Annotated in this window: 45 protein-coding genes and 1 tRNA gene; 33 read left to right on the top strand and 13 right to left on the bottom strand. The window is 30.6% G+C overall.

Annotation, left to right across the window (positions count from 1 at the left end):
* Positions 1-126 precede the first annotated feature (126 nt).
* Positions 127-1,182 (top strand): histidinol-phosphate transaminase, encoded by a 1,056-nt coding sequence (gene hisC / locus HMPREF2629_RS04865; RefSeq protein WP_017175950.1) that lies wholly within the window; start codon positions 127-129, stop codon positions 1,180-1,182.
* Positions 1,183-1,276: 94 nt separating this feature from the next.
* Complete coding sequence (locus HMPREF2629_RS04860; protein WP_017175949.1) at positions 1,277-1,813, top strand: 5' nucleotidase, NT5C type; 537 nt, start codon at positions 1,277-1,279, stop codon at positions 1,811-1,813.
* 62 nt (positions 1,814-1,875) lie between these two features.
* Here the strand turns inward: HMPREF2629_RS04860 and HMPREF2629_RS04855 are convergent, their stop codons facing one another.
* From HMPREF2629_RS04855 to HMPREF2629_RS04840, 4 genes are all read right to left on the bottom strand, one after another.
* On the bottom strand, positions 1,876-2,799 hold the full coding sequence (locus HMPREF2629_RS04855) for a diacylglycerol/lipid kinase family protein (RefSeq protein WP_017175948.1): 924 nt from the start codon (positions 2,797-2,799) through the stop codon (positions 1,876-1,878).
* A 129-nt stretch (positions 2,800-2,928) separates the two neighbouring features.
* A complete protein-coding gene (locus tag HMPREF2629_RS04850; RefSeq protein WP_017175947.1) occupies positions 2,929-4,434 on the bottom strand; it encodes an S-Cys-Gly-3M3SH uptake peptide MFS transporter in 1,506 nt (501 codons plus the stop codon).
* A 300-nt stretch (positions 4,435-4,734) separates the two neighbouring features.
* Positions 4,735-5,235 (bottom strand): preQ(1) synthase, encoded by a 501-nt coding sequence (gene queF, locus HMPREF2629_RS04845; RefSeq protein WP_002449091.1) that lies wholly within the window; start codon positions 5,233-5,235, stop codon positions 4,735-4,737.
* Between the two features lie 10 nt (positions 5,236-5,245).
* Positions 5,246-6,112: a DMT family transporter gene (locus HMPREF2629_RS04840; protein ID WP_002449096.1), complete on the bottom strand. Its 867-nt coding sequence runs from the start codon at positions 6,110-6,112 to the stop codon at positions 5,246-5,248.
* Between the two features lie 737 nt (positions 6,113-6,849).
* Between HMPREF2629_RS04840 and nrdI the strand changes: the two genes are divergently transcribed.
* The 7 genes from nrdI (at position 6,850) to HMPREF2629_RS04805 (ending at position 14,408) form a co-directional block, all read left to right on the top strand.
* Complete coding sequence (gene nrdI, locus HMPREF2629_RS04835) at positions 6,850-7,248, top strand: class Ib ribonucleoside-diphosphate reductase assembly flavoprotein NrdI (protein WP_017175945.1); 399 nt, start codon at positions 6,850-6,852, stop codon at positions 7,246-7,248.
* Complete coding sequence (gene nrdE / locus HMPREF2629_RS04830; RefSeq protein ID WP_049415428.1) at positions 7,211-9,316, top strand: class 1b ribonucleoside-diphosphate reductase subunit alpha; 2,106 nt, start codon at positions 7,211-7,213, stop codon at positions 9,314-9,316. Before nrdI ends, nrdE begins: the two co-directional genes overlap by 38 nt.
* A 113-nt stretch (positions 9,317-9,429) precedes the next feature.
* Entirely contained in the window at positions 9,430-10,398 is a 969-nt protein-coding gene (gene nrdF / locus HMPREF2629_RS04825) for a class 1b ribonucleoside-diphosphate reductase subunit beta (RefSeq protein ID WP_002455627.1), read from the top strand.
* A gap of 184 nt (positions 10,399-10,582) precedes the next feature.
* Positions 10,583-11,551, top strand: a complete 969-nt coding sequence (locus tag HMPREF2629_RS04820) for an ABC transporter permease (protein ID WP_017175943.1) — start codon at positions 10,583-10,585, stop codon at positions 11,549-11,551.
* Positions 11,541-12,500 carry an iron chelate uptake ABC transporter family permease subunit gene (locus HMPREF2629_RS04815; RefSeq protein WP_002449066.1) on the top strand — a complete coding sequence of 320 codons (960 nt, stop codon included), beginning with the start codon at positions 11,541-11,543 and terminating at the stop codon, positions 12,498-12,500. The genes HMPREF2629_RS04820 and HMPREF2629_RS04815 overlap by 11 nt, the downstream gene beginning before the upstream one ends.
* Entirely contained in the window at positions 12,497-13,267 is a 771-nt protein-coding gene (locus HMPREF2629_RS04810) for an iron ABC transporter ATP-binding protein (protein ID WP_017175941.1), read from the top strand. The genes HMPREF2629_RS04815 and HMPREF2629_RS04810 overlap by 4 nt, the downstream gene beginning before the upstream one ends.
* A 106-nt stretch (positions 13,268-13,373) precedes the next feature.
* A complete protein-coding gene (locus HMPREF2629_RS04805) occupies positions 13,374-14,408 on the top strand; it encodes a ferrated catecholamine ABC transporter substrate-binding lipoprotein SstD (protein ID WP_048761397.1) in 1,035 nt (344 codons plus the stop codon).
* Between the two features lie 242 nt (positions 14,409-14,650).
* On the opposite strand, the gene HMPREF2629_RS04800 is transcribed toward HMPREF2629_RS04805, so the two are convergent.
* The 3 genes from HMPREF2629_RS04800 to HMPREF2629_RS04790 form a co-directional block, all read right to left on the bottom strand.
* Positions 14,651-14,965, bottom strand: a complete 315-nt coding sequence (locus tag HMPREF2629_RS04800) for a CHY zinc finger protein (RefSeq protein ID WP_017175939.1) — start codon at positions 14,963-14,965, stop codon at positions 14,651-14,653.
* A 27-nt stretch (positions 14,966-14,992) separates the two neighbouring features.
* Positions 14,993-15,919 (bottom strand): UDP-N-acetylmuramate dehydrogenase, encoded by a 927-nt coding sequence (murB, locus tag HMPREF2629_RS04795; RefSeq protein ID WP_017175938.1) that lies wholly within the window; start codon positions 15,917-15,919, stop codon positions 14,993-14,995.
* A gap of 93 nt (positions 15,920-16,012) precedes the next feature.
* Positions 16,013-16,528 (bottom strand): GrpB family protein, encoded by a 516-nt coding sequence (locus HMPREF2629_RS04790; RefSeq protein ID WP_017175937.1) that lies wholly within the window; start codon positions 16,526-16,528, stop codon positions 16,013-16,015.
* Between the two features lie 107 nt (positions 16,529-16,635).
* On the opposite strand from HMPREF2629_RS04790, the gene HMPREF2629_RS04785 reads away from it, so the two are divergent.
* The 3 genes from HMPREF2629_RS04785 to HMPREF2629_RS04775 all read left to right on the top strand — a co-directional run bounded on the left by HMPREF2629_RS04785 (position 16,636) and on the right by HMPREF2629_RS04775 (position 19,278).
* Entirely contained in the window at positions 16,636-17,514 is an 879-nt protein-coding gene (locus tag HMPREF2629_RS04785) for an EMYY motif lipoprotein (protein ID WP_019834939.1), read from the top strand.
* Positions 17,515-17,628: 114 nt separating this feature from the next.
* The gene (ytxJ, locus tag HMPREF2629_RS04780) at positions 17,629-17,949 is read left to right on the top strand and encodes a bacillithiol system redox-active protein YtxJ (protein ID WP_002449093.1); all 321 of its coding nucleotides are present in this window, start codon (positions 17,629-17,631) and stop codon (positions 17,947-17,949) included.
* A gap of 204 nt (positions 17,950-18,153) precedes the next feature.
* Positions 18,154-19,278 carry a glycerate kinase gene (locus tag HMPREF2629_RS04775; protein WP_070813187.1) on the top strand — a complete coding sequence of 375 codons (1,125 nt, stop codon included), beginning with the start codon at positions 18,154-18,156 and terminating at the stop codon, positions 19,276-19,278.
* A gap of 45 nt (positions 19,279-19,323) precedes the next feature.
* On the opposite strand, the gene pepT is transcribed toward HMPREF2629_RS04775, so the two are convergent.
* From pepT to HMPREF2629_RS04755, 4 genes are all read right to left on the bottom strand, one after another.
* Positions 19,324-20,553: a peptidase T gene (gene pepT / locus HMPREF2629_RS04770; protein WP_002448057.1), complete on the bottom strand. Its 1,230-nt coding sequence runs from the start codon at positions 20,551-20,553 to the stop codon at positions 19,324-19,326.
* Between the two features lie 14 nt (positions 20,554-20,567).
* On the bottom strand, positions 20,568-21,062 hold the full coding sequence (locus HMPREF2629_RS04765; protein WP_002448047.1) for a threonine/serine exporter family protein: 495 nt from the start codon (positions 21,060-21,062) through the stop codon (positions 20,568-20,570).
* Positions 21,063-21,078: 16 nt separating this feature from the next.
* On the bottom strand, positions 21,079-21,840 hold the full coding sequence (locus tag HMPREF2629_RS04760; protein ID WP_002448186.1) for a threonine/serine exporter family protein: 762 nt from the start codon (positions 21,838-21,840) through the stop codon (positions 21,079-21,081).
* A gap of 207 nt (positions 21,841-22,047) precedes the next feature.
* A complete protein-coding gene (locus HMPREF2629_RS04755) occupies positions 22,048-23,118 on the bottom strand; it encodes a GGDEF domain-containing protein GdpS (protein ID WP_019834941.1) in 1,071 nt (356 codons plus the stop codon).
* A gap of 372 nt (positions 23,119-23,490) precedes the next feature.
* On the opposite strand from HMPREF2629_RS04755, the gene HMPREF2629_RS04750 reads away from it, so the two are divergent.
* A complete protein-coding gene (locus HMPREF2629_RS04750; RefSeq protein ID WP_070813186.1) occupies positions 23,491-24,564 on the top strand; it encodes a glycosyltransferase family 4 protein in 1,074 nt (357 codons plus the stop codon).
* Between the two features lie 64 nt (positions 24,565-24,628).
* Here the strand turns inward: HMPREF2629_RS04750 and HMPREF2629_RS04745 are convergent, their stop codons facing one another.
* A complete protein-coding gene (locus HMPREF2629_RS04745; protein WP_017175931.1) occupies positions 24,629-25,270 on the bottom strand; it encodes a YigZ family protein in 642 nt (213 codons plus the stop codon).
* A 140-nt stretch (positions 25,271-25,410) separates the two neighbouring features.
* Between HMPREF2629_RS04745 and fakB1 the strand changes: the two genes are divergently transcribed.
* From fakB1 to whiA, 19 genes are all read left to right on the top strand, one after another.
* Positions 25,411-26,277 carry a fatty acid kinase binding subunit FakB1 gene (fakB1, locus tag HMPREF2629_RS04740; RefSeq protein WP_019834942.1) on the top strand — a complete coding sequence of 289 codons (867 nt, stop codon included), beginning with the start codon at positions 25,411-25,413 and terminating at the stop codon, positions 26,275-26,277.
* 306 nt (positions 26,278-26,583) lie between these two features.
* On the top strand, positions 26,584-27,666 hold the full coding sequence (locus HMPREF2629_RS04735; protein WP_019834943.1) for a DEAD/DEAH box helicase family protein: 1,083 nt from the start codon (positions 26,584-26,586) through the stop codon (positions 27,664-27,666).
* A complete protein-coding gene (locus HMPREF2629_RS04730) occupies positions 27,659-28,336 on the top strand; it encodes a ComF family protein (RefSeq protein ID WP_017175928.1) in 678 nt (225 codons plus the stop codon). Before HMPREF2629_RS04735 ends, HMPREF2629_RS04730 begins: the two co-directional genes overlap by 8 nt.
* Before the next feature lie 61 nt (positions 28,337-28,397).
* Complete coding sequence (gene hpf / locus HMPREF2629_RS04725; protein WP_017175927.1) at positions 28,398-28,973, top strand: ribosome hibernation-promoting factor, HPF/YfiA family; 576 nt, start codon at positions 28,398-28,400, stop codon at positions 28,971-28,973.
* Between the two features lie 461 nt (positions 28,974-29,434).
* Positions 29,435-31,972 (top strand): preprotein translocase subunit SecA, encoded by a 2,538-nt coding sequence (secA, locus tag HMPREF2629_RS04720; protein WP_070813185.1) that lies wholly within the window; start codon positions 29,435-29,437, stop codon positions 31,970-31,972.
* Positions 31,973-32,086: 114 nt separating this feature from the next.
* Positions 32,087-33,200 (top strand): peptide chain release factor 2 gene (prfB, locus tag HMPREF2629_RS04715; protein WP_100442621.1). Its coding sequence is split into 2 segments (ribosomal slippage): positions 32,087-32,158 and positions 32,160-33,200, totalling 1,113 coding nucleotides; the frame shifts between segments, so codons are not numbered across the junction.
* Between the two features lie 220 nt (positions 33,201-33,420).
* On the top strand, positions 33,421-34,305 hold the full coding sequence (locus tag HMPREF2629_RS04710; RefSeq protein ID WP_070813184.1) for a COG3942 and LysM peptidoglycan-binding domain-containing protein: 885 nt from the start codon (positions 33,421-33,423) through the stop codon (positions 34,303-34,305).
* 208 nt (positions 34,306-34,513) lie between these two features.
* Positions 34,514-35,161 carry a YfbR-like 5'-deoxynucleotidase gene (locus HMPREF2629_RS04705; protein WP_017175923.1) on the top strand — a complete coding sequence of 216 codons (648 nt, stop codon included), beginning with the start codon at positions 34,514-34,516 and terminating at the stop codon, positions 35,159-35,161.
* 5 nt (positions 35,162-35,166) lie between these two features.
* Positions 35,167-35,394: a CsbA family protein gene (locus HMPREF2629_RS04700; RefSeq protein WP_017175922.1), complete on the top strand. Its 228-nt coding sequence runs from the start codon at positions 35,167-35,169 to the stop codon at positions 35,392-35,394.
* Positions 35,395-35,661: 267 nt separating this feature from the next.
* Positions 35,662-37,647: an excinuclease ABC subunit UvrB gene (uvrB, locus tag HMPREF2629_RS04695; protein ID WP_070813183.1), complete on the top strand. Its 1,986-nt coding sequence runs from the start codon at positions 35,662-35,664 to the stop codon at positions 37,645-37,647.
* Between the two features lie 7 nt (positions 37,648-37,654).
* Positions 37,655-40,495, top strand: a complete 2,841-nt coding sequence (gene uvrA / locus HMPREF2629_RS04690; RefSeq protein WP_070444028.1) for an excinuclease ABC subunit UvrA — start codon at positions 37,655-37,657, stop codon at positions 40,493-40,495.
* A 178-nt stretch (positions 40,496-40,673) separates the two neighbouring features.
* Positions 40,674-41,609: an HPr(Ser) kinase/phosphatase gene (gene hprK, locus HMPREF2629_RS04685; RefSeq protein ID WP_017175919.1), complete on the top strand. Its 936-nt coding sequence runs from the start codon at positions 40,674-40,676 to the stop codon at positions 41,607-41,609.
* A gap of 3 nt (positions 41,610-41,612) precedes the next feature.
* The gene (gene lgt / locus HMPREF2629_RS04680; protein WP_048761415.1) at positions 41,613-42,455 is read left to right on the top strand and encodes a prolipoprotein diacylglyceryl transferase; all 843 of its coding nucleotides are present in this window, start codon (positions 41,613-41,615) and stop codon (positions 42,453-42,455) included.
* Complete coding sequence (locus HMPREF2629_RS04675) at positions 42,455-42,934, top strand: acyltransferase (protein WP_017175917.1); 480 nt, start codon at positions 42,455-42,457, stop codon at positions 42,932-42,934. The genes lgt and HMPREF2629_RS04675 overlap by 1 nt, the downstream gene beginning before the upstream one ends.
* A gap of 17 nt (positions 42,935-42,951) precedes the next feature.
* Positions 42,952-44,391, top strand: a complete 1,440-nt coding sequence (locus tag HMPREF2629_RS04670) for a tetratricopeptide repeat protein (protein WP_049415402.1) — start codon at positions 42,952-42,954, stop codon at positions 44,389-44,391.
* Between the two features lie 63 nt (positions 44,392-44,454).
* Entirely contained in the window at positions 44,455-45,396 is a 942-nt protein-coding gene (gene trxB / locus HMPREF2629_RS04665; protein WP_017175915.1) for a thioredoxin-disulfide reductase, read from the top strand.
* Between the two features lie 153 nt (positions 45,397-45,549).
* Positions 45,550-46,464, top strand: a complete 915-nt coding sequence (gene rapZ / locus HMPREF2629_RS04660) for an RNase adapter RapZ (protein ID WP_017175914.1) — start codon at positions 45,550-45,552, stop codon at positions 46,462-46,464.
* Entirely contained in the window at positions 46,461-47,447 is a 987-nt protein-coding gene (yvcK, locus tag HMPREF2629_RS04655; RefSeq protein WP_019834951.1) for a gluconeogenesis factor YvcK family protein, read from the top strand. Before rapZ ends, yvcK begins: the two co-directional genes overlap by 4 nt.
* A 97-nt stretch (positions 47,448-47,544) precedes the next feature.
* Complete coding sequence (whiA, locus tag HMPREF2629_RS04650) at positions 47,545-48,489, top strand: DNA-binding protein WhiA (protein WP_019834952.1); 945 nt, start codon at positions 47,545-47,547, stop codon at positions 48,487-48,489.
* Positions 48,490-48,557: 68 nt separating this feature from the next.
* Here whiA and HMPREF2629_RS04645 read toward each other — a convergent pair.
* A tRNA-Arg gene (locus HMPREF2629_RS04645) sits at positions 48,558-48,629 on the bottom strand.
* Positions 48,630-48,806: 177 nt separating this feature from the next.
* Here HMPREF2629_RS04645 and clpP point away from each other — a divergent pair.
* Positions 48,807-49,394, top strand: coding sequence for an ATP-dependent Clp endopeptidase proteolytic subunit ClpP (gene clpP, locus HMPREF2629_RS04640; protein WP_017175911.1), 588 nt, complete (start codon positions 48,807-48,809; stop codon positions 49,392-49,394).
* Positions 49,395-49,465: the final 71 nt, after the last annotated feature.

The following is a 49,465-nucleotide window of genomic DNA, read 5'->3' as shown; positions in this document are numbered from 1 at the left end:
TATTTTGTTAGGAATTATGTCCCAGCCTCTTTTTAACACATAAAGTATAAATCGATAATTTATGGTACTATTTTAATTAATAAGTGAAAAAGGAAAGTAACTTAATTTATATAGGAGTGATCATAAATGAAAAAACAATTACAACAATTATCGGCATATCAACCTGGGTTATCACCGCAAGCACTTAAAGAAAAATTTGGTATAGAAGGTGAGTTATATAAACTAGCATCGAATGAAAATTTATATGGACCATCACCTCGTGTAAAAGAAGCAATTGAAGCGCACTTAGATGAGTTATTCTACTATCCGGAAACAGGCTCTCCATCATTACGAAAAGCAATTAGTAAGCATTTAAATGTTGATGAATCTCGAATTTTATTTGGTGCAGGTTTAGATGAAGTAATACTTATGATTTCTAGAGCAGTTTTAACACCAGGAGATAAAATTGTGACAAGTGAAGCTACTTTTGGACAATATTATCATAATGCGATTGTTGAATCAGCTGAAGTTGTAAAAGTACCGTTAAAAAATGGCGGATTTGATTTGGAAGGCATTTTAAAAGAGGTTAATTCTGATACCTCATTAGTATGGTTATGTAATCCTAATAATCCTACAGGTACATATTTTAGTCATGATGAATTAGAGTCATTTTTGGAACGTGTTCCAAGTCATGTGCCAGTCTTAATTGATGAAGCGTATTTCGAATTCGTCACTGCTGAAGATTATCCTGATACATTAAAACTACAAGAACGCTTTGATAATGCATTTTTATTAAGAACATTTTCTAAAGCATATGGATTAGCAGGTTTACGTGTAGGATATGTTGTGGCAACAAATGAAGCCATTGAAAAATGGAATATCATTCGTCCACCATTTAATGTGACACGAATTTCAGAATATGCAGCGATTGCAGCATTAGAAGATCAAGATTATTTAAAAGAGATTACTAGAAAAAATGCAAAAGAACGTGAAAAGTTCTATAACATTGAACAAAGTAAACACTTTTTACCTAGTCAAACGAACTTTGTATTTGTAGTAACAGATAAGCCACAAGCATTGTATAATGAATTATTAAACGTTGGCTGTATCACTAGACCTTTTCCTAATGGAGTACGTATTACAATTGGATTTGAAGAACAAAATAATAAAATGATTGAAGTATTAAAACAATTTAATTATTAAACTAAGGAAAAACCTTTAATTGCGATTCATGACGAATTAAAGGTTTTTTGCTATACTTTGAAAATGTGCAAAAGATAACTAAGGAAGTGATAGCATGGCACGTAAATCTATAGCAATAGATATGGATGAAGTATTAGCAGATACTTTAGGTGCAATTATTGAAGCAGTTAATATTGAAACTAAATTAGGAATTACAATGGAATCGTTACATGGTCAGAAATTAAACCATGTGATTCCTGAACATGATGGGTTAGTAAGAGATATTTTAAGAGCGCCAGAGTTTTTTAGACATCTTAAAGTGATACCACATGCTCAAGAGGTGGTAGAAAAACTTAATGAGCATTATGATGTATATATTGCTACAGCAGCAATGGATGTACCCACCTCATTTCATGATAAATATGAATGGTTACTAGAATATTTTCCATTTTTAGATCCACAGCATTTTATTTTTTGTGGAAGAAAAAATATTGTTAAAACAGATTATTTAATAGATGATAATCCTCGTCAGCTTCAAATTTTTGAAGGAGAACCTATTATCTTTACGGCTGCACATAATATAAATGAAACACGTTTTAAACGAGTGAATGGCTGGAAAGATGTAGAAGCAATGTTTTTAAATAATAATTAAAGTAAAAAGGTATGTATGAAGCTTGAAGCATTCATACATACCTTTTGATTATTATATAGTTGTTATTTCTCATCATTCGAAAAAGTAAGGATATTGATTGCTTTAGGTAACACATCAATGGTGATAGGTGTTTCTAAATTAATTTCTCCATCAATATCTACTTTCATATTTGGTTCAGTGCGTAATGTTATGTGAGAACCTGGAATATGATTAATTCCTTCGGTAATTTCATTCCAATTCATGCTATCTCTTTTTTTGAAAATATCGTTTAAAATACTAAAACTTTGTTGTTCAAATATAAAACTATTTAACTTTCCATCTTGTGGAGAAAGATCTGTAAGTGGAATGCGACTGCCACCAATATTAGGTCCATTTGCTATCACTAGCATAGACGTATTTCCTTTATATTCTTTGTCGTCTACTGTCAATGTATAGTCAAAATGTTCGGGATTCATGAGTGTTTTTACAGTAGAACCAACATAACTTAATTTTCCAAAGATATCTTTACGTCCTTCTTGAACATTTTCAGCATTTTGCACAATAAGTCCTAGTCCGACAAAGTTAAGTACATAATTATCATTTACTTTCATAACATCATATGACTCAATATGTGAAGACAACAATTGCTCACTAGCTTTTTTGAAGTCAGGATTTAAGTTTAATGTTTTAGTAAAATCATTAAATGTTCCTCCTGGAATAATACCTATAGGAAGATCTAGATCATATTTCATCACACCATTAATCAATTCGTTAACTGTACCGTCTCCTCCCAATATAAAAACGATATCAATATCATTACTATAAGTATGATCTTTTATTTCTTTACAATATCTTTCAATGTCACCCTCATTTTCACTTAATTGTATTGAAAGATGCTTACATAACTGAGTTAGTGATTTAGCGACTTCTCCCAATCCATCATATATATCTTTAAGCCCGCTATGTTCATGGTAAAATAATACCCCATGATTATACTGTTGCTCCATAGTTAAACCTACTTTCATTTAAAATGATATTATAAATATTTACCCTGAATTTTATAATTTTAAATATATAAGTAAAAAAATACTTCTAGATGTCATAACTAGAAGTACTTTTTACTATTTTGTATTTAATTAGTGAATACCCTTCATAGCTTTTGTAATCTTAGGTGAGAAAACTAAAATGATAAGAGTAATAACAATAGCAACGGTACCTAAGAAAATAAAATAATTCGTTTGACCAAGTGGTTTAATTAATTTTACTAATGTACCATTAATCGCTTGTGCTGAAGCATTTGTTAATAGCCATACACTCATCATTTGAGCATTAAATGCTTTAGGTGCAAGTTTAACAGCAGCACTATTACCTGTAGGTGATAAACAAAGTTCCCCAATAACACAGATTACATATGATAAAATAACCCAGTTAACTGAGAATTGTGTATGTCCATAACCTAAACCAACTAATCCAATTAGAATGTATGATAAACCTGCTAGTAATGTACCAATACCAAATTTAATAGCTAAAGAAGGTTGCTTTTTACCCATTTTTAACCAAATCATAGAAATAACGGGTGCAAATAATAAAATAAATAATGGATTGATAGATTGGAACAAAGCTTCCCCAAATCGAGTTGTCCAACCAAATAAGTTGAGTTGCATGTCAGAACGTTCTAAACCATAAATATTTAAAACGTTAGAACCTTGTTCTTGAATTGACCAGAATAACATACCTAAAATAAATAAAGGTATAAATGCTTTAACTCGAGAACGTTCTACATCGGTAACGTCTTTACTACGAAGCATAGTTGTAAAGTAAATGATTGGTAAAGCTACTCCAAGAACTAATACAGTATTACTAATTAAATCGAATGAAAGGGTATGGGTATAATATGTAACTAATAATACGATAATCACAATTGCTACTATGATACCGATAATCATTCCATATTTACGCTTTTCTTCTTTAGATAGTGGGTTAGTAGGTTTCATTCCAACACTACCTAAATTCTTTCTATTAAATAACAAATACCAAACAAGACCTAATGCCATACCAATAGCTGCTAGAAGGAAGCCACCATGGAAATTACGTATATCTACAAAATGTTGCAGTATAATAGGTGAAATTAATGCACCTAAGTTAACAGACATATAGAAAATAACGAAACCTGCATCAATACGTGTATCATTTTCAGGATATAAACGACCTACAATATTTGAAATATTAGGTTTCATTAAACCTGATCCGATAATAATAAAGAACATTGATGAGAATAAACCAAATAAAGCAAATGGTAAACTTAAACAGATATGTCCAATAATAATAAGTACAGCACCTAATAAAGTAGCACCACGTGTGCCTGTAATTCTATCAGCAATCCATGCGCCAGGAATAGAAGACATGTAAATAAGTGCTCCATATACTGACATAATCGACATTGCTGTAGTTTGATCAATACCTAATCCATTTTGGTGTATTGCGAAATACATATAAAATATGAGCATCGCACGCATACCGTAGTAACTGAATCTTTCCCAAAACTCTACGAAAAAGAGCACACCTAGTCCTCTAGGATGACCGAAAAATCCTTTCTGTGGTATTGATTGAATTGTTTGTTCATGGGAGTTATTTGTTGCCATTAACATCCCACTCCTTTCTTTCCTAATATGACTGATTACTATGTAAATAAGATTGTACAATTACATCTCACAAGAATTTCTTAAAAATATAAATTTTTAGAATTTTCAGTCAAATAAAATATAATAACTTATAAAAATAAAAGTTTTTATTGCTCATGAACTTATATCTTTATAAATTTTAGCGATAATATTAAAATACGCTTTAATTTAATAAATCGCAATAGTTTATTAAAAAAATCTAGAATAAAAATGACTCCTTTTATATTACATTAGTAAAAATAAAAGGAGTTAAAAAACATGTTATCGATTGTCTATTTTTTCAGGATACATATCGTGATTCATTAAACGATGTTCGGCCATCTTTTCATATTTAGAGTTTGGACGACCATAATTTGTATATGGATCTATTGAAATGCCTCCACGTGGCGTGAACTTACCCCATACTTCTATATAATGAGGATCCATTAAGTCAATTAAGTCATTCATGATAATATTCATACAATCTTCGTGAAAATCACCATGATTTCTAAAACTAAATAAATATAATTTTAGTGATTTTGATTCTACCATTTTTATATTTGGTATATATGAAATATAAATTGTAGCAAAATCGGGTTGTCCAGTGATAGGGCAAAGAGAAGTGAATTCTGGACAATTAAACTTTACAAAATAATCTCTTCCTTGATGTTTATTATCAAAAGTTTCGAGTACTTGAGGTGTATAGTCAAATTCATATTTATTATTTTGATTGCCTAATAATGTAATATCTTGTAATTCTTCTTTATTGCGACCTTGTGTCATAATTTTCCTCCTAATTGTTAGATGTATTAGATTGTCTACGTGCTTTTTCAAACATAAAGTAACTAGCGCCAATAATGATGATATAACCTATAAATGCATAGAAATCTGGTGTTTCTCCGAATAATATAAAGCCAAATAATGCAGTAAATAATATAGAAGCATACGTAAAAATAGAAATGTCTTTTGCTGGAGCAAAACTATATGCTAATGTAATACCAATTTGTCCTACTGCCGCTGATAATCCAGCTCCTAATAAATATATAATTTGTAACTTTGTCATCGGTTCATATGTTGCAATAGAGAATGGAATAAGAACGATGACTGAAAATAATGAAAAATAAAATACAATAGTATAAGGTGCTTCACGTTTACTTAATGCTCGTACACAAGTATATGCAGATGCAGCGAAGATACCTGAGAATAAACCGGCTAAAGAAGAGAACATAGTTGAAGAAAATTCTGGTTTAACAATGAATAACATACCAAAAATAGCAATTAACATAGCTATAATTTGATACCTTTTAATATTCTCTTTTAAAAATATTAAACTTAATAAAATAGTCCAAAAAGGGTTAAGCTTCATTAAAGTATCAGCATCACTTAACACCATGTGATCAATAGCGTAAATATTTAGTAATACCCCTATAAGACCTAACGTCGATCTAGTCATTAAAAGGGGTTGACTACTCATTTTACCCAATATAGGTTGCCTATATTTTATTATGAAAAATAATGGAATAAACATGGCTACCAAATTTCTTGCTAAAGATTTTTGAAATACAGGTAAGTCTCCGGCTAGTCTAAAAAAAACAGACATAAAGCTAAAACCAATAGCAGAAATTAAAATAGCAATAATACCTTTTACCTTAGGATTCAAAGCATATCTCCTCATTTATAAAAATTTAACGTCTATATATTAGCATAAATTATTTGTGGATGCATAAGTACTTGCAAAGATAAAAAAGAAAAATTATAATGATAACGAACATACGTTCTTAATATGGTTAGATATACTCTAAATTTTTAATTCGTAAAATAGAAATTCATTCGGCTTTTAATATAAAAAATGAGTTATTTTTTTAATAAATGGTTAGCAATATATTATGATTTACATTCTTATGTACTAGAAATCCCGAATGAATAAGGTTTAGTAATGGTAGGCAAAAAATCAAGTGAAATACCTTAAAAAAACTAAAATAAAATTTTCTTAGTTTTTAATATAGCTATGATGCACCTTTAACCGATTTCACGAACATTTGACATCAAATATTAACTTTTAATTAGGGTATCATTTATGTATAATGAAACACAGAATATAGTGTTGGGTTTTGAATTGAGACACAATATGTTGTGTTTGAGGAAAATAGAAAGATTGTATGAATAATTCATTTTAGTAGCAATTTCACACTTATTTGGATTAGTTTTTTCGGAATCTACACTATTTACATGAACGATTTATAAATAATGATTTTTAAAGATTAATAATTAGAAACACAATATGTAGTATTAACTTGATTAAGTTAACGAAATGATATTCGTTCTAAAAGTAAGTTTTCTTATAAGACTAAGAGAACTTCTTTTTAATTAATAAGATTGTCGAAAGAGGGCGTTCCTATGAAAGTAGTTTATTTCTCTTTTTCAGGAAATGTACGAAGATTTATAAAACGTAGTGAAATTAAAAATGTATTAGAAATCAATAAAGACAATTGTAAGGATAGAATAGAAGAACCTTATATTTTAGTTACAGGTACAATTGGTTTTGGTGAAGTTCCTAAGGAAGTACAGTCTTTTCTAGAAGTTAATCATGCCCATATACGTGCTGTTGCTGCTAGTGGTAATCGTAACTGGGGACAAAACTTTGCGAAAGCAGGTCGAACAATTTCTGAAACATACCATGTGCCTTTATTAATGAAATTTGAGGTTCAAGGTACAAATAAAGATGTTATCGAATTTAGAGATAAGGTGGGGCATTTCAATGAAGATTATGGACGAGAAAAAGTACAATCATATTGAACTAAACAATGAAGTAACTAAACGTAAAGACAATGGCTTTTTTAATCTTGAGAAAGATCAAGAAGCTTTAAACGTTTACTTAGAAGAAATTAGCGATAAAACAATTTACTTTGATAGTGAAATTGAACGTTTACATTACTTAGTAGATAATCATTTTTACTTTAATGTATTTAAGAAGTATAGCGAAGAAGATTTAATAGAAATTATCGAATTCGCAAAATCTATTAATTTTGAATTTGCTAGTTATATGTCTGCAAGCAAATTTTATAAAGATTATGCTTTAAAAACAAATGATAAATCTAAGTACTTAGAAGACTATAATCAACATGTTGCCATAGTTGCTCTATATTTAGCAGATGGTAATAAAGAACAAGCTAAACAATTTATTTTAGCGATGATTGAACAACGTTATCAACCTGCTACACCTACATTTTTAAATGCAGGACGCGCACGTCGTGGAGAGCTTGTTTCATGTTTTTTACTAGAAGTTGATGATAGTCTAAACTCAATTAATTTCATAGATTCTACTGCTAAACAATTAAGTAAAATTGGTGGTGGCGTGGCTATCAATTTATCTAAATTACGTGCACGTGGTGAAGCAATTAAAGGTATTAAAGGCGTAGCTAAAGGTGTATTACCTGTAGCAAAAGCATTAGAGGGTGGATTTAGTTATGCTGATCAATTAGGTCAACGTCCTGGAGCTGGAGCAGTATATTTAAACATTTTCCATTATGATGTTGAAGAATTCTTAGATACTAAAAAAGTAAATGCCGATGAAGACTTACGTCTATCAACAATTTCCACTGGTCTTATTGTTCCATCTAAATTCTTTGATTTAGCTAAAGAAGGTAAAGACTTTTATATGTTTGCACCTCATACTGTAAAACAAGAATATGGAGTGACATTAGACGATATTGATATTGAAAAATATTATGATGAACTTGTAGCTAATCCTAATGTTCTTAAAAAGAAAAAAGATGCACGAGAAATGTTGAATATGATTGCTCAAACACAACTGCAATCAGGCTATCCATATTTAATGTTTAAAGATAATGCGAATAAAGTACATGCGAATTCAAATATTGGTCAAATTAAAATGAGTAATTTATGTACTGAAATTTTCCAATTACAGGAAACGTCAATTATTAATGACTATGGAATTGAAGATGAAATTAAACGTGATATTTCATGTAATTTAGGTTCATTGAACATAGTGAATGTAATGGAAACGGGTAAATTCAGAGATTCAGTACATACTGGAATGGATGCATTAACAGTAGTAAGTGACGAAGCAAATATTCAAAATGCACCAGGTGTGAAAAAAGCAAATAATGAGTTACATTCTGTAGGTTTAGGTGTAATGAACTTACATGGCTATTTAGCGAAAAATAAAATTGGCTATGAATCTGAAGAAGCCAAAGATTTTGCTAATATTTTCTTTATGATGATGAACTATTATTCAATTGAACGTTCTATGGAAATTGCTAAAGAACGTGGAGAAGCATATCAAGATTTTGATAAATCAGATTATGCAAGTGGCAAATATTTTGATTTTTATACATCACAAGAGTTCGTGCCACAATTTGAAAAAGTAAAAGAATTATTTGCTAATATGCAAATTCCTACATCAGAAGACTGGAAATTATTACAACAACAAGTACAAGAATATGGTTTATATCATGCTTATCGATTAGCTATTGCACCAACTCAAAGTATTTCATATGTTCAGAATGCAACTAGTTCGGTCATGCCAATCGTAGATCAAATTGAACGACGTACGTACGGAAATGCTGAAACATTTTATCCAATGCCTTTCTTATCACCTGAAACAATGTGGTACTATAAATCAGCATTTAATACTGATCAAATGAAACTTATAGATTTAATTTCAACAATTCAAACACATGTGGACCAAGGGATTTCAACAATTTTATATGTTAATTCTGAAATTTCAACACGTGAATTGTCACGATTATACGTATACGCACATCACAAAGGATTGAAATCTTTATACTATACACGTAATAAATTATTAAGTGTTGAAGAATGTACAAGTTGTGCAATTTAATTAATAGTGAAATAAATATTTAGAGGAAAGATTAAATTATTCTCATAGAGAAGCATTTTAATCTTATCCTCTTAAATAATGTAATGGTTAATAAATAGAGGAGGATTTTATTAATGAAGGCCGTCAATTGGAATACTCAAGAAGATATGACAAATATGTTTTGGCGTCAAAACATTTCACAAATGTGGGTAGAAACAGAATTTAAAGTTTCAAAGGATATAGCAAGTTGGAAGACACTAACAGAGGATGAAAAAAATACGTTTAAACGTGCTTTAGCAGGTTTAACTGGATTAGATACACATCAAGCGGATGATGGTATGCCATTAATTATGCTACATACAACGGATTTACGTAAAAAAGCAGTTTATTCATTTATGCAAATGATGGAACAAATTCATGCTAAAAGTTATTCACATATTTTTACAACGTTACTTCCATCTAGTGAAACAAATTATCTATTAGATACTTGGGTAATTGAAGAGCCTCATTTAAAATATAAATCTGATAAAATTATCTCTAATTATCATAAACTTTGGGGAAAAGAAGCCTCTATTTTTGATCAATATATGGCAAGAGTTTCAAGTGTTTTCTTAGAAACGTTCTTGTTCTATTCTGGTTTCTATTATCCACTTTATCTTGCGGGTCAAGGAAAAATGACAACTTCTGGTGAAATTATTAGAAAAATTTTACTTGATGAATCAATTCATGGAGTTTTTACCGGTTTAGATGCTCAAAGTTTACGTAATGAGCTATCAGAAAATGAAAAGCAAAAAGCTGATAAAGAAATGTATAAATTGTTAGAAGAACTATATAAAAATGAGGTCTCATATACACATATGCTATATGATGATATCGGTTTAACTGAAGATGTATTAAATTATGTACAATATAATGGGAATAAAGCTTTATCAAACTTAGGATTTGAACCTTATTTTGAAGAAAAAGAGTTTAATCCTATTATTGAAAATGCATTAGATACATCAACAAAAAATCATGACTTTTTCTCAGTAAAAGGAGACGGCTATACATTAGCACTTAACGTGGAAGCTTTACAAGACGAAGATTTTATTTTTGAAGATTAGAATAATAACTAATTTTAGAAAAACTAATTGTAGAATCATCACTGCAATTAGTTTTTTTAATTTCTCTATAAAAAATAAAAGAATATTAGTATTACTATTGAAAAATTTATTATGACAATTTAATATATAGTTAAATGATAATCATTTTCAATGGAAATGGTATATATACTAAGGAGCATTACGAATGAGGTTTCTATTCAAAGGTTATACATTATTAATCATTTTAGTGATATTAAGTATACTTTCTTTATTTATTGGCGTAAGTCAATTATCAATAACTGATCTTTTTCATTTGTCAGATAATCAGAAAAATATTTTATTTTCTAGTCGTATTCCTAGAACTATAAGTATTCTTTTATCTGGAAGTTCTCTTGCTTTAGCAGGACTAGTTATGCAACAGATGATGCAAAATAAATTTGTAAGTCCTACTACAGCTGGAACAATGGAATGGGCAAAATTAGGAATATTACTTTCACTCATATTTTTCCCAAAAGGTCATATATTGATCAAATTGACTTTTGCAGTTGCATTAAGCCTAGGAGGAACATTTTTATTCGTTAAACTAATCAATTTTATAAAAGTGAAAGAAGTTATTTTTGTCCCGCTCTTAGGTATTATGATTGGTGGCATTGTTTCAAGTTTTACCACTTTTATAGCATTAAGAACGAATGCACTACAAAGTATTAATAATTGGTTGAATGGGAATTTTGCTGTTATTACAAGCGGCCGTTATGAAATTTTATATTTAGCTATTCCTTTATTAATTATCGCTTATATATTTGCCAATCACTTTACGATTGCTGGAATGGGCAAAGATTTTAGTCATAATTTAGGTGTTAAATATGAACAAATTATAAATATTGCGCTTTTAATCACTGCAACATTGACAGCATTAGTTGTCGTGACAGTTGGAACATTACCATTTTTAGGTTTAATTGTTCCTAATATTATTTCAATGTATAGAGGCGACCACTTGAAAAATGCATTACCTCATACATTAATGCTAGGTTCTATATTTGTATTGTTTTCCGATATTATTGGTAGATTAATTGTTTACCCTTATGAAATAAATATTGGTTTAACAATAGGAGTATTTGGAACGATTATTTTCTTAGTTTTATTGATGAAAGGTAGAAATAATTATGCAAATTAGTGCTAATAAAAAAATATTAATTCTCTTTCTTTTTACGATTTGCATGGCTGCTTTCTACTTACTAGTAGGTTTGGATTTTGAAATTTTTCAATATCAGTTTGAAAGTCGAATAAGAAAATTAGTTTTAATTTTACTTGTTGGTGGATCTATTAGTACGGCAGTTGTTATTTTCCAATCTATCACTGCGAATAGATTACTTACTCCTTCAATTATGGGATTAGACTCAGTTTATTTATTTATTAAAGTCTTGCCTGTGTTCTTATTAGGTACACAAGCCAGTGTAGTGACAAATACTTATTTGAATTTTCTTCTAACTCTCGTAGTGATGGTTCTTTTTTCTTTAGTATTATTTCAAGGCATGTTTAAATTAGGACATTTTTCGGTTTATTTTATTTTACTTGTTGGGGTAGTATTAGGAACATTTTTCCGTAGTATCACTGGATTTATTCAACTTATTATGAATCCAGATGACTTTTTAACCGTTCAAAGTGCGATGTTTGCAAGTTTTGACGCTTCTAATTCTAAACTTGTTCTTATTTCAAGTATACTTTTAATTATTTTAATTGTAATTGCTTTTATATTAAGACCTTATTTAGATGTGTTATTACTAGGGAAAGATCAGTCTATTAACTTAGGTGTATCATATGAAAAAATGACAAAACTTTTATTAATTTTAGTGGCTTTATTAGTATCAATATCTACTGCTTTAGTAGGTCCTGTTACATTTTTAGGATTATTAACAGTCAATTTAGCGCATGAATTCATGAAAACATATGAACATAAATATATTTTACCCGCAACGATTCTTATAAGTTGGATTAGTTTATTTATAGCTCAGTGGATTATAGAAAATATGTTTAAAGCTACCACTGAATTTAGTCTTATTATAGATTTAGTTGGAGGTATTTACTTCATATACTTACTTATTAAAAGGAGGAATGAAGATTGATTCAGATTAGAAATTTAGATAAAAAAATTCAGAGTAAATCTATTTTGAAAGATATAAATGTTGATATACAAAAGGGTAAGTTAACCTCTTTGATAGGTCCAAATGGAGCAGGAAAAAGTACACTTCTATCAGCAGTAAGTCGATTATTTGAATATCAGAACGGTACAATTAATATTGAAAATAAATTAATTGATGATTATAAAAGTGATGAATTAGCAAAAAAGTTAAGTATTTTAAAACAAACAAATCATACTGATATGAATATCACTGTAGAACAGCTTGTAAATTTTGGGCGTTTTCCTTATTCAAAAGGTCGAATGAAAAAAGAAGATCATGAGAAAGTTGCATATGCCATTGATTTACTACATCTAAGGGAAATCAAAGATAGAAATATAAAAACACTATCTGGAGGACAAAGACAACGTGCGTATATTGCTATGACAATTGCTCAAGATACAGAATACATTTTGTTAGATGAACCGTTAAATAATTTAGATATGAAACATTCAGTTCAAATTATGCAGATACTTCGAACATTGTGTCGCGATTTAAATAAAACGATTGTTATTGTACTCCACGATATTAATTTTGCATCTTGTTATTCAGATTACATTGTTGCACTAAAGAAAGGTGAAATTGTTAAATCTGGCCCAAAAGATAGTATAATTGAAACAAATGTGTTAAGAGATTTGTATGAAATGGATGTTCATGTAGAAGAAATTAGAGGCCAACGTATTTGTTTATACTATGATGAGGTTATCTTTTAAAATGAGATAAATATTTTTATATTTAAAGGGGTGATGCTTAGAAAATATAAAAGAAAATAGTTGAAAAATTGAGTGCCAAATTTAACTTATAAAAGGAGAAATACATATGAAGAAAACAGTCTTATTTTTAGTCTTAACTTTAGCTTTAGTATTATCAGCGTGTAGTAATAATTCTGGTAATAAATCAAATAATGAAAATGATTCAAAAGATACAGTTTCAATTAAAAATAGCTTTTCAGCAAGTGGAAATGACGAAAGTAGTAATGAGGATAAAAAAATTAGTAACACTGTGAAAGTGCCTAAAAATCCTAAGAACGCGGTTGTTCTAGATTATGGAGCATTAGATGTTTTGAAAGAAATGGGTGTAGCTGATAAAGTGAAAGGCTTACCAAAAGGCGAAAATAATGAATCTTTACCAAGTTTTCTAAGTGAATTTAAAAAGGATAAATATATTAATACTGGTAATTTAAAAGAAATAAATTTCGATAAAATAGCTGAAGCTAAACCGGATGTTATTTATATTTCAAGTAGAGCAGCCACTCAGAAAAATCTAGATGAGTTTAAAAAAGCAGCGCCTAAAGCTAAAGTTGTCTATGTAGGCGCAAGTGAAGATCATTATATTAAAGATATGAAAAAGAACACAGAAAATCTAGGTAAAATTTATAACAAAGAAGATAAAGCAAAAGATATGAATACAAAATTAGATCAAAAAATTTCAGATATGAAAAAACAAACTAAGAATTTCGATAAATCTGTAATGTATCTTTTAGTTAATGAAGGAGAACTTTCTACATTCGGACCAGGCGGAAGATTTGGTGATTTGGTATTTAATACACTAGGCTTTAAACCAGCAGATAAACACGTTAAAATAAGTCCACATGGTCAAAACATTAATAATGAATATATCAGTAATCATGATCCAGATATCATTTTAGCAATGGATCGCGGGTCAGTTGTGGGTGGAAAATCGACAGCTAAACAAGTATTAAAAAATGATGTTATTAAAGATGTAACAGCAGTTAAAAATAACAATGTTTATGAATTAGATCCTAAATTATGGTATTTTGCTTCAGGCTCAACAACAACAACAGTAAAACAGATTGATGAATTAGAAAAAGTAATTGATAAAACTAAAAAATAAATCTAGGATATTAAGTTTAGAATAAATAAAAGAGTGGGACATACATCCTAGAAAAATAGCCAGTAAATGAGTTTATTATAAATTCATTTACTGGCTTCTTTATTTACAATACTTCGTATGGTTGGCTCGATTTGTTAGGGGACAACTTTAGTCTGTAGTCTTTAGTTTGTCCTGTTCCCTCAAGAGTCTTGCCAAAATACTTTGTCTTTATATGTTATTCTATATATCATTTAATTTAAGTATTAAATTTCAAAATATAAATGATAGTGAAATTTACAACGTGAATTAAAATGTGCTTGGCAATTTGGACATGTTTCAGTCATCATGTATTCATGAATAGAGAGTTCATTTTGACAAACTCCACAAAGTATCGCCTTTTTATGAAATTCCTCTGCTGACCAACGCTGAATGTTATGAGATTCATGTTCGTTATGACATTGATAACAAGGATAATACTTTTCACAACATTTAAATTTAATCGCTATAATGTCAAGAAATGTATGATAGTGAATACAACGTGTTTCATTGTCTACGAGAGAACCATAAACTTTTAGCATTGTTTAACATCTCCTAACATTGAGAATTTACTCTGACTCTGGATATTCGCCAATGATTCGAACTTCACGATGTAATTCAACATCAAATTTTTCTTTCACGACTTTTTGTACGTGATGAATTAAATTCTCATAATCTGTTGCTGTACCATTATCGACATTTACCATAAATCCGGCATGTTTAGTTGAGACTTCCACGCCACCAATACGATGGCCTTGAAGATTTGAATCTTGAATTAATTTTCCAGCAAAATGACCTGGAGGACGTTGGAATACACTACCGCATGAAGGATATTCAAGTGGTTGTTTAGATTCACGACGTTCTGTAAGATCATCCATTTTAGCTTGAATCTCGTTCAAGTTACCTGGTTCTAAAGTAAATGCTGCTTCAAGAACTACTAAATGTTGTTTTTGAACGACACTGTTTCTATAGTCTAAATGTAATTGTTCTTTAGTAAGTTGTATCAAATCGCCGTGTTCATTTACACATAAAGCATAATCGATGCAATCTTTAATTTCTCCTCCATAGGCGCCTGCATTCATATAAACAGCACCACCAACAGAACCAGGAATGCCACAAGCAAATTCTAAGCCGGTAAGAACGTGATCTCTTGCCGCTCTTGATACATCTATAATTGCTGCACCGCTTCCTGCTATAATTGCATCATCTGAGACATTAATATGATTAAGAGATAATAGACTAATCACAATACCTCTGATACCGCCTTCGCGAATAATAATATTTGAACCATTCCCTAAATATGTAACAGGTAATTGATGTTCATGAGCATAACGTACGATAGTTTGTACTTGCTCATTTTCAGTAGGTGAAAGGTAAAAATCTGCATTTCCACCAGTTTTCGTGTATGTATAACGTTTTAACGGTTCATTAACTTTAATAATATTGTCAGGTACTAAAGATTTTAAATCTTTTAAGATGTCTTCTTGTTCTAACATAAGTACATCCTTTCTTCTCTTCTATAATCTAAACTTTATTATAGCAACTTTACATATGTTTTGCTAAAAGAGTTTAAAACAATTTGTATATCATTAAAGTGTATGATACAAATTATCAAAAAATTTCTGTTTTTGGTTTTCGTAGTATCGGATTGTTGAGTTTAGATTGATAAATTTATTTTTCTGATTAGAAAACATCTGTGCTACGTGTTTTTGTGTAGACAGTACGTGATCTATAGCTAAATATTGAGTGAATAAGGGCGTATCTATTTGAATAATATGTAATCGTATTATTTGCTTAAGATTGATCATATTATCAAATTTTGCCATCATCACTTTCTTTTTATAAGGGTGGTGTAATCGATAAAAGCCTACATAATTCAATCTCTTTTCATCAAGAGATGTAATATCATGGAGATTGTTGACTCCAACTAAAACATCTAAAATCGGTTCTGTGGGATAAGAAAAATGTTTTGTTCCTCCGATATGTTGTGTAAATTTTACTGGAGAATCTAACAAGTTAAATAACAGAGCTTTAGTGTCTTCGTACAACTGATGATAATCATTGCCGTTGGAACAATTTATAAATGATTGAACAGATGCATACATGTGTAACTCCTTCAATTAAATTATTATACAAATTCTGAAATACTATAACATAATTTATTTTCAATATAAATAACTTTATGTATAATACGGGTGTTAGGAGTGCAAAAATGAAAAAATTAATAATACTTTCATTATGTTCACTATACTGTTTGATACTTTCTGGTTGTGGTCAGAATAATAACGAAGATTTAAATCGCTTCAAACAACACCTATCTAAAGTAGAGACCAAGCAAAAAAGCGTGGAAAAAGTGATGAATCAATTAGAGCTGAACCGTTTAAATGATATAAGTAAAACCGATACAACAGATAAAAATAAAAAGTCATTTGAACGACTACAGAAAAATATAAATCACCGTTTAGTGCCTGAGTTTAAAGAGTATGAAAAAGAAGCTAAACATCTTCCGGCTAAGACAAATAAAACTCGTCAATTAAAGAAAGATTATTTAAATCATGTGAGTAATCAACATCAATCTATAAATGAAATTAAATCATTTGTAGATTTATATAATCAATCAGTTGTGGAAAATGAAAAAATTCTAAATTATACACATTCATTTGAAATAAATAGAGCACTAGTAGAAAAAGATATACGTAAAACAAATAATCAAGAAAATGCACATCTATTAAAATCTAAAATTGAAAACAATAATCGTAATTTACGAAAAACTGCTCAAAAATATTTAGAAAAGGATAATTATCCTACTTCAAAAGCAATTAATGAGCATATAAAACCACTGATACAAAAACAGATTAAAGATTTAAATCAGACTAATATTACAGATTCACATTTAAACAATGCTCGTAAAAATGCGATAGAAATGTACTATAATTTACTTGATTATTATGAGACACGTGAAACAACTATTAAGATTGAAGATCAACTTTCAAAAATTAATGTTGAGAAACTACCTAAAACGGGTAAAGATTTAAGTAAGGGAAATTACAACTTTAATACAGAATTAGAAAAAGTACAGCAAAACGAATAAAACCTAAATTTAAATTTTTGGTTAACATTATATGATGAAATGTGTATAATTGTAGCCATTGAGAAGTTTAATTTAAAAAAAGGGACAAAGTTAAAAAATTTAGAGGTGAATAGAATGGCTATAAAGCTGAGTTCGATTGACCAGTTTGAACAAGTATTAGAAGAACATAACGATGTATTTGTATTAAAACATAGTGACACATGTCCAATTTCAGCTGCAGCATTTGATCAATTTAATAAGTTTTTATATGAAAGAGACATAGATGGATATTATCTAGTAGTTCAAGAAGAAAGAAAACTTTCTGATTATATTGCTGAAAAGACAAATGTGAAACATGAATCACCACAAGCTTTTTATTTTGTAGATGGAAAAGCTGTATGGAATGCAAGTCACAGTGATATTAATGTATCTACATTAGCACAAGCTGAAGAGTAAGAAAGATAAATATATCGATTTAAGAGTCTGGTACATTTTTTGTTACCAGCTCTTTATTATATCTACATTTTTATCACTTTAAATGACTTTTATATTTATAAAATGTAAAAAATGAAATATGCGATGAACCTATGTATAATGTGAAAGTGAAGTTATAACGTATGAATTTAAGAAAGATAGAAAGTGGCATGAGGTGAAAATAGAATGAAAATTTTAGTAGCCATGGATGAATTTAACGGTATTATTTCGAGTTATCAAGCGAATCGTTATGTGGAAGAGGCAATAGCAAGTCAAATTGATCATGCAGATATTGTACAGGTACCTTTATTTAACGGACGTCATGAATTATTAAATTCAGTATTTCTTTGGCAATCAGGTACAAAATATAAAGTGAATGTTCATGATGCCGATATGAATGAGATTGAAACAATATATGGACAAACTGAAGAAGGTACTGTAATTATTGAAAGTAATTTATTTTCAAAAGGTCATAAAGCAATTGAACAACGTACTAGTTTTGGGTTAGGAGAAGTTATTTTAGATGCATTAAACAAGGACACAGATCATATTATTATATCTTTAGGTGGTATGGATAGTTTTGATGGTGGCGTAGGGATGCTACAAGCTTTAGGAGCTAAATTTTATGATGATGAAAATAGAGAACTTGACGCACGAGAAGGCGCACAAATGATTAAGTTCATTCGTCATATTGACATTTCTGGACTGCCTAGTACATTGGAAAATGTCAGACTACAAGTGATGACGGATTTTTCTAGTAAGTTGTATGGAAAAAATAGTGAAATTATGAAATTAAGCTATAACCATCAAATTCCACACAAAAAAGCAGTGGAAATTGATAATTTAATGTGGTACTTAAATGAGATTATGAAAAATGAATTACATATTGCTTTAGGGCCTATTGAACGTGGCGGAGCCGGTGGCGGTATTGCTGCGGTGTTGAAAGCATTATACAACACAGAAATTTTAACAAGTCATGAACTAGTAAATCAAATTACACATTTAGATGAGTTAGTATCTCAGGCAGATTTAATTATCTTTGGAGAGGGTTTAAAAGAAGAAGATCATATGCTTGAAACAACCACATTGACTATTGCGGAACTTACAGAAAAATATCACAAACCATCTATTGCAATTTGTGCGACTAATGATAAGTTTGATATATTTAATCATCATCGCGTAACAGCCATGTTTAACACATTTATTGAAATGCCGAAAACATACACAGATTTTAAAATGGGTCTTCAAATTAGACATTATACAGTTCAAGCTTTACGATTATTAAAAACTACAGCTAAGGGAATAAAATAAATAAAAAAGTTTAGTTCAAAGAATGAACTAAACTTTTTTTATTTATTATTTTTCATATTGTGTTACTTCTTGAGCAATACCAATAATCACTTGTACTGCTTTTTCCATTACATCGATAGAAGCATATTCAAATGGACCATGGAAGTTTCCACATCCTGTAAAAATATTAGGTGTAGGTAAACCTTTAAATGAAAGCTGAGAACCATCAGTACCACCGCGTATAGGCGCAGTATTTGGTTTTATCTCTAAATCTGCAAATACTTTTTTAGGAATATCAATAATATACGGATGTGGCTTAATTTGTTCAGCCATATTATAGTATTGGTCTTCGATATCTACTTTTACTGGATAACCTTCATAATGAATATTAATATCATCACGAATTTCTAAAAGTTTTTTCTTTTTAAGTTCAAAAGATTTTCTATCGTGATCTCTTATAATATATTGTAAAGAAGCTTTTTCAACTGTTCCTTCTATTTTCATTAAATGATAGAATCCTTCATAACCTTCTGTACGTTCTGGTACTTCATTAGCAGGTAGTAGACTATGGAATTGATGTACTAATCCAATAGCATTAACCATTACGTTTTTTGCAGAACCAGGATGAACATTTACACCATGGGCAGTGATTGTTGCTTCTGCTGCATTAAAACTTTCGAATTGTAATTCTCCAAATTCACTGCCATCCATAGTATAGGCAAAATCGGCATTAAAGCGTTCCACATTAAACTTGTGAGGACCACGTCCTATTTCTTCATCAGGTGTAAAAGCTATACGTATGCGACCATGTTTAATTTCTGGATGGGTCTGCAAGTATTTTACTGCTTCCATAATTTCTACAACACCTGCTTTATCATCGGCACCGAGTAAAGATGTACCATCTGTAATCATTAGAGTGTGACCTTCTAATTTTTTAAGTTCTGGAAATACATCTTGACTTAATACTCGATTTGTTTGACCTAATTTAATAGGTTGACCATTATAATCTTCTATAATCTGAGGATTAACATTTGTCGCATTAAAATCTGGTGAGGTATCTACATGTGCTAAGAAACCGACCGTAGGAACTTCTTTTTCTATGTTACTTTCTAAAGTGGCAAACAGATAACCATTATTATCCAATTCTGTTTCTAATCCAAAGTCTTGCAGTTCTTTTTGTAATAAATGTAATAAATCCCATTGTTTTTCAGTAGAAGGCGTCGATTTCGATTCGGGATTTGATTGTGTATCTATTTTTACATATCTTGATAATCTATCTATAATCTGTACTTTCATAACGAAACATCCCCTTAGACTCTATTGTTCATATTGTAAGATTTTCTATACGTTTTTCCTTTGATTTTACCATAAAATTGCTTAATACGTGTGTAAATATAGTAGAGAATTTCTGCTACCAATATCCCAAAAGCAATTGAACCAGAAATTAATGTGACCTCTAGAAATGTATTCACAGCATGAGTATAGTCATTAGATACTAAAAATCGTGTTGCTTCATATGCTGTACCACCAGGAACAAGAGGGATTATACCTGGCACAATGAAGATAATCACGGGTCTTTTATAGCGTCGACTCATCACATGACTTAATAAACCAAGAATTAAACTACCTAAAAACGCAGCGCCAACTTTTCCTAAATCCATATCTACGGTATATTGATAAATTGTCCAAGCTAAGGCGCCGACAAATCCACAAGCAAGCAAAAGTCGTTTAGGAGCATTAAATATAATAGAAAAAAGTACCGTCGAAATAAAACTGATAACAAAATGAAATAGATAAAATAACATACATAAACAGCCTTTCTTAAAGAATTAATAAAACAATCGCTACGCCTGCACCAATAGCGAATGATGTTAGTGCAGCTTCTACACCACGAGACATTCCAGCAAGTAGCTCGCCAGCCATTAAATCTCTAATAGCGTTACAAATTAAAATTCCAGGTACTAAGGGCATAACACTAGAAATTGTTATAATATTTTGATTTGTAGCAATGCCTAGTTTAGTAAATGTAACAGCAATTGTAATGACTACTGCTGATGCTACAAATTCAGAAAAGAATTTAATTTGAATGAAACGCTGGACAAAGCTAAAAGTTAAGAACGCAGCGCCGCCAGCTAAAATAGCAATCCAGCAATCAGAAACAACACCGCCAAACATGAGTAAGAAAAAGCCACATGCAATTGCCGCAGCAAAAAAATTCAATAAAAAAGAATATTGTAATGAAGCTTTACTTAAATGAATCAGTTCTGATTTAGCTTCATCAATGGTTAGCTCATTTTTAGCAATCTTTCTAGAAAGACTATTTGTAAGAGCAATTTTTTCTAAATCTGTAGTACGATCTCTAATTCTTATAAGCCTTGTATTTGTTCGATCATTAAGTGAGAAAATGATAGCGGTCGATGTGACAAAGCTATATGTATCATTTAAACCATAACTGTGAGCAATTCGATTCATAGTGTCTTCAACACGGTAAGTTTCAGCTCCAGATTCTAAGAGAATGCGACCAGCTATTAATACAACATCAATCACCTTATTTTCATCGATAATAGTGATTGAATTATTCATAAAAGCACCTCCACAATAATTAAAATATATAATGATTTTCGTGTATATCTATAATATTCTTCGCTTGTATTAATACTTTATTACTAAACCAGTCATTTTAAAAGTAGAATAACAAATAAATAATATAGATGTTAAAAGAGTATAAAAAAGAGATGCAACAGAATTCATTTCGAATTCCACGTTCCATCTCAAATTAAATCGTAACGTCTATAATTTAATTATAGGATTAAACATTACTTGATTACGACCTTCTTTTTTAGCTACATGGACCATATCATCGGCGTCTTTAAATACTTTACGTTGAGATTTATATTCATCTGGAGATAAATAACCAACGCCAATAGATACAGATAGTTTTATAACTTCCTTATTAGGTAAATGGAACGAAGATTTTTCGACTGCCATCCTAATATTTTCAGCAAGTTTCACACTTTGATCTAAAGAATAATCGAAGATGACAATAGAAAATTCTTCACCGCCATTACGGAAGATTTTAAATTGATGTGGTACATAATTTTTAAGCAATTGAGACATTTGTTTTAGTACAGCGTCTCCTGCTTTATGAGTATATGTATCATTAACATCTTTAAATCCGTCAATGTCAACGAGTAAAAGTGCGAGACTAGTATGTTCTATTTCGGCTTTTTGAGAAATCTTATTTAAATGTCTATCAAATTCTTTTACATTACCTAAACCTGTTAAATAATCATACTTATCCTCGTTTTCATACCGTGTAACAAGCGAAAAGAAATGCCAGATATCAACAAAGGTAACAGCAGAAGTAATCGTTAGTACGAATGAAATAGGTATAAGTATAATTAATTCAGTTAAATCATATAAAGTGGTGAAGATAGATAAAACAAAAATAATAACAATACTGATAGCATTTAAAATAATTAAAGCAATAATATCATTTTTTTTAAGAAACGGCCCAATTAAACTAACAATAATACCTATTATAATAAGAACGACGCCATAAAAAAATGAATTTCCGAATAAAAATATATCCACTAGACTTATGATAAGTGAGGCAATAAAAGTGTAACCGACGTTTGTATAGCGACCAAGGAATAGTAACGGAACGAAAGTTAGGCGAATAAGATATTGATGATGAAAAGGAATAGGGTAAGCTGTTAATAGTAATGCCACCAAAGTCATTAAAATTGTGACATAACCTTTAGAAAATATCACGATTTTATTTTCTGAATATTGTAATCGATGGAATAAATAAATTCCAGCTACCATAACGGCAATATTGTAAATAATTGCTTCAATCATATTGGGATCGACTCCTTTAAATTAACCATTAGTAATTGTAAGTGAAAACTTACTATTTGTCATTAAGTTGTTTGTTATAAAATATATATTATGAATTTCAGATAGACTTTCATGTTCAAATTTATAACAAAATGATATGATATAAAAAATACGTATCTTTACAAAAAATTTACAATTAATTTTAATTAGTTTATGATACATGATTAAAAGTGGTCTATTTAATGAATAGATTATTACGAAGAAAATAAATAGACTAATAATATATAAAATTGAAAAAGTATATATACTACTATAGTCTAATTTAAAAAATTAATAATAATTGTTTAAATAGTATAGATGAAAAAATAACAGGAATATATTGAAGGTGAACTGATGTATACTTTATTACTTATTGTTGTAACATTGGTAATCAGTTTAATAATAACACCTATTATAATAAAGGTTTCTTTTAAATTTAATTTAGTAGATCGACCTAACTATAGAAAAGTACATACAAAACCAGTATCAGTCATGGGAGGTACTGTCATACTACTTTCATTTCTTATTGGTTTATGGTTAGGTCATCCCATAGAGAGAGCAGTCAAACCTTTGGTAATTGGTTTAATTATTATGTATTTTGTAGGCATCATTGATGATATTTATGATTTGAAGCCAATTTTAAAATTAATTGGACAAATTATAGCAGCGTCAGTTGTCGTTTTTTACGGGATTACCATAGATTTTATTTCTTTTCCAATTGGTCCAACCATTCATTTTGGTATTTTAAGTATACCGATTACAATTATATGGATTGTAGCAATAACAAATGCAATAAATTTAATAGATGGTTTAGATGGTTTGGCATCAGGTGTGTCAGTTATTGGTTTAACTACCATTGGTTTCATAGCTATATTACAAGGAAATGTATTTATCATTATGATTTGTAGCTTGTTGATTGGCGCATTACTTGGCTTCTTATTCTTTAATTTCCATCCTGCTTCAATCTTTTTAGGCGATAGTGGAGCATTAATGATTGGATTTATTATTGGCTTTTTATCCTTACTAGGTTTTAAAAACATCACATTTATTTCTTTATTCTTCCCAATTGTTATTTTAGCGATACCATTTATTGATACCTTATTTGCAATGATTAGAAGAGTGAGAAATGGTCAACACATTATGCAAGCAGATAAATCACATTTACATCATAAACTTCTTGCATTAGGATATACACATCGTCAAACAGTATTACTGATATACTCTATTGCGATTATGTTTAGTTTATCGAGTATTATATTGTATTTATCTCAACCATTAGGTGTATTACTAATGTTTATCTTAATCGTCATCACAATTGAACTCATCGTTGAATTTACTGGCTTAATAGATGATAGCTATCGTCCTATTCTTAATTTAATTTCTAAAAAAAATGACGATGCATCTCGCCATAAGACAAACCATAAATAATACTTTTATTCACTTATTTACAAAAGCCAGCAATCTTAAGCGTTTGCTGGCTTTTGTAATTTAATTAATTTGTTTCAATATCAAAAGGTAATTGCTTAGGTGTATCTTTTTCTAAATCATATTGACTTGCTGTATTACGGTTTAAAAATTCGATAAATGAGTCGTATTCTGTTTCTACAACATCAATCTTATAACTCACTTTATCAGTGTAAACTTTGTCTCTTAGAAAAAAAGAGGTTGAAGCAAGTTCATACTCAAATTTACCTGTTAAGTCATAATTAATGGTAACAGTAGTGGGAATAGCATTTCTTAATTCTACACGGCCGATATCGTAAATCACATCTCGTACTGCACCACTATATGCACGAATTAATCCGCCACCGCCAAGTTTAATGCCACCAAAATACCGAGTAACTACTACACAAGCATTGTGAATATCCAGTTTTTTTAATATTTCAAGCATAGGAATACCTGCTGTTCCTGTTGGTTCTCCATCATCGTTGGCTTTTTGTATATTCATTTGATTGCCAACAGTATACGCAGAACAATTATGTGTTGCTTCTTTATGAGTTTGTTTTACTTCTTCTATAAACATCTTAGCCTCTTCTTCTGAGAAAACAGGTTTGATATGAGCAATAAATCGAGATTTATTAATTGTATTTTCAATAATATGTTCTTTTTTTATAGTAATAACATGATCACTCAATTGATAAATACCTCCACGATATGATTAATATGAATTTTATTATACACGTTTGTTTTCTTTTAGATAAATAATTGATTATGAATTTCCTTTTTTATTAAAATAATTTATAATACTGTTGAGTATAATTGAGGAGGACGATTATGAAAATTGCAGTAATGACAGACTCTACTGCGAATCTGCCAAAACATATTATTGAAAAATATCAGATACCAGTTGCACCACTGAGTGTAACATTTGATGATGGAGAAACATTTACTGAACATCCAGATCTTTCAAAAGAATCTTTTTATAAAAAAATGGCCGCATCTAAAACAATTCCTACAACAAGTCAACCAGCTATTGGTGAATGGATAAAGAACTATGAGGAATTAAGAGATAAAGGTTATACAGATGTTATCGTCTTTAATTTATCAAGTGGGATTAGTGGTAGTTATCCATCAGCAACACAAGCAGGTGAAATGGTAGATGGCATTCAAGTCCACACATTTGATACAAGATTAGCTTCTATGATTGAAGGCAGCTATGTGATTTATACATTAAAATTGATTGAAGACGGAGCAACCCCTAACGAAATTATTGATGAATTAACGTCTATTCGTAAAGATACAGGTGCATACTTATTTGTTGATGATTTAAAAAACTTACAAAAAAGTGGTCGTATTACTGGTGCCCAAGCATGGATTGGAACACTTTTACAAATGAAGCCAGTGCTTAAGTTTGAAGAAGATGGAAAAATTCATCCTTTAGAAAAAGTACGTACACGTAAGCGAGCTTATAATTCTATAGAACAACATGCACTTGATATTGCGAAAAATATTAATGATGTAACAGTGTTTGTGATTAATGGCGATAAAATAAAAGAGGGTAAAGATTTTTGTGCTAAATTAAAAGAGAAATATTCAAACATTAATATTCAATATTGTGAATATGGGCCAGTCATTGCATCTCATTTAGGTTCAGGTGGAATCGGAGTTGGATATTTCCCAAGAAAAATTGTAATCGAATAAGATGAAGGTCTAATCGTTAAAAGTGAGAACATGGAGGGCTAAGGTACCCATCTCCTTTTCGATTAGACTTTTTTTATTTTAATAAGGAAGTGATGAAATATTAAATATTATGGAAGATTAGTATCTTCAGAAATAGAATTAAAAGATGAAATAATCAGTGAGAAAACGTTAGGTATCGTAAAGAGTTCAAAAGGATATCGATGTATTCAATGTGGTAATGAAGATAGTGCTCATTTCTATCAATATTTTTCCTCTATTCTTAATAAAGAAGTAATATATTGTCGACAATGTATACATCTAGGAAGAATGGATAATATTACTGAATATAAAATCATTAAAAGTAAAAATGTTAAATCAGAGGGATTATATACATTATCTTTTAAATTATCTGAACAGCAATGTTATGCATCTGAAAAAATCTTATCTGCTATAGAAAACTGTGAAGACTTATTATTATATGCGGTAACTGGTGCAGGAAAAACAGAGATGATATATGAGGGTATTAGCTTATCACGTAAAAGAGGATTTAATGTAGCAATCATCTCTCCAAGAGTAGATGTAGTAGTAGAGATTAGCCAGCGTATTAAAGAAGTTTTTTTGAAAGAAGATATTGACGTATTGCATCAATCAAGTAAACAACAATATAACGGACATTTTGTAATTTGTACTATCCATCAACTATATCGATTTAAAAATCACTTTGAAGTTATTTTTGTAGATGAAGTTGATGCATTTCCGCTGCCTATGGATCATCATCTACAAAATGCTATTAAACAAGCGGCTAAACCGCTATCTACATTGATTTATATGACTGCAACGCCACCTAGACATTTACTGCGTCAAATACCAAAACATCGCATTATACAGTTACCTGCTCGCTTTCATAGACACCCATTACCAGTTCCAAAATTTAAATATTTTAAATTAAATATGAATCGTACTCAAAGTTTTTTAAAGTATATGTTATTAAATCAGATTGAACATAAAAGATTTACGTTAGTATTTTTTAATAATATAGAAAAGATGATTAAGATATCCGAATACTATAAAAAAATATTTTCAGATTTGATATGTATTTCAAGTGAAGATGCTTTACGTTTTGAAAAAGTGAAAGCACTTCGTGAAGGAAAACATCGAATTGTTTTTACAACAACAATTTTAGAACGTGGATTTACTATGGCTCAATTAGACGTTATCGTAATTAATGCAGATACATTTGAAAAGGCTGCATTAGTACAAATTGCTGGAAGAGTTGGACGTAAACAAGAAGCTCCCACAGGAATGGTATTATTTCTTCATGAAGGTGTGAGTATATCAATGTTGATGGCTAAAAAAGATATTACAAGAATGAATAAATTAGGGATTCAAAGAGGGTGGATCGATGAATAAATGTATTCAGTGTGCTACTTCTATTCACGAAGAGTTATCTATATTTAATTTTTATAAACCACCACAACAATTTTGTGAAACATGCAAAAAACAATGGCAAGCCATTAAGCTTGATATCAATGATGAAAAAAGATGTACAAGATGCCTTAATTATAAAATAAATACAGGTGATGAATGTTTAGACTGTAAATGTCTCAATCAGCAATTTACGCTAATGTCACAACTGTATTGTGATTATAAATATGATGGAATAATGAAAGAAACGATTCATCATTACAAATTTATGAAAGATTATTATTTAGCTGAGGTTTTAGCTTCAAAGTTAACATTGCCTAAAACGTCATACGATTATATTGTCCCTATTCCATCCCCTTATAAAAGAGATGAACATCGAACGTTTAATCCAGTAACCACTGTTTTGGACAAAATGGGTATAAGCTATATAGAATTATTAGGCACACGTTCACGACCTAAGCAATCAAGACTTGGAAAAAAAGAACGATTTAAAGCTGACAATCCGTTCTATCTTAAAGAAAATATAGATATTACAAATAAAAATATTTTACTGATTGATGATATCTATACTACAGGTTTGACAGTTCATTATGCTGGAAGTGTATTATGTAATAAAAAAGTCAGAAAATTCAAAGTGTTTGCGTTTTCAAGATGACTTAAACATGATATTATAATAGTAAGAATTACCAATATTAGAGGTTAAAGGAGAGATAACTATGATTAGATTTGAAATTCATGGAGATAACCTCACTATTACAGATGCTATTCGCAACTATATTGAGGAAAAAATTGGTAAACTTGAACGTTATTTTAATAATGTGCCAAATGCAGTTGCACATGTAAAAGTTAAAACGTATCAAAATTCAGCTACTAAAATCGAGGTAACAATTCCTTTGAAAAATGTTACATTGAGAGCTGAAGAACGACACGACGATTTATACGCAGGAATTGATTTAGTTACAAGCAAATTAGAACGTCAAGTTCGTAAATACAAAACGCGTGTGAATCGTAAGAATAGAGATAATGGAGAACAAGAACCATTTATTGCTGAGCAACAAACAGTAGTGAATGAGGATGTGGAAGATACTTCAGAATCATCAAATGAGAATGAAATAGAAATTATTCGTTCTAAACAGTTTAGTTTAAAACCAATGGATTCTGAAGAAGCAGTATTACAAATGGATTTATTAGGGCATGATTTTTACATTTTTACAGATCGTGAAACAGATGGTACAAGTATTGTGTATCGACGTAAAGATGGTAAATATGGTCTGATTGAAACAACTGAATAGTTGAATGTAGACGTTCTTTACGAAAGTTAAGTATGAGGAACTATGACTAGAATTGAAAATACATGACATAAGCACGTGTTCAATTCAGTCAATGACTACTTCCTTGTTTAAAGGTACCTGAGACAAGTTGATGTCCCAGGTACTTTTATTATTTAGAAGAGAATAATAAATATTATATGTATCGTACAATGTGAAGAATAAGTATGAAGCTACTATCGACTAGCTACTTTTACACTTATTCATGGACGGTATAATCATGCTATGCTAATGTAATGAGGTAATTAAAAATTAAAGGGATAGTAAGTTTTTTAAAATAGAAAGAAAGTATAAATATAAAAGTAATTATTGTACACAATTAAGCATATCATTTATATGAGTATTTAAGTATAAATTTGAACTTATAAATGATATTATAAATTGTTGTAGGCCAAACAGTTTTTTTAGCTAAAGGAGCGAACATAATGGGATTTTTATCAAAAATTGTTGACGGCAATAAGAAAGAAGTGAAACGTTTAAGTAAAAAAGCTGATGAAGTACTTGCTTTAGAGGAAAAAATAGCGATTTTAACTGACGAAGAAATCAGAAATAAAACGAAACAATTTCAAGAAGAAGCACAAGCAATTGAAGATGTAAAAAAACAAAATGACTATTTAGATAAAATTTTGCCGCAAGCATTTGCATTAGTACGTGAAGGTGCAAAACGTGTATTTAACATGTCACCTTATAAAGTTCAGGTTATGGGTGGTATTGCTATTCATAAAGGTGATATTGCAGAAATGAGAACTGGTGAAGGTAAAACATTAACTGCGACAATGCCAACGTATTTAAATGCTTTAGCAGGTCGAGGTGTTCATGTTATTACAGTCAATGAATACTTATCTAGTGTTCAAAGTGAAGAAATGGCTGAATTATATGAGTTTTTAGGTTTAACAGTTGGTTTAAATCTAAATAGTAAATCTACAGAAGAAAAACGAGAAGCATACGCAAAAGACATTACTTATAGTACAAATAATGAATTAGGCTTCGATTACTTAAGAGATAATATGGTGAATTATGCGGAAGAACGTGTAATGAGACCATTACATTTTGCGATTATTGATGAGGTTGACTCTATTTTAATAGATGAAGCAAGAACACCGTTAATTATTTCAGGTGAAGCTGAAAAGTCAACGTCTCTTTATACTCAAGCGAATGTTTTTGCTAAGATGTTAAAAGCAGATGAAGATTATAAATATGATGAAAAAACAAAAGCTGTTCATTTAACAGAACAAGGTGCAGATAAAGCAGAACGAATGTTTAAAATCGATAATTTATATGATGTTCAAAATGTAGATATTATTAGTCATATTAATACTGCTTTAAGAGCACATGTTACTTTACAACGCGATGTCGATTATATGGTCGTAGATGGAGAAGTATTAATTGTAGATCAATTCACTGGTCGTACAATGCCGGGACGTCGTTTTTCTGAAGGATTGCATCAAGCTATTGAAGCTAAAGAAGGCGTGAAAATTCAAAATGAATCTAAAACAATGGCTTCAATTACTTTCCAAAACTACTTCCGTATGTATAATAAATTAGCTGGAATGACTGGTACTGCTAAAACTGAAGAAGAAGAGTTCCGTAATATCTATAATATGACAGTAACTCAAATTCCAACGAACAAACCTGTTCAACGTCAAGATAAGTCTGATTTAATTTATATTAGTCAAAAAGGAAAATTTGATGCAGTTGTAGACGATGTAGTTGAAAAACATAAACAAGGACAACCAGTTTTATTAGGTACTGTTGCAGTAGAAACAAGTGAATACATTTCAAATTTATTGAAAAAACGCGGTATACGTCATGATGTATTAAATGCGAAGAATCATGAAAGAGAAGCTGAAATTGTAGCAAATGCAGGACAAAAAGGTGCAGTTACTATTGCTACTAATATGGCTGGACGTGGAACAGACATTAAATTAGGTGAAGGCGTAGAAGAAATAGGTGGCCTTGCCGTAATAGGTACTGAACGACATGAATCTCGTCGTATTGATGATCAATTACGTGGTCGTTCAGGTCGTCAAGGAGATAAAGGGGATAGTCGTTTCTACTTATCATTACAAGATGAATTAATGGTTCGTTTTGGTTCTGAAAGACTTCAAAAAATGATGAATCGTTTAGGTATGGATGATTCAACGCCAATAGAATCTAAAATGGTTTCACGCGCAGTTGAATCAGCTCAAAAACGTGTTGAAGGAAATAACTTTGATGCACGTAAACGTATTCTCGAGTATGATGAAGTATTACGTAAACAACGTGAAATTATTTATAATGAACGTAATAGCATTATAGATTCAGAAGATAGTTCAGAAATTGTTATTGCGATGATGCGTACTACTTTACAGAGAGCGATTAACTACTATATTAACGATGAAGATGATAATCCTGATTATGGACCATTTATAAATTATGTTAATGATGTGTTTATTCAAGAAGGAGAATTAACTGAAGAAGAAATTAAAGGTAAAGATTCTGAAGATATTTTTGAAGTGGTATGGGCTAAAATTGAAAAAGGTTATGAAATCCAAAAAGAAAAAATTGGAGATCAAATGCCTGAATTTGAACGTATGATTTTATTACGTTCTATTGATACTCATTGGACTGACCATATTGATACAATGGATCAGTTACGCCAAGGTATACACTTACGTTCATATGCACAACAAAATCCACTTCGTGATTACCAAAATGAAGGACACGAGTTATTTGACTTAATGATGCAAGCTATTGAAGAAGATACGTCTAAATATATATTAAAATCTGTTATTCAAGTAGACGAACAAGTTGAACGTGAAAAAACAACAGATTTTGGTAAGGCACAACACGTATCTGCTGAAGATGGCAAAGAAAAAGCAAAAAAACAGCCTATTGTAAAAGGTGAAAAAATTGGACGTAATGATCCTTGTCCTTGTGGTAGTGGTAAAAAATATAAAAATTGCCATGGTAAAGAAGATTAATATCAAGTAATTATAATTAGGCGAGATCGAGACGTATATTGCTTATCATTTAAAAGCTTTTGTCACGATCTCGTATTTTATTTAAAGAATTTATAAATAAAGGAGACATATATAGTGGAATTATCAGAAATCAAACGTAATATTGATGAATATAATAATGATTTAGAACAAATTAGGGGGTCTCTTTGACTTAGAAAATAAAGAAACAAATATTCAAGAATATGAAGAAATGATGACAGAACCGGACTTTTGGGATAACCAAAATAAAGCTCAAGATGTTATTGATAAAAATAATGCATTAAAATCGATAGTTAATGGTTACTATGAACTCAACCATAAATTAGAAGATATGGATGCAACATGGGAATTACTTCAAGAGGAATATGATGATGAAATCAAAGAAGATTTAGAACAAGATATTGTAACATTCAGAGAACAAATCGATCAGTTTGAATTACAATTATTATTAGATGGCCCACATGATGCAAATAATGCTATTTTAGAGTTGCATCCTGGTGCTGGAGGGACCGAATCTCAAGACTGGGCTAGCATGTTATTAAGAATGTACCAAAGATATGGTGAACAACAAGGTTTTAAAGTAGAAACCATCGATTATTTACCAGGTGATGAAGCGGGAGTAAAAAGCGTCACATTATTGATTAAAGGTCATAATGCCTACGGTTACTTAAAAGCAGAAAAAGGAGTACATCGACTTGTAAGAATTTCACCTTTTGATTCATCTGGAAGACGCCATACGTCATTTGCTTCTTGTGATGTTATACCAGAATTTGATAATGATGAAATAGAAATAGAAATTAATCCTGATGACATTACAGTAGATACATTTAGAGCATCAGGTGCAGGTGGACAACATATCAATAAAACAGAGTCTGCAATCCGTATTACTCACCATCCAACTGGAATTGTAGTGAACAACCAAAATGAACGTTCTCAAATCAAGAACCGTGAAGCTGCAATGAAAATGTTGAAATCTAAATTATATCAATTGAAGTTAGAAGAGCAAGAACGTGAAATGGCAGAAATTCGTGGTGAACAAAAAGAAATAGGATGGGGTAGTCAAATTCGTTCGTATGTATTCCATCCATATTCTATGGTAAAAGATCATCGTACAAATGAAGAAACTGCTAAGGTAGATGCAGTAATGGATGGAGATATTGCGCCATTTATAGAAGCTTATTTACGACAAACGATGTCACAAAATGATTGATTGAGTTGTTTATTAATAAAAAATAAAATTTTAAAATCTAAATAAATCTAACTTTAAAATGTAATTCGTGACTTGTAATATTACTAATTTAATCAATTTAAACTAATTTAGGAGTGTTATTTAACCTTTATATTACAAGGTTTTAACATTCCTCTTTTTTAATGTTGTTTATGCTAAAGTATTAATGAACAAGAATACACTACAGCAAAGGAATGACAACATGTTAAAAAAATCAATAACTGTAACATTTGCTTCAATTGCAGCAATTACAGGTTTAAATACGTTAGCACATGCACAACAAACACACATTGTTAAAGAAAAAACAAATGTAGAAGCAGTGGCACAACAATTTTCTACAACTGCAGATGAGATAAAAAAATTAAATCATATAGGTAATGATGAAGTTGAAAAAGATGTTTCAATAGTTGTACCTGATAAAGATATTGTTGAAGTTAAATCTGGTGATACATTAAACAAAATTGCGAAAGCTCATCATTTAACATTAGATGAATTATATGCATTTAATCCAGGAGTAAAACCGTTAATTCATCCTGGTGATTTAATCGCAGTAAGTGACAAAGGTTCAGCAACATTAGAAAGTCACTTGATAAGTGATAGTAGGGTATATGCTACGCCTTATTCAAGTGAAACTGCACCATTAAGTTATAATAGCGCTGAAACTACGCCGTATGTAGCGTCTCCATCATATGTTACTAGTAGTAATGACAATACAGAAACAGTCAGTGCACCAGTATATTATAATAATAGCGCTTTAAATAACCAAGGTAATCATTATTATTTTGGTAACTGTACATATTATGCATTTGATCGTAGACAACAATTAGGACGTTCAGTAGGGAGCTATTGGGGAAATGCAAATAATTGGGCAAGCTCAGCTAGAAATGCTGGTTTAGTGGTCGATCATCGTCCTGAAGTAGGAGCGGTTTTCCAAACATCAGCGGGTTACTATGGTCACGTAGGTATCGTAGAACGTGTGAATAATGATGGTTCGTTTTACGTTTCAGAAATGAATTGGAATGGTCATTTCAATGATGTTACAAATAGAACAATTTATAATTCGTCTATTTATAATTTTATACATTAAATTTTTCAAAGGATTTATAATGTTAAAACATCAACAAAGCTTATGTTTTGTTGATGTTTTTTAGTTATTAATAATGCAATGTATTATTTAAAAGAAGAAATAAAAGTTACGAAATTATCACAATTAAAAATTTTTACTAAACGATTGATTGATATAATAAATACAAGTATAATTTCTATTTAATAATATAAGGAGGTATAACCGTATTATGGGGGTTCATCAATACTTTAAACGTTTATCTGATCTTGAAAAATTAATAAGATTGCCAGGAAAATTCAAATATTTTGAGCATAATGTTGCAGCACATTCATTTAAAGTGACTAAAATAGCTCAATACTTAGCAACAGTTGAAGAATATCATGGTAATTCAATTGATTGGAAAAGTTTGTATGAAAAAGCCCTTAACCATGATTTTGCAGAAGTATTTACAGGGGATATTAAGACACCAGTTAAATATGCAAGCAGAGAATTAAAAATGTTATTTTCCCAAGTCGAAGAAGAAATGGTAGATACGTTCATTAATGAAGAAATTCCGAAGCCATACCAAGATATTTATCGTAAAAGACTTCAAGAGGGAAAAGATGATTCTTTAGAGGGCCAAATTTTATCAGTAGCTGATAAAATTGATTTATTATATGAAACGTTTGGTGAAATTCAAAAACGTAATCCGGAAGATCTGTTTTTTGAAATTTATGAACATAGCCTAGAAACAATAATGCAGTTTGATCATTTAAGTTCAGTACAAGATTTTATCGATCACGTTATACCGGAAATGCTTACGGAAAACTTTATTCCTCGTGCTGAACTACGTGAAACAACAATGTCAATCTTAGAACGACGAAGACGAAATGAGTGAATATAATGATATGGTATACTTTAGCTGCCTTCTTTCCATGTATCTTAGTTATTTTATTCAGTGTAATTACCAGAAGTAAATGGGTAGGCGTCATTGTAACATTGATATTAATTGCCGCTTCAGTGTATAAAGGATTTTTTCATAATGAATGGATTATATTTTTAGATGTAGTATCTATCCTAGCTGGTTATGTGATTATTGATAATTTAGAATTTCACAAACATCAAGACTAAGCTAAAAAAATTGCAGTACGATACCATTTGTTTTATATTATTAATACATATCTAATAAAAATACGTCAACATATTAAGATGAGGCATAAATATAGAAGTGAATTTATATTTGTGTCTCATCTTTTATATATGTATAAAAAGTGATGGCAAACGTAAGCGAACAAACGTTTGTTTTTTTATTCGCTTTTTTGTTAAGATAAGTATAAATAATTTTATTTTTACTGAAATAAACATTTAATAAAATAAACTGAGGAGGCGCTTGAAAGAATGGTAGAACATCATCCTTTTAAATTAAATTCTGAATTTGAACCACAAGGGGATCAGCCTCAAGCCATAAAAAAAATTGTTGAAGGTGTTAAAGCTGGTAAACGTCATCAAACATTACTTGGTGCAACGGGTACTGGTAAAACATTTACCATGAGTAATGTAATTAAAGAAGTTGGAAAACCTACATTAATTATAGCGCATAATAAAACGTTAGCAGGTCAATTGTATAGTGAATTTAAAGAGTTTTTTCCTGAAAATAGGGTAGAATATTTCGTAAGTTACTACGATTATTATCAACCTGAAGCATATGTGCCATCAACGGATACATTTATCGAAAAAGACGCCTCAATTAACGATGAAATCGATCAGTTACGACATTCAGCTACAAGTGCTTTATTCGAACGTGATGATGTGATTATTATTGCAAGTGTAAGTTGTATTTATGGTTTAGGTAATCCAGAAGAATACAAAGATTTAGTTGTTAGCGTTCGAGTAGGGATGGAAATGGATAGAAGTGAGCTTCTTCGAAAATTAGTCGATGTTCAATATTCAAGAAACGATATCGATTTTCAACGTGGTACATTTAGAGTAAGAGGAGATGTTGTAGAAATCTTTCCTGCTTCAAGGGAAGAAATGTGTATCCGAGTAGAATTCTTTGGCGATGAAGTTGATAGAATCAGAGAAGTAAATTATCTAACTGGTGAAGTGATACGTGAAAGAGAACATTTTGCTATATTCCCGGCTTCCCACTTCGTTACTAGAGAAGAAAAAATGAAAGTCGCTATTGAACGTATTGAAAAAGAACTTGAAGAGCGATTAAAAGAATTGAAAGCTGAAAATAAATTATTAGAAGCACAACGTCTAGAACAACGTACAAATTATGACTTAGAAATGATGAGAGAGATGGGCTTTTGTTCAGGAATAGAGAATTATTCTGTTCATTTAACATTAAGACCACTTGGTTCCACACCTTATACGTTACTTGATTATTTTGGTGATGATTGGCTTGTAATGATAGATGAGTCGCACGTGACGTTACCACAAATTAGAGGTATGTTCAATGGAGACCAAGCACGTAAAAAAGTACTCGTAGATCATGGTTTCCGTTTACCAAGTGCTATGGATAACCGCCCACTTAAATTTGAAGAATTTGAACAAAAAACTAAACAGCTCGTTTATGTTTCTGCAACACCTGGTCCATATGAAATTGAACATACTGATAAAATGGTAGAACAAATTATTCGACCAACTGGTTTATTAGATCCTAAAATTGATGTTCGACCTACGAAGAATCAAATTGATGATTTACTCAGTGAAATTCAAGAAAGAATTGATAGGAATGAACGTGTGCTTGTTACAACCTTAACTAAAAAAATGAGTGAAGATTTGACAACATATATGAAAGAGGCAGGAATTAAAGTGAATTATCTTCATTCTGAAATCAAAACACTTGAACGTATAGAAATCATACGTGATTTAAGAATGGGCACGTATGATGCTGTAGTAGGTATCAATTTGCTTAGAGAGGGTATTGATATACCTGAAGTGTCGTTAGTAGTTATTTTAGATGCAGATAAAGAAGGATTTTTACGTTCAAATCGTTCACTTATTCAAACTATCGGACGTGCTGCACGTAACGATAAAGGAGAAGTTATCATGTATGCCGATAAGGTAACAGACTCTATGCAGTACGCAATTGATGAAACACAGCGTCGTCGAGAAATACAAATGGCACATAACGAAAAATATGGTATTACTCCTAAAACAATCAATAAAAAAATACATGACGTCATTAGTGCTACAGTGGATAATGATGACACAAATGAAAAACAACAAACTGAAGTACCTAAGAAAATGACAAAGAAAGAGCGTCAGAAAACAATTGAAAATATTGAAAAAGAAATGAAAAAAGCAGCTAAAGATTTAGACTTTGAAAGAGCAACAGAATTGAGAGATATGTTATTTGAACTAAAAGCAGAAGGGTGATTATTAAATGAAAGGTCCAAGTATCATAGTTAAAGGTGCAAGAGCACATAACTTAAAAGATATCGATATTGAGTTACCAAAGAACAAACTTATAGTGATGACTGGTCTCTCTGGGTCGGGAAAATCATCACTTGCATTTGACACAATATATGCTGAAGGACAACGTCGCTATGTAGAATCGTTAAGTGCCTACGCACGACAATTTTTAGGACAAATGGATAAGCCGGATGTTGATACCATTGAAGGACTATCACCTGCAATTTCAATTGACCAAAAAACGACAAGTAAAAACCCACGTTCTACAGTAGCTACTGTGACTGAAATATATGATTACATTCGATTATTATATGCACGTGTGGGGAAAGCATTTTGTCCATATCATGGAATCGAAATCGAATCGCAAACCGTGCAGCAAATGGTAGATCGTATATTAGAATTAGAAGAGAGAACTAAAATTCAAATTTTAGCTCCTTTAGTTTCACATAGAAAAGGAAGCCATGAAAAATTAATTGAAGATATTGGTAAAAAGGGATATGTCAGATTACGTGTCGATGGTGAAGTAGTCGATGTAAACGACGTTCCTGCACTAGATAAAAATAAAAATCATACTATTGAAGTAGTTGTAGATCGTTTAGTTGTAAAATCAGGAATAGAAACAAGATTAGCAGATTCAATAGAAACAAGTTTAGAGTTAGGTGAAGGAAACCTTATTGTTGATGTCATTGGTGGAGAAGATCTCAAATTCTCTGAAAATCATGCTTGTCCAATTTGTGGATTTTCTATAGGTGAATTAGAGCCTAGAATGTTTAGTTTTAATAGTCCATTCGGTGCTTGTCCAACATGTGATGGATTAGGTCAAAGACTTACAGTGGATCTAGATTTGGTTGTTCCTGATACTAATAAAACTTTAAATGAAGGTGCGATTGAACCTTGGGAGCCTACAAGTTCCGACTTTTATCCAACATTATTAAAACGAGTATGTGAAGTTTATAAAATTAATATGGATAAGCCATATAAAAAATTGACTGATAGACAAAAAGGTATTCTTATGAATGGGTCAGGCGATAAAGAAATTGAGTTTTCATTTCATAGTCGAAATGGAGGCACACGCCGTAGAAAAATGAAATTTGAAGGCGTAGTCGCTAATATAGATCGACGTTATCACGAATCACCATCAGAATATACACGTGAAATGATGAGTAGATATATGACTGAACTTCCGTGTGAAACATGTCACGGTAAACGTTTAAGTAAAGAAGCACTTTCAGTATATGTTGGTGGATACAATATTGGAGAAGTTGTAGAATATTCAATTAAAAATGCACTCAAATTTTATGAGAATATAGAGTTATCAGAGCAAGACAAAGCGATTGCTAAACAAATTTTAATTGAGATTATTTCAAGATTAACATTTTTAAATAATGTAGGCCTTGATTATTTAACACTGAATCGTTCTTCAGGAACATTATCAGGTGGAGAAGCACAACGTATTCGTCTTGCTACTCAAATTGGATCACGATTGACAGGCGTGCTTTATGTATTAGACGAACCTTCTATCGGGTTACATCAACGCGATAATGATCGTTTAATCAATACATTAAAAGAGATGAGAGATTTAGGTAACACACTAATTGTCGTTGAACATGATGATGATACGATGAGAGCAGCAGATTACCTTGTTGATGTCGGACCTGGTGCAGGTAACCATGGCGGCGAAATTGTCTCAAGTGGGACTCCTAAAAAGGTAATGAAAGACAAGAAATCCTTAACAGGTCAATACTTGAGCGGTAAAAAACGTATTGACGTACCGGAACATCGTAGAGAAATCACGAATCGTAAAATATCAATAAAAGGTGCAAAAAGTAATAATTTAAAAGATGTTGATGTAGATATTCCATTGTCTGTAATGACGGTTGTAACTGGTGTTTCTGGATCAGGTAAAAGTTCATTAGTTAATGAAGTGTTATATAAATCATTAGCTCAAACAATTAATAATTCTAAAGTTAAACCTGGAGAGCATGAGGAAATTAAAGGTATTGATCAATTAGATAAGATTATAGATATTGATCAATCACCTATAGGAAGAACACCACGTTCTAACCCGGCGACATATACAGGTGTATTTGATGACATTAGAGATGTTTTTGCTCAAACGAATGAAGCTAAAATTAGAGGATATCAAAAAGGACGCTTTAGTTTTAATGTTAAAGGCGGTCGTTGTGAAGCTTGTAAAGGCGATGGCATCATTAAAATAGAAATGCACTTCTTACCAGATGTATATGTTCCATGCGAAGTGTGTGATGGCAAACGATACAATAGAGAAACTTTAGAAGTTACATATAAAGGGAAAAATATTGCAGATGTATTAGCAATGACAGTAGAAGAAGCGACTTATTTCTTTGAAAATATTCCTAAAATTCATAGAAAATTACAAACACTTGTAGATGTAGGATTAGGCTATATTACTTTAGGACAACAAGCAACCACACTTTCTGGTGGGGAAGCACAACGTGTGAAACTGGCTTCAGAATTACACAAACGTTCTACAGGACGCTCAATTTATATCTTAGATGAACCTACTACAGGTCTTCATGTTGACGATATCAGTCGATTATTAAAAGTATTAAATCGCCTTGTGGAAAATGGAGATACAGTGGTTATTATTGAACATAATTTAGATGTTATTAAAACAGCAGATTATATTATAGATTTAGGACCAGAAGGCGGCGAAGGTGGCGGTACTATCGTTGCAACTGGAACGCCAGAAGACATTGCAAGTGTGGAAGCTTCTTATACTGGTAAGTATTTAAAAACAGTGTTAGAACGTGATAAAGTGCGAGATGAATAAAATAGCATTTAATGTGCGATAGTGTTTTTTTAGAGTACAAATGAAGTAGAATATCATTTTACTGATTTTGAAAAAAGGAGTAGAAAAATCATTTTCTACTCCTTTTTTATATAACATATTGTTATATTTTTGATATGATAAGAGATGAATTAATTCAAGGGAATTTTGAGGTGAACTCATGTTAACGACAGATAGATTGGTTAAAGTATTAAAACTGAAGCTATTTACTGGAGAAAAAGGATTAAATAAAACGATTAAAAACATTGATATTTCTAGACCTGGTTTAGAAATGGCAGGTTATTTTTCTCATTATGCAGCAAATCGTATTCAATTATTAGGTACCACTGAATTATCATTTTACAATTTATTACCAGATGAAGAAAGACGGGGACGAATGAGAAAATTATGTCGTCCTGAAACGCCAGCAATTATTGTGACAAGAGGATTAGAGCCACCTCAGGAACTGATTGAAGCGGCTCAAGAAATGGATACACCTTTGATTGTTTCTAAAGATGCTACAACAAGTTTAATGAGTCGATTAACGACATTTTTAGAACATGAGTTAGCTAAAACGACCTCTCTACACGGTGTTTTAGTAGACGTATATGGTGTAGGAGTATTAATTACAGGAGACTCTGGCATCGGGAAAAGTGAAACAGCATTAGAATTAGTAAAGCGAGGTCATCGTTTAGTAGCAGACGATAATGTTGAAATCCGTGAAATTACGAAAGACGAATTGGTTGGTACACCACCTAAGTTAATTGAACATTTATTAGAAATACGTGGACTAGGAATTATCAATGTCATGACTTTATTTGGAGCGGGGTCAATTCTAACCCAAAAACAAATACGGTTAAATATAAATCTTGAAAATTGGGATAAGAATAAATTATATGATCGCGTTGGATTAAATGAAGAAACATTAAAGATTTTAGATACAGAAATAACTAAAAAAACAATCCCTGTAAGACCAGGAAGAAACGTTGCTGTTATTATAGAAGTAGCTGCAATGAATTATCGTTTAAATATCATGGGTATTAATACAGCTGAAGAATTTAATCAACGTTTGAATGAAGAAATTATCAAGAATGGGAATCAGAATGAAGGGAAATAGTATATGCTTTTTAATTTGAATTATATCAATCCTACTGCTATCGATATAGGTCCTTTATCGATAAAATGGTATGGAATTATTATTGCAGTAGGAATATTAATAGGATATTTTATTGCTCAAGAAAGCTTGAAATCTATAGGATTACATAAAGATACATTAGTAGATATTATCTTTTATTGTGCAATTTTCGGATTTCTAGTTGCAAGAATTTATTTTGTTATATTTCAATGGCCTTATTATATGGAAAATCCATCAGAAATACCTAAAATTTGGCATGGCGGGATAGCTATTCACGGTGGATTAATAGGTGGCTTTATTACTGGAATTATTCTATGTAAATTGAAAAATCTTAATCCTTTTCAAATTGGAGACATTGTTGCACCAAGTATTATATTAGCTCAAGGTATAGGGCGATGGGGCAATTTTATGAATCATGAAGCTCATGGCGGACCAGTATCAAGAACATTTCTAGAAAGCATGCATATTCCAGAATTTATTATTCGAAATATGTATATTGAAGGTGTATACTATCATCCTACTTTTTTATATGAATCTATTTGGGATATACTTGGATTTATTATATTAATTACCCTTAGAAAGCATCTACGCGTTGGAGAAACATTTTCATTATATCTCATTTGGTATTCAATAGGACGCTTCTTTATTGAAGGATTACGAACAGACAGTTTAATGTTAACAAGTCATATTCGCGTAGCTCAACTTGTTTCAGTTATTTTAATGATTATGGGTATTATTTTAATTATCTATCGTCGAATTAAACATCAACCAGTTATTTATAAAAATGCTGGACCATTAACTTGGAATTCAAGAGTGAAGGTAAAATAATGAGACGATTAACTATTATTAATACACAGTCGATGAATCCCTTATGGCGCATTTACCAATTTGTTCGTTTTTCTAAAGTGTTAAAAAATACAGTAATAATAGAAATAAGTCGCTTTATTCCTTTTTTAAATGTAAAACGTTATATTTATATTCATTTCTTGAAGATGTCAATTGGGGAACGAACTGCATTTGCCTATAAGGTAATGCCTGATATTTTTCATCCCCAGTTAATATCTATTGGCAGTAATACTGTTATTGGTTATAATACAACAATATTAACGCATGAAATTTTAGTAAATGAGTATCGTTATGGACGAGTGGACATTGGTTCTCATACTTTAATTGGAGCAAATGTGACCATTTTACCTGGGGTGAAAATCGGTCATAACGTTATAATTAAAGCAGGTACTATCGTCTCTAAAGATGTTCCCGATGATACTATTGCTTTTGGAAACCCCATGCAAATTCATAATAAATAAGAAAGTGGTGACAAAGCATGGCACGAAAGGAACAAAAAATTATTCCAATGACTTTTGATGAGAATTTTTATCGAAAGATGGCAGATCAAAAATATAAACAGAGAGATTATAGAAAAGCAGCTGAATATTATAGAAATGTGCTAGATTTGTCACCTGAAGATTTTGATATAAGACTTAAGTATGCCGATTGTTTAAATGAATTGAATTTGAATAAAAAAGCAGAAAAAATGTTTTATGAAAGCATTATAAATGATCATAATGTAGCAGAAAGTTATTATCAATTGAGTCAACTGAATATTAAACTTAACGAGCCAAACAAGGCCTTCTTGTTTGGTATTAATTATGTAATTTTATCAAATGATGATTCTTTTAGAGAAGAATTAGAAAAAATGTTCGAAGTTTCTTATATTGAAGAAAATAAAATTGAAATGGAAGCACAATTATTTGCAGTTCAATTATTATTTCAATATTTATTCGCTCAAGGACGTTTACAAGAAGCACGAACGTATATTTTAAAACAAAACGATGATATTCAGTCGCATCGCGTTATTAGAAATTTACTAGCAATGTGTTATCTTTATTTGAGTGAATATGAGATTGCTAGAGAATTATTCGAAACATTGCTTGCTGAAGATAACTCGGATGTACATGCACTATGTCATTATACATTGCTATTATATAATACTAATGAAACAGAGAAGTATCACAAATATATAAAAATATTAAATAAAGTGATGCCGATGAACGAAGATGAAAGTTTTAAGTTAGGTATTGTACTAAGTTATCTCAAACAGTACAAAGCGTCTCAACAACTTTTATTACCTTTATATAAAAAGGGTAAGTTTGTTTCAATTCAAATGTTTAATGCTTTAAGCTATAACTATTATTACTTAGGAAATAAAAAACAAAGTAAATTATTTTGGGATAAATTATTGCAAATTTCTGAAGTAGATGTTGGATATGCCCCATGGGTATTAGAAGAAAGTAAATATACATTTGAACAAAAAATATTACCTTTATTATTAGATGATGACAGTCATTATCGATTATATGGCGTATTTTTATTAAATCAGTTAAACGGAAAAGAAATACTAATGACTGAAGACATTTGGTCAGTATTGGAAAACATGAATGACTATGAAAAGTTATATTTAACCTACTTAGTTCAAGGATTACATTTAAATAAGCTTGATTTTATTCATAAAGGATTAAAGAAAATGTATGACGTTGAAGAACTATCGTTTGATACAGAATTATTTGTCAGTTGGATTGATAAAGGAGAAGCTTTAATCGTTGAAGGCGTTAATTTTAAAGAGTTAAATAGATATATTGCGGCACATGTTTATTTATATTACCGTTATCATAAAAAGCGTATAACTAAAAAGAAAATCATTGAAATTTTTAATACTACAAGATATAAATTAGATAACGCAATTGATAAATTATTGAGCATATAAATTTATGAAAAACAAATAATACTATATAATGCGCGTATTAATATAAACGTAGGAGGTATAAAAATGAACGAAGTAGATTTTGATGTTGCGATAATTGGGGCTGGACCAGCTGGAATGACTGCTGCAGTTTATGCATCACGTGCAAATCTAAATACAGTGATGATTGAACGTGGTATGCCTGGAGGACAAATGGCAAATACGGAAGAAGTTGAAAATTTTCCAGGGTTTGAAATGATTACAGGTCCAGATTTATCAACAAAAATGTTTGAACATGCGAAAAAATTTGGTGCTTCTTATCAATATGGAGATATCAAATCAATTGAAGATAATGGCGATCACAAAGTGATTAATCTAGGAAATAAAACTATAACAGCTAGAGCAGTGATTATTTCAACAGGTGCAGAATATAAAAAAATTGGTGTCCCTGGTGAACAAGAATTAGGTGGCCGTGGCGTAAGTTATTGTGCAGTATGTGATGGTGCATTCTTTAAAAACAAAAATATATTTGTTATTGGTGGAGGCGATTCAGCGGTAGAAGAGGGCGCATTCCTTACTAAATTCGCTGATAAAGTAACAATTGTTCACCGAAGAGACGAATTAAGAGCCCAAAAAATTCTACAAGATCGTGCATTTAAAAATGAAAAAATTGATTTTATTTGGAGTCACACTTTGAAATCAATTAATGAAAAAGATGGAAAAGTTGGATCTGTAACGTTAGTTTCAACAAAAGATGCGTCTGAACAAACGTTAGATGCAGACGGTGTATTTATTTATATTGGGATGAAACCTTTAACAGCACCATTTAATAACTTAGGTATTACAAATGATATGGGTTATATTATTACAAAAGATGATATGACTACTTCTGTACCAGGGATTTTTGCAGCTGGAGACGTGAGAGATAAAGGATTACGTCAAATCGTAACTGCTACAGGTGATGGTAGTATTGCTGCACAAAGTGCAATTGATTATATCGAAGAATTAAAAGATAAAGAAGAAGCTTAAGGGATTAATTAAAGCTAGAATAATCACTTCTGATAGAAGTATTATTACTAGCTTTTTTCTTAGCAGTAAAGTCGATACAAATTGTTAGCAAGGTAAAAATATATGCTATGATGTTATATAAATACATGTATGCTTAAATGGATGGTGCTTAGAATGGTTAATCAAATAAATGATGAAATGAGCAAAAGTGAACTATTAGTTGTTACAGGATTGTCTGGCGCTGGTAAATCATTAGTTATTCAATGTTTAGAAGATATTGGCTTTTTCTGTGTAGATAATTTACCACCTATATTACTACCTAAACTTGTGGAGTTAATGGAGCAAGGTAACCCTTCACTTCAAAAAGTAGCAATTGCAATTGATTTAAGAGGAAAAGAGTTATTTAAATCACTTATAGATGAAATTGATGTAATTAAAACGAGAAATGATGTTATTGTAGATGTTATGTTTTTAGAAGCTACAACTGAAAAATTAATTTCTAGATATAAAGAATCACGTAGAGCGCACCCTTTAAATCAAAATGGTCAAATGTCTTTAATTGATTCAATTCTAGAAGAACAACAATTACTTTCAAATATTAGATCAATAGCGAATTATATTATTGATACTACAGAGTTAAAGCCTAAAGAATTAAAAGAAAGAATCAAACGTCATTTCGCCGATGAAAAAATGAATTCATTTAGTATTAATGTAACTAGTTTTGGATTTAAACATGGTATTCAGAAAGATGCTGATTTAGTATTCGATGTACGCTTTTTGCCTAATCCATATTATGTTGAAGACTTGAGACCGATGACTGGAGAAGATGAAGCAGTTTATAATTATGTGATGAAATGGAAAGAAACTGAAACTTTCTTTGAAAAACTAATGGATTTACTTATTTTTATGATTCCAGGCTATAAAAAAGAGGGTAAATCACAACTGGTTATAGCAATAGGTTGTACTGGCGGACAACATCGCTCTGTAGCCTTAGCTAAACGTATCGGAGAAGAGTTAAATGATATATTTGATTATAATGTGTATGTTCATCATAGAGATGCACATATTGAAAGTGGCGTGAAGAAATGAAACAGTTGAAAGTAGTACTAATCGGAGGAGGCACAGGACTCTCAGTACTAGCTAGAGGGTTACGAGAATATCCAATAGATATTACTGCTATTGTTACAGTTGCAGATGATGGTGGTAGCACAGGTAAAATTAGAGATGAAATGTCTATTCCTGCTCCAGGAGATATTAGAAATGTCATTGCAGCGCTAAGTGATGCAGAACCAATTCTAGAAGAATTATTTCAGTATCGTTTTGAAGAACATCAAATTGAAGGTCACTCATTAGGTAATTTATTACTTGCAGCACTTACAAATATAAAAAATGACTTTGGTCATGCAGTGAAAGAATTAAGTAAAATTTTAAACATTAAAGGAAAAGTGATTCCATCTACTAATACTAATGTTATGTTAAATGCTGTTTTAGAAGATGGTGAGATTGTTAAAGGTGAATCTAAAATACCTAAAAAAAATAAAAAAATTCGACGTGTCTATTTAGAACCATCTAATGTAGAACCCATGCAGGAAGCCGTTGATGCTTTACAAGAAGCGGATTTAATTGTTCTAGGTCCTGGTTCACTGTATACAAGTGTAATTTCAAATTTGTGTATTGAAGGTATTTCTAAAGCAATCATAAGTTCACAAGCACCGAAATTATACATTTCTAATATTATGACTCAACCAGGAGAAACAAATGATTATGATGTCTACGATCATGTTAAAGCTATTCATCAACATGCTGGTGAACCATTTATTGATTATGTTATTTGTAGTAATGATGCATTTGATGAACAGATTCTTCAACGATATAAAGAACGTAATGCTCATCCTGTAAGTACGAATAAAATAAAATTAACAGAAAATAATATTAAAATGATTACTTCTAAAAATCTTGTAGAAATTTATGACCATGTCTTTGTTCGTCATAATACAAAGGTACTTGCTAAACTTGTATATGATTTAGCACTTGAATTAACAAGTACAATTCAATTTAAACCTAAAAAATAAATTTTAATGAATTTAAAAATAATTTGATATAGAGTGTTATATATTTTGAGATGTTAATTACATATAATAATGATGATGAGAAAAGGAGGGAGCATCAATGAGTTTTGCATCAGATATGAAAAATGAATTGACCCGCATTGAAGTCGATGAAAGTAATGCTAAAGCTGAACTTAGCGCTTTGATTCGGATGAACGGTGCACTCAGTTTATCTAATCAACAATTTGTAATTAATGTTCAAACTGAAAATGCGACTACGGCTCGAAGAATATATTCATTAATTAAGCGTATTTTTAATGTCGAAGTAGAAATTTTAGTACGAAAAAAAATGAAATTAAAAAAGAATAATATCTACATTTGTCGAACTAAAGTACGTGCTAAAGAAATACTTGATGAATTAGGTATTTTAAAAAATGGTATTTTCGTTCATGACATTGATGCGAGTATGATTAAAGATGATGAAATGCGTAGAAGCTATTTAAGAGGGGCATTTTTAGCGGGTGGATCAGTAAATAATCCAGAAACTTCTTCCTACCATTTAGAAATTTTTTCTCAATATGAAGGACATGCTGAGGGATTAACTAAACTAATGAACAGTTATGGACTGAATGCTAAGCATTTAGAACGAAAAAAAGGAAGTATTTCTTATTTGAAAGAAGCGGAGAAAATTTCTGAGTTTTTAAGTTTGATAGGGGGGTACCAAGCACTATTAAAATTTGAAGATGTAAGAATAGTGAGAGATATGAGAAACTCTGTCAATAGATTAGTAAATTGTGAAACAGCTAATTTAAATAAAACTGTGAGTGCAGCTATGAAACAAGTACAAAGCATTCAATTAATTGATGAAGAAATAGGTTTAGATAATTTACCTGATCGTTTAAGAGAGATTGCAAAATTACGAGTAGAACATCAAGAAATTTCTTTGAAAGAATTAGGAGAAATGATATCAAATGGGCCTATTTCTAAATCAGGAGTAAATCATCGCTTACGAAAATTAAATGAACTCGCTGATAAAATTAGAAATGGAGAAAAAGTCGAATTATAAAATAAAATGTGTTTTAAGAAATAGGATGAAACATTAATATAACGTTTCATTCTATTTCTTAATAATAGCCCCCTCGAGAGGAATCGAACCTCTATCTTAAGAACCGGAATCTTACGTGCTATCCATTACACTACGAGGAGTATAATATAAAAACTAATTTCTGTACTAAATATATAATTAACAGTACAATTTGAATATATGAATAGTGTATAAAATTATAAAAAGCAACGTCAAATAAAAGTAAAAGTATTCTTTTTGACCATTTTTGACTTTTGTTGTAAAATAAATATAACAGTTAATTACAAGGAGGAAATATAATGAATTTAATTCCTACAGTTATTGAAACAACAAATCGCGGTGAACGCGCATATGATATTTATTCTCGTCTATTAAAAGACCGCATTATTATGTTAGGCTCAGCAATTGATGATAATGTTGCAAATTCAATTGTATCACAATTATTATTCTTACAAGCTCAAGATTCTGAAAAAGATATTTATTTATACATTAATTCTCCAGGTGGTAGTGTAACAGCAGGATTTGCTATTTACGATACAATTCAACACATTAAACCAGATGTACAAACAATTTGTATTGGTATGGCTGCGTCAATGGGATCATTCTTATTAGCAGCTGGTACAAAAGGTAAACGTTTTGCCTTACCAAACGCTGAAGTTATGATTCATCAACCATTAGGTGGCGCTCAAGGTCAAGCGACAGAAATTGAAATTGCTGCTAACCATATCTTAAAAACACGTGAAAAATTAAATCGTATTTTAGCTGAACGTACAGGTCAAAGTATTGAAAGAATTCAAAAAGATACTGATCGTGATAACTTCTTAACTGCTGATGAAGCAAAAGAATATGGTTTAATTGATCACGTAATGCAACCTGAAGATATGTAAATAGAATTGTTTAATATGTAAAAAAGGAAGAGCATTGAGGTACTGACCCCCTTAAACGGGAACTTAATAAA

It is taken from the genome of Staphylococcus sp. HMSC034C12 (assembly GCF_001835895.1).
Classification (GTDB): Bacteria; Bacillota; Bacilli; order Staphylococcales; family Staphylococcaceae; genus Staphylococcus; species Staphylococcus hominis.
Note: the sequence above shows the minus strand (reverse complement) of the source record. Positions and strands in the feature narration are given on the sequence as shown.

Coding starts and splice junctions, on each gene's coding strand:
- ytxJ (WP_002449093.1), top strand. CDS start 17,629: ATGGCTATAAAGCTGAGTTCGATTGACCAGTTTGAACAAGTATTAGAA.
- nrdF (WP_002455627.1), top strand. CDS start 9,430: ATGAAGGCCGTCAATTGGAATACTCAAGAAGATATGACAAATATGTTT.
- yvcK (WP_019834951.1), top strand. CDS start 46,461: ATGAAACAGTTGAAAGTAGTACTAATCGGAGGAGGCACAGGACTCTCA.
- HMPREF2629_RS04730 (WP_017175928.1), top strand. CDS start 27,659: ATGAATAAATGTATTCAGTGTGCTACTTCTATTCACGAAGAGTTATCT.
- secA (WP_070813185.1), top strand. CDS start 29,435: ATGGGATTTTTATCAAAAATTGTTGACGGCAATAAGAAAGAAGTGAAA.
- HMPREF2629_RS04675 (WP_017175917.1), top strand. CDS start 42,455: ATGAGACGATTAACTATTATTAATACACAGTCGATGAATCCCTTATGG.
- HMPREF2629_RS04710 (WP_070813184.1), top strand. CDS start 33,421: ATGTTAAAAAAATCAATAACTGTAACATTTGCTTCAATTGCAGCAATT.
- hisC (WP_017175950.1), top strand. CDS start 127: ATGAAAAAACAATTACAACAATTATCGGCATATCAACCTGGGTTATCA.
- HMPREF2629_RS04750 (WP_070813186.1), top strand. CDS start 23,491: ATGTATACTTTATTACTTATTGTTGTAACATTGGTAATCAGTTTAATA.
- HMPREF2629_RS04700 (WP_017175922.1), top strand. CDS start 35,167: ATGATATGGTATACTTTAGCTGCCTTCTTTCCATGTATCTTAGTTATT.
- lgt (WP_048761415.1), top strand. CDS start 41,613: ATGCTTTTTAATTTGAATTATATCAATCCTACTGCTATCGATATAGGT.
- HMPREF2629_RS04790 (WP_017175937.1), bottom strand. CDS start 16,528: ATGTATGCATCTGTTCAATCATTTATAAATTGTTCCAACGGCAATGAT.
- pepT (WP_002448057.1), bottom strand. CDS start 20,553: ATGAAAGTACAGATTATAGATAGATTATCAAGATATGTAAAAATAGAT.
- HMPREF2629_RS04785 (WP_019834939.1), top strand. CDS start 16,636: ATGAAAAAATTAATAATACTTTCATTATGTTCACTATACTGTTTGATA.
- uvrB (WP_070813183.1), top strand. CDS start 35,662: ATGGTAGAACATCATCCTTTTAAATTAAATTCTGAATTTGAACCACAA.
- HMPREF2629_RS04815 (WP_002449066.1), top strand. CDS start 11,541: ATGCAAATTAGTGCTAATAAAAAAATATTAATTCTCTTTCTTTTTACG.
- HMPREF2629_RS04670 (WP_049415402.1), top strand. CDS start 42,952: ATGGCACGAAAGGAACAAAAAATTATTCCAATGACTTTTGATGAGAAT.
- HMPREF2629_RS04775 (WP_070813187.1), top strand. CDS start 18,154: ATGAAAATTTTAGTAGCCATGGATGAATTTAACGGTATTATTTCGAGT.
- HMPREF2629_RS04705 (WP_017175923.1), top strand. CDS start 34,514: ATGGGGGTTCATCAATACTTTAAACGTTTATCTGATCTTGAAAAATTA.
- HMPREF2629_RS04805 (WP_048761397.1), top strand. CDS start 13,374: ATGAAGAAAACAGTCTTATTTTTAGTCTTAACTTTAGCTTTAGTATTA.
- HMPREF2629_RS04820 (WP_017175943.1), top strand. CDS start 10,583: ATGAGGTTTCTATTCAAAGGTTATACATTATTAATCATTTTAGTGATA.
- whiA (WP_019834952.1), top strand. CDS start 47,545: ATGAGTTTTGCATCAGATATGAAAAATGAATTGACCCGCATTGAAGTC.
- murB (WP_017175938.1), bottom strand. CDS start 15,919: ATGTTAGAACAAGAAGACATCTTAAAAGATTTAAAATCTTTAGTACCT.
- HMPREF2629_RS04800 (WP_017175939.1), bottom strand. CDS start 14,965: ATGCTAAAAGTTTATGGTTCTCTCGTAGACAATGAAACACGTTGTATT.
- fakB1 (WP_019834942.1), top strand. CDS start 25,411: ATGAAAATTGCAGTAATGACAGACTCTACTGCGAATCTGCCAAAACAT.
- uvrA (WP_070444028.1), top strand. CDS start 37,655: ATGAAAGGTCCAAGTATCATAGTTAAAGGTGCAAGAGCACATAACTTA.
- HMPREF2629_RS04860 (WP_017175949.1), top strand. CDS start 1,277: ATGGCACGTAAATCTATAGCAATAGATATGGATGAAGTATTAGCAGAT.
- HMPREF2629_RS04765 (WP_002448047.1), bottom strand. CDS start 21,062: ATGTTATTTTATCTATTTCATTTTGTTATCAGTTTTATTTCGACGGTA.
- clpP (WP_017175911.1), top strand. CDS start 48,807: ATGAATTTAATTCCTACAGTTATTGAAACAACAAATCGCGGTGAACGC.
- trxB (WP_017175915.1), top strand. CDS start 44,455: ATGAACGAAGTAGATTTTGATGTTGCGATAATTGGGGCTGGACCAGCT.
- hpf (WP_017175927.1), top strand. CDS start 28,398: ATGATTAGATTTGAAATTCATGGAGATAACCTCACTATTACAGATGCT.
- HMPREF2629_RS04850 (WP_017175947.1), bottom strand. CDS start 4,434: ATGGCAACAAATAACTCCCATGAACAAACAATTCAATCAATACCACAG.
- hprK (WP_017175919.1), top strand. CDS start 40,674: ATGTTAACGACAGATAGATTGGTTAAAGTATTAAAACTGAAGCTATTT.
- queF (WP_002449091.1), bottom strand. CDS start 5,235: ATGACACAAGGTCGCAATAAAGAAGAATTACAAGATATTACATTATTA.
- HMPREF2629_RS04755 (WP_019834941.1), bottom strand. CDS start 23,118: ATGATTGAAGCAATTATTTACAATATTGCCGTTATGGTAGCTGGAATT.
- rapZ (WP_017175914.1), top strand. CDS start 45,550: ATGGTTAATCAAATAAATGATGAAATGAGCAAAAGTGAACTATTAGTT.
- HMPREF2629_RS04735 (WP_019834943.1), top strand. CDS start 26,584: ATGGATAATATTACTGAATATAAAATCATTAAAAGTAAAAATGTTAAA.
- nrdE (WP_049415428.1), top strand. CDS start 7,211: ATGAAGATTATGGACGAGAAAAAGTACAATCATATTGAACTAAACAAT.
- nrdI (WP_017175945.1), top strand. CDS start 6,850: ATGAAAGTAGTTTATTTCTCTTTTTCAGGAAATGTACGAAGATTTATA.
- HMPREF2629_RS04760 (WP_002448186.1), bottom strand. CDS start 21,840: ATGAATAATTCAATCACTATTATCGATGAAAATAAGGTGATTGATGTT.
- HMPREF2629_RS04855 (WP_017175948.1), bottom strand. CDS start 2,799: ATGGAGCAACAGTATAATCATGGGGTATTATTTTACCATGAACATAGC.